At 72.2% G+C, this 45,697-nt stretch carries 46 protein-coding genes; 21 read left to right on the forward strand and 25 right to left on the reverse strand.

Annotation, left to right across the window (positions count from 1 at the left end):
- Window positions 1-1,098 precede the first annotated feature (1,098 nt).
- Window positions 1,099-1,716: an isochorismatase family protein gene (locus ACWCSD_RS08590; RefSeq protein WP_449913717.1), complete on the forward strand. Its 618-nt coding sequence runs from the start codon at window positions 1,099-1,101 to the stop codon at window positions 1,714-1,716.
- Window positions 1,717-1,885: 169 nt separating this feature from the next.
- Window positions 1,886-2,041, forward strand: a complete 156-nt coding sequence (locus ACWCSD_RS08595; protein WP_449913718.1) for a hypothetical protein — start codon at window positions 1,886-1,888, stop codon at window positions 2,039-2,041.
- Between the two features lie 272 nt (window positions 2,042-2,313).
- Here the strand turns inward: ACWCSD_RS08595 and ACWCSD_RS08600 are convergent, their stop codons facing one another.
- The 3 genes from ACWCSD_RS08600 to ACWCSD_RS08610 are packed head-to-tail and all read right to left on the reverse strand — an operon-like array spanning window position 2,314 to window position 3,969.
- Entirely contained in the window at window positions 2,314-2,553 is a 240-nt protein-coding gene (locus ACWCSD_RS08600) for a RidA family protein (RefSeq protein ID WP_397160701.1), read from the reverse strand.
- A 58-nt stretch (window positions 2,554-2,611) separates the two neighbouring features.
- A complete protein-coding gene (locus ACWCSD_RS08605) occupies window positions 2,612-3,517 on the reverse strand; it encodes an LLM class flavin-dependent oxidoreductase (protein WP_397160699.1) in 906 nt (301 codons plus the stop codon).
- 11 nt (window positions 3,518-3,528) lie between these two features.
- Window positions 3,529-3,969 carry an aldo/keto reductase gene (locus tag ACWCSD_RS08610; protein WP_449913764.1) on the reverse strand — a complete coding sequence of 147 codons (441 nt, stop codon included), beginning with the start codon at window positions 3,967-3,969 and terminating at the stop codon, window positions 3,529-3,531.
- A gap of 104 nt (window positions 3,970-4,073) precedes the next feature.
- On the opposite strand from ACWCSD_RS08610, the gene holA reads away from it, so the two are divergent.
- On the forward strand, window positions 4,074-5,045 hold the full coding sequence (holA, locus tag ACWCSD_RS08615) for a DNA polymerase III subunit delta (RefSeq protein WP_449913721.1): 972 nt from the start codon (window positions 4,074-4,076) through the stop codon (window positions 5,043-5,045).
- Window positions 5,046-5,072: 27 nt separating this feature from the next.
- Here holA and ACWCSD_RS08620 read toward each other — a convergent pair whose 3' ends face one another.
- Both ACWCSD_RS08620 and ACWCSD_RS08625 read right to left on the reverse strand, forming a co-directional pair.
- Entirely contained in the window at window positions 5,073-6,212 is a 1,140-nt protein-coding gene (locus ACWCSD_RS08620) for an epoxide hydrolase family protein (RefSeq protein WP_449913722.1), read from the reverse strand.
- A 59-nt stretch (window positions 6,213-6,271) separates the two neighbouring features.
- Entirely contained in the window at window positions 6,272-6,769 is a 498-nt protein-coding gene (locus tag ACWCSD_RS08625) for a MarR family winged helix-turn-helix transcriptional regulator (protein ID WP_449913724.1), read from the reverse strand.
- Window positions 6,770-6,837: 68 nt separating this feature from the next.
- On the opposite strand from ACWCSD_RS08625, the gene ACWCSD_RS08630 reads away from it, so the two are divergent.
- On the forward strand, window positions 6,838-8,142 hold the full coding sequence (locus ACWCSD_RS08630) for an MFS transporter (protein WP_449913725.1): 1,305 nt from the start codon (window positions 6,838-6,840) through the stop codon (window positions 8,140-8,142).
- Here the strand turns inward: ACWCSD_RS08630 and ACWCSD_RS08635 are convergent.
- The 6 genes from ACWCSD_RS08635 to ACWCSD_RS08660 all read right to left on the reverse strand — a co-directional run bounded on the left by ACWCSD_RS08635 (window position 8,135) and on the right by ACWCSD_RS08660 (window position 16,990).
- A complete protein-coding gene (locus tag ACWCSD_RS08635; RefSeq protein WP_358291996.1) occupies window positions 8,135-8,827 on the reverse strand; it encodes an ABC transporter ATP-binding protein in 693 nt (230 codons plus the stop codon). The genes ACWCSD_RS08630 and ACWCSD_RS08635 overlap by 8 nt on opposite strands.
- On the reverse strand, window positions 8,817-9,746 hold the full coding sequence (locus ACWCSD_RS08640; RefSeq protein WP_352352447.1) for an ABC transporter ATP-binding protein: 930 nt from the start codon (window positions 9,744-9,746) through the stop codon (window positions 8,817-8,819). Before ACWCSD_RS08640 ends, ACWCSD_RS08635 begins: the two co-directional genes overlap by 11 nt.
- Window positions 9,743-12,334 (reverse strand): FtsX-like permease family protein, encoded by a 2,592-nt coding sequence (locus ACWCSD_RS08645; RefSeq protein WP_449913728.1) that lies wholly within the window; start codon window positions 12,332-12,334, stop codon window positions 9,743-9,745. The genes ACWCSD_RS08640 and ACWCSD_RS08645 overlap by 4 nt, the downstream gene beginning before the upstream one ends.
- Window positions 12,331-15,390 (reverse strand): ABC transporter permease, encoded by a 3,060-nt coding sequence (locus ACWCSD_RS08650; RefSeq protein WP_449913730.1) that lies wholly within the window; start codon window positions 15,388-15,390, stop codon window positions 12,331-12,333. Before ACWCSD_RS08650 ends, ACWCSD_RS08645 begins: the two co-directional genes overlap by 4 nt.
- A 209-nt stretch (window positions 15,391-15,599) precedes the next feature.
- A complete protein-coding gene (rpsT, locus tag ACWCSD_RS08655) occupies window positions 15,600-15,869 on the reverse strand; it encodes a 30S ribosomal protein S20 (protein ID WP_352352450.1) in 270 nt (89 codons plus the stop codon).
- Between the two features lie 131 nt (window positions 15,870-16,000).
- On the reverse strand, window positions 16,001-16,990 hold the full coding sequence (locus ACWCSD_RS08660) for a hypothetical protein (RefSeq protein ID WP_449913732.1): 990 nt from the start codon (window positions 16,988-16,990) through the stop codon (window positions 16,001-16,003).
- 55 nt (window positions 16,991-17,045) lie between these two features.
- On the opposite strand from ACWCSD_RS08660, the gene lepA reads away from it, so the two are divergent.
- Window positions 17,046-18,881: a translation elongation factor 4 gene (gene lepA, locus ACWCSD_RS08665; RefSeq protein ID WP_449913734.1), complete on the forward strand. Its 1,836-nt coding sequence runs from the start codon at window positions 17,046-17,048 to the stop codon at window positions 18,879-18,881.
- 3 nt (window positions 18,882-18,884) lie between these two features.
- Here lepA and ACWCSD_RS08670 read toward each other — a convergent pair whose 3' ends face one another.
- Genes ACWCSD_RS08670 through ACWCSD_RS08680 form a run of 3 tightly spaced genes read right to left on the reverse strand, consistent with a single transcriptional unit; the run spans window position 18,885 to window position 19,590 of the window.
- Complete coding sequence (locus ACWCSD_RS08670; RefSeq protein ID WP_449913736.1) at window positions 18,885-19,139, reverse strand: acyl-CoA thioesterase; 255 nt, start codon at window positions 19,137-19,139, stop codon at window positions 18,885-18,887.
- Window positions 19,136-19,300: a hypothetical protein gene (locus tag ACWCSD_RS08675; protein ID WP_449913738.1), complete on the reverse strand. Its 165-nt coding sequence runs from the start codon at window positions 19,298-19,300 to the stop codon at window positions 19,136-19,138. The genes ACWCSD_RS08670 and ACWCSD_RS08675 overlap by 4 nt, the downstream gene beginning before the upstream one ends.
- Window positions 19,297-19,590, reverse strand: coding sequence for a hypothetical protein (locus ACWCSD_RS08680; protein ID WP_449913740.1), 294 nt, complete (start codon window positions 19,588-19,590; stop codon window positions 19,297-19,299). Before ACWCSD_RS08680 ends, ACWCSD_RS08675 begins: the two co-directional genes overlap by 4 nt.
- A 76-nt stretch (window positions 19,591-19,666) precedes the next feature.
- Here ACWCSD_RS08680 and ACWCSD_RS08685 point away from each other — a divergent pair, with 76 nt between their 5' ends.
- Window positions 19,667-20,149 (forward strand): GNAT family N-acetyltransferase, encoded by a 483-nt coding sequence (locus ACWCSD_RS08685; protein WP_449913742.1) that lies wholly within the window; start codon window positions 19,667-19,669, stop codon window positions 20,147-20,149.
- A gap of 27 nt (window positions 20,150-20,176) precedes the next feature.
- On the opposite strand, the gene ACWCSD_RS08690 is transcribed toward ACWCSD_RS08685, so the two are convergent.
- Window positions 20,177-21,676 carry a DUF6297 family protein gene (locus tag ACWCSD_RS08690; RefSeq protein WP_449913743.1) on the reverse strand — a complete coding sequence of 500 codons (1,500 nt, stop codon included), beginning with the start codon at window positions 21,674-21,676 and terminating at the stop codon, window positions 20,177-20,179.
- Window positions 21,677-21,731: 55 nt separating this feature from the next.
- On the reverse strand, window positions 21,732-22,355 hold the full coding sequence (gene ccmA / locus ACWCSD_RS08695) for a heme ABC exporter ATP-binding protein CcmA (RefSeq protein WP_449913745.1): 624 nt from the start codon (window positions 22,353-22,355) through the stop codon (window positions 21,732-21,734).
- A gap of 211 nt (window positions 22,356-22,566) precedes the next feature.
- Here ccmA and ACWCSD_RS08700 point away from each other — a divergent pair, with 211 nt between their 5' ends.
- Both ACWCSD_RS08700 and ACWCSD_RS08705 read left to right on the forward strand, forming a co-directional pair.
- On the forward strand, window positions 22,567-22,884 hold the full coding sequence (locus ACWCSD_RS08700) for a hypothetical protein (protein ID WP_397160671.1): 318 nt from the start codon (window positions 22,567-22,569) through the stop codon (window positions 22,882-22,884).
- A gap of 111 nt (window positions 22,885-22,995) precedes the next feature.
- The gene (locus tag ACWCSD_RS08705; RefSeq protein WP_449913747.1) at window positions 22,996-23,628 is read left to right on the forward strand and encodes an MOSC domain-containing protein; all 633 of its coding nucleotides are present in this window, start codon (window positions 22,996-22,998) and stop codon (window positions 23,626-23,628) included.
- 91 nt (window positions 23,629-23,719) lie between these two features.
- On the opposite strand, the gene ACWCSD_RS08710 is transcribed toward ACWCSD_RS08705, so the two are convergent.
- Entirely contained in the window at window positions 23,720-24,964 is a 1,245-nt protein-coding gene (locus ACWCSD_RS08710; RefSeq protein WP_449913748.1) for a glycoside hydrolase family 18 protein, read from the reverse strand.
- Between the two features lie 63 nt (window positions 24,965-25,027).
- Window positions 25,028-26,233: a styrene monooxygenase/indole monooxygenase family protein gene (locus ACWCSD_RS08715; protein ID WP_449913749.1), complete on the reverse strand. Its 1,206-nt coding sequence runs from the start codon at window positions 26,231-26,233 to the stop codon at window positions 25,028-25,030.
- A gap of 55 nt (window positions 26,234-26,288) precedes the next feature.
- On the opposite strand from ACWCSD_RS08715, the gene hemW reads away from it, so the two are divergent.
- A complete protein-coding gene (gene hemW, locus ACWCSD_RS08720; RefSeq protein WP_449913751.1) occupies window positions 26,289-27,506 on the forward strand; it encodes a radical SAM family heme chaperone HemW in 1,218 nt (405 codons plus the stop codon).
- Here hemW and ACWCSD_RS08725 read toward each other — a convergent pair.
- The 3 genes from ACWCSD_RS08725 to ACWCSD_RS08735 are packed head-to-tail and all read right to left on the reverse strand — an operon-like array spanning window position 27,499 to window position 29,809.
- A complete protein-coding gene (locus tag ACWCSD_RS08725) occupies window positions 27,499-28,158 on the reverse strand; it encodes a DUF4870 domain-containing protein (protein ID WP_449913753.1) in 660 nt (219 codons plus the stop codon). The two genes, hemW and ACWCSD_RS08725, sit on opposite strands and share 8 nt — an antisense overlap.
- Window positions 28,155-28,964 carry a DUF3097 domain-containing protein gene (locus tag ACWCSD_RS08730; protein ID WP_449913754.1) on the reverse strand — a complete coding sequence of 270 codons (810 nt, stop codon included), beginning with the start codon at window positions 28,962-28,964 and terminating at the stop codon, window positions 28,155-28,157. Before ACWCSD_RS08730 ends, ACWCSD_RS08725 begins: the two co-directional genes overlap by 4 nt.
- A 17-nt stretch (window positions 28,965-28,981) precedes the next feature.
- On the reverse strand, window positions 28,982-29,809 hold the full coding sequence (locus ACWCSD_RS08735) for a hypothetical protein (RefSeq protein ID WP_387672464.1): 828 nt from the start codon (window positions 29,807-29,809) through the stop codon (window positions 28,982-28,984).
- Window positions 29,810-29,965: 156 nt separating this feature from the next.
- On the opposite strand from ACWCSD_RS08735, the gene hrcA reads away from it, so the two are divergent.
- The 3 genes from hrcA to ACWCSD_RS08750 are packed head-to-tail and all read left to right on the forward strand — an operon-like array spanning window position 29,966 to window position 32,868.
- Window positions 29,966-30,979, forward strand: a complete 1,014-nt coding sequence (gene hrcA / locus ACWCSD_RS08740) for a heat-inducible transcriptional repressor HrcA (RefSeq protein WP_387672467.1) — start codon at window positions 29,966-29,968, stop codon at window positions 30,977-30,979.
- Between the two features lie 11 nt (window positions 30,980-30,990).
- Window positions 30,991-32,133 (forward strand): molecular chaperone DnaJ, encoded by a 1,143-nt coding sequence (dnaJ, locus tag ACWCSD_RS08745; RefSeq protein WP_352324081.1) that lies wholly within the window; start codon window positions 30,991-30,993, stop codon window positions 32,131-32,133.
- A 9-nt stretch (window positions 32,134-32,142) separates the two neighbouring features.
- On the forward strand, window positions 32,143-32,868 hold the full coding sequence (locus ACWCSD_RS08750; protein WP_387672470.1) for a 16S rRNA (uracil(1498)-N(3))-methyltransferase: 726 nt from the start codon (window positions 32,143-32,145) through the stop codon (window positions 32,866-32,868).
- A 7-nt stretch (window positions 32,869-32,875) separates the two neighbouring features.
- Here ACWCSD_RS08750 and ACWCSD_RS08755 read toward each other — a convergent pair whose 3' ends face one another.
- A complete protein-coding gene (locus tag ACWCSD_RS08755) occupies window positions 32,876-33,502 on the reverse strand; it encodes a hypothetical protein (RefSeq protein WP_397160655.1) in 627 nt (208 codons plus the stop codon).
- Window positions 33,499-34,011 (reverse strand): SigE family RNA polymerase sigma factor, encoded by a 513-nt coding sequence (locus ACWCSD_RS08760; RefSeq protein ID WP_049573205.1) that lies wholly within the window; start codon window positions 34,009-34,011, stop codon window positions 33,499-33,501. The genes ACWCSD_RS08755 and ACWCSD_RS08760 overlap by 4 nt, the downstream gene beginning before the upstream one ends.
- A gap of 279 nt (window positions 34,012-34,290) precedes the next feature.
- On the opposite strand from ACWCSD_RS08760, the gene ACWCSD_RS08765 reads away from it, so the two are divergent.
- From ACWCSD_RS08765 to era, 8 genes are all read left to right on the forward strand, one after another.
- Window positions 34,291-34,635, forward strand: coding sequence for a histidine triad nucleotide-binding protein (locus ACWCSD_RS08765; RefSeq protein WP_358292033.1), 345 nt, complete (start codon window positions 34,291-34,293; stop codon window positions 34,633-34,635).
- A 90-nt stretch (window positions 34,636-34,725) separates the two neighbouring features.
- Window positions 34,726-35,763 carry a PhoH family protein gene (locus ACWCSD_RS08770; RefSeq protein WP_352352470.1) on the forward strand — a complete coding sequence of 346 codons (1,038 nt, stop codon included), beginning with the start codon at window positions 34,726-34,728 and terminating at the stop codon, window positions 35,761-35,763.
- Window positions 35,760-36,236 (forward strand): rRNA maturation RNase YbeY, encoded by a 477-nt coding sequence (gene ybeY, locus ACWCSD_RS08775; protein ID WP_352329052.1) that lies wholly within the window; start codon window positions 35,760-35,762, stop codon window positions 36,234-36,236. Before ACWCSD_RS08770 ends, ybeY begins: the two co-directional genes overlap by 4 nt.
- Window positions 36,233-37,528 carry a hemolysin family protein gene (locus ACWCSD_RS08780; RefSeq protein ID WP_397160652.1) on the forward strand — a complete coding sequence of 432 codons (1,296 nt, stop codon included), beginning with the start codon at window positions 36,233-36,235 and terminating at the stop codon, window positions 37,526-37,528. The genes ybeY and ACWCSD_RS08780 overlap by 4 nt, the downstream gene beginning before the upstream one ends.
- A 307-nt stretch (window positions 37,529-37,835) precedes the next feature.
- Complete coding sequence (locus ACWCSD_RS08785) at window positions 37,836-38,489, forward strand: hypothetical protein (RefSeq protein ID WP_449913758.1); 654 nt, start codon at window positions 37,836-37,838, stop codon at window positions 38,487-38,489.
- Window positions 38,490-38,499: 10 nt separating this feature from the next.
- Window positions 38,500-38,817: a cytidine deaminase gene (locus ACWCSD_RS08790; RefSeq protein ID WP_387672480.1), complete on the forward strand. Its 318-nt coding sequence runs from the start codon at window positions 38,500-38,502 to the stop codon at window positions 38,815-38,817.
- Between the two features lie 7 nt (window positions 38,818-38,824).
- Window positions 38,825-39,295 (forward strand): NUDIX domain-containing protein, encoded by a 471-nt coding sequence (locus ACWCSD_RS08795; RefSeq protein WP_397161064.1) that lies wholly within the window; start codon window positions 38,825-38,827, stop codon window positions 39,293-39,295.
- 18 nt (window positions 39,296-39,313) lie between these two features.
- Window positions 39,314-40,222, forward strand: coding sequence for a GTPase Era (gene era, locus ACWCSD_RS08800; protein WP_449913760.1), 909 nt, complete (start codon window positions 39,314-39,316; stop codon window positions 40,220-40,222).
- Window positions 40,223-40,277: 55 nt separating this feature from the next.
- Here the strand turns inward: era and ACWCSD_RS08805 are convergent, their stop codons facing one another.
- Together ACWCSD_RS08805 and ACWCSD_RS08810 are read right to left on the reverse strand one after the other, a co-directional pair.
- On the reverse strand, window positions 40,278-40,751 hold the full coding sequence (locus tag ACWCSD_RS08805) for a hypothetical protein (protein ID WP_387672486.1): 474 nt from the start codon (window positions 40,749-40,751) through the stop codon (window positions 40,278-40,280).
- Between the two features lie 90 nt (window positions 40,752-40,841).
- Complete coding sequence (locus ACWCSD_RS08810; protein ID WP_449913761.1) at window positions 40,842-43,409, reverse strand: BTAD domain-containing putative transcriptional regulator; 2,568 nt, start codon at window positions 43,407-43,409, stop codon at window positions 40,842-40,844.
- 79 nt (window positions 43,410-43,488) lie between these two features.
- Here ACWCSD_RS08810 and ACWCSD_RS08815 point away from each other — a divergent pair.
- A partial coding sequence (locus ACWCSD_RS08815; protein ID WP_449913762.1) for a protein kinase domain-containing protein occupies window positions 43,489-45,697 on the forward strand: 2,209 nt, incomplete at its 3' end.

Below are 45,697 nucleotides of genomic sequence, written 5' to 3' on the forward strand. Positions count from 1 at the left end.
GACTTCGAGGTCTCCGAGACCGAACGCCGCAGCGCGGCGGCGGTGTGCCTGCTGGTCGACCTGTCGTACTCGATGGCCCTGCGCGGCACGTGGGCGCCGCCATCTACCGCACCGATCGATCGGGTGACCTGGCAGTCGTCGAACACGAAGGCAGCCTGGCCGTAGTCCCCCGTGGGCCATGAGTGCTCCGACGCCGATCGAGCGCGACTCAGGCTCATTGAGGCGGAAGGGGGCAGGAACCGGCACCGGTGGGTCGCACGAACCGATCAGGAACTGGCCACCGGAGCCGTGGTCGAGGTATGAGCAGGTCACGGGCTGGTGACGTCTCACGCCTGGTGACGAGCCGGTCTTCCGGACGGGGGTGACGGTGGGGCTCGGGCCGGTGCCTCTTCACGCTCGATGTCCGAGCCGATCTCCTGGACGGGGATACCAGCGGTTCTTGGGGCGGTGACCGTTCGCGCCTGGCGGCGAGCCGATCTTCCGGACGGGGATGTCAGCGGGGCGAGGGCGGTGTCTCTTCATGCCCAGTGAGGCTCTCTGGACCGGTCGGAGGAGCCCGGGACAGTAAGGGCTCCCCGCCGACGTGGGTCGCTCGGACGGCTGTCGGGTGTTCTGTCGCATCAGAAGGCCGGCCCCGAAGATCCTCTGTGCGGTTGATGCAACGTTCCTGCCGAGAGATCGGCTTGCCGCCGGCCTGGAGAGTCACCGGCGGCCCGCTCCCCAACCTCTCGGCAGTGTTGCGCTGCTTGCAGAGGTCAGGGGCAGGTGTGACCGTCAGCCGCCGTGAAAAACGCGGCGCTCTGCGGCGGCCGCTTTTGGGAGGCCAGGGCCACTGGCGTCCTGCCAGGGCCACTGACGTCCCGCCAGGGCCACTGACGTCCCGCCAGGGCCACTGACGTCCGGCCAGTGGCTCTGGCTTTCGGGAGGCCATGGCCACTGAAGGTCGGGGTCGGCGGTGGTGGCACGGGCGGGCCTCGCGGCGCGGCGGTCCACGGCCGGTCGGGCGTGGGGCCGTTCGAGGGTGCTCGGATGGGATTGAGGGGTGCGGGCAGGGCGTCGCGAGTCGGCCTGCTGAGCCGAAAGCGGGGGCAGATTCACTTGGCATCGTTCATGTGCGGCATGCTACTGTCCTCTTATCATTCAGCTCATGAACGATTTTGGGAGAGAATAGTGATCGATCCCCGTACCGTGCAGATCGTTTTCGCGGACCTGCAGGACAGCATCGTCGCCCTGAGCAGCACGAACAGCCCCGACGTCATCAGGCGGTCGGCTGGCGTGCTCGGCACGGTCGCGCAGGCGCTGGACATCCCCTTCACTGTGTCGGTCGCCCCCAGGCCAGGTGGGCCTGGTGTCATCGCCGAACTTCCCGAGGCGTCCCCCTTCGTGCGCGGCGGACCGTGCTGCTGGGACGACCAGGCATGGCGCGAGGCGATCGCCACGGAGGGCCGCAAAACGCTGGTCGTCTGTGGTGTGACCTCGGAGATCGTCGTCCTGCACACCGCGCTCGACGGCCTGGCTGACGGCTATGACGTGATCGTGCTGGTTGACGCGAGCGGCGGCATGTCGGAGCGCACGGAGAGCGCGGCCTTCCGCCAGATCGAAGCGGCGGGTGGCACGGTGACGTCCGTGGCGAGCTTCGTCACGAGCATGGTGCGTGACTTCACCACCCCCGTCGGCCGCGGCGTCATCACCGCCCTGCACGGCCTGTCGGGCTAGCGATCACGGCCGCGCCCCTCGCCCTCAGTCCGCGTCCCTCGCCTCCGAGTGCGGCCCCGCTGTCAGGCCGCGGTTCTCGCCGTCAGGCTGCGGCCTTCGCCGTCAGGCCGCGGGCCGAGGGCCGCGCCGTCAGACTCCATCCTCAGTCCAGACCCCCGGGAGAAGTTCCATGAAACTGGCGCCTCATCTGCACCGCCTCGGCAATGACGTCGTGGCGTGCTATCTCGTCGACACCGGCGAGGGCATCACCCTGATCGACGCGGGACTGCCCGGCCACTGGCGGGATCTGCAGCGCGAACTCCGTTCCATCGGCAAGTCGTCCTGACCCGCGGCGACTCCGACCACCTCGGTTTCGCCGATCGCCTGCGCAGCGAACACCGGCACGCCGTCCTCGCGCGGACGGCGAACGGATGGTGGACGCCGGCAGGGCGCGCTCAGGCGGCCTGGTCGGGAATCGCGACGGCGTCAACCTCGAACAGCATGTCGGGCAGGGCGGGCGCGGCCACTCCCACGAGCGTCTGAGTGGCGGCAGGTCCCCCAGATGTCATGGACGGCCTTGAGAAGGATCTCCAGCCTGTCCTTGTCGTGGTCGACGATCTAGGTGCGGATCTGCACCACGTGGCTGTCGGCGAGGCCGACCGCGGCGAGCGCCTTGCCCAGGTTCGCGAACGACTGCCTGACCTGCTCGGCGAAGTCCTCGGAGACGACGTGGCCCTCGCGGTCGGAGGCGTACTGCCCGGCGACCAAGACGGTCTCTCCGGAGGCGCGGGCGATGTGGCTGTAGCCGTCTCCGGGCGGGTTGTGCAGAGTCTCGGGATGGATGATGGCGTGTGACATTTGTCCGATCCCCTTTCGGCTGGAAGAGCGTCCGCGTACAGGCGGACGGCGCGTCGCGCTACTTCGAGATCGCCTCGCGGACGGACGGCACGATCTCTCGGGCCCAGCGGGCCAGCGTGGTGAGGTCGGTGGCGCCGTGGCCGGCGGAGAAGAGGACGAAACCCGAGGCGTCGTGCTCCAGCACCGCTTCGGTCAGCTCCTCGACCCACTGCCCGACCGAGCCGCCGATCCAGCGTCCGTCGTGGTCGCGGGTGGCGGGCAGCGGGCGGTCGGTGATGCGGCCCGGGAAGTTGTAGATCGTACGGATCTCGCGTGGGTCGCGGCCCACCGCGGCGGCCGCCTCGTCGATGATGGGCCGTGAGGCGCGATACCGCTCGCTGCGCCAGTCGGCCGCGTGGCCGGGGATCCAGCCGTCGGCCACCCTGCCCGTGGCGGCGAGGGATTTGGGCCCGTTCGACCCGGTCCATACCGGGGGCGCGGCCACGGGGGCGGGCTCGATCCCGTGCACCCGGTAGTGGCGTCCCTCGTGGGTGACCGGCGCGCCGCCGCCCGACAGCTTCCGGATCAGGACGATCGCCTCCTCGAAGGCGTCCACGGCGTCGCCGGGGGTCTGCCGGGGCACGCCCATGTCGGCGATGCGGTCCCACAGCCCGCCCGCGCCCATGCCGAGCACGACGCGGCCGTTCGACAGCGCCGACAACGACGTCACCGTCCTGGCCAGCATGGGGGCGGGTCTGGTCGGCAGGTTGGTGACATTGGCCAGACCGGCGATGTGCCGCGTGCCGCCCAGCAGGAAGCCGATCGTGGCGTAGGCGTCCAGGCGCTCGCCGAGATAGGGATGGTCGGACAGCGAGAAGAGATCGAGCCCGTCCCGGTCGGCCTGCTGAACCATGCGCAACAGCTCGGGCAGGTCCTCGAAACCGGAATGCGCGCCGAAACCGAACACCACATCAGATGCAGACACAGTATTGCCTTTCATACGTCACACGGAGAAAAAGAAGAGGTCACCAGGCGTACGCTTCTGGTGCGGGTTCGGAGCCGTGGGGCCAGGTGGCGGGAACAACTCGTCCAGCCTGGCCAGAGTGCTTGCGGTACTGTCGCGCCTGCCGTCCCCCTGGCGAACCGGCGGCCGATGATCTGCTCGGTGCGGCCGTCGGCATGGACGTCGGAGGTGTCGAAGAAGTCGACGCCGTGCTCCTGGGCGCGATCCGTGATCGCGTGACTGTCTGGTTCGGACGTCTCCGCCCCGGAAATCATCGTGCCCAGAGCCAACCGCGACACCGACAGACCGGCTGCTCGGCGAAGCGGTTGCCGGACAGGCCCTCGCGCATCGCGGTTTTGGCGCCCGACGTCCGGGGGAACGCCGAGCCGCCGCGGCCCCCGACGATCATCACAACCCGTAAGACACGTCATCATGACTCCGGCCAAATGTAGTTCGTGTCCCGAACTATAGCCGTTCGTAACACGAACTGCAACGGTCGAGTACCAGGTTGTCGGTGCCGCATGGCATGCTGCCTGACATGGCGGGAACCGATCCAGCACTAGTCACCCTGGTCCTCGGCGACGAGGAGCTGCTTGCCGAGCGGGCGGTGGGCGCGGTCGTCGCGGCGGCGCGGGCCGGCGATCCCGGGGCCGAGGTGCATGATCTCGTCGGCGGAAAGGTCGCCACCGGCGAGCTGACCCAGCTGACCTCGCCCTCGCTCTTCGGCGACCGCTCGGTGGTCGTCATCCGCTCGGCGCAAGACCTGCCGAAGGACGTCATCACCGAGGTGGTGTCGTACGCGAAGCAGCCCTCCGACGACACGGTTCTCGTGCTGGCGCACCCGGGTGGGGTGAAGGGGAAGGCGCTGGTCGACGGGGTGAAGAAGGCCGGGGCCCAGGTGGTGACGATCAACAAGGTCACCAAGCCCGGCGAGCGGCTGGAGTTCATCAAGGGAGAGGTCAAGCGGGCCGGGCGGAACATCGTGGGTGACGCGGCCCAGGCGTTGCTCGACGCGGTGGGCAACGACCTGCGGGAGCTGGCGGCGGCGTGCAGCCAGCTCGCGTTCGACACCGAGGACAAGACGATCAGCGCGGCGGCCGTGGCGCGCTATCACAAGGGCCGGGCCGAGGTCACCGGCTTCAACGTGGCCGACTCGGCGATCGAGGGGCGCCTGGCCGAGGCCCTGGAGCAGTTGCGCTGGGCTCTGAGCACCGGCGTCGCGCCGGTGCTGCTGGTGAGTGCGCTGGCCGGCGGGCTGAGAGCGCTGGCCAAGGTGGGGAGCGCCCCGCGCAACCTGCGCGGGGGGCAGCTCGCCGCCCATGTGGGGATGCCGCCCTGGAAGGTCGACCGGGTCAAGCGCCAGCTGAACGGCTGGGGGCCGGAGGGGCTGTCCCGGGCGATCCAGGCGGTGGCCACTGCGGACGAGCAGGTCAAGGGCGGCGGCGCGGACACGGCCTACGCCCTGGAGCATGCCGTGCAGGTGATCGTCGCCAGCCGTACGGGCCGGTAGCGAACACCCGCGCGGCGGCAGCGCTCCTCAGGCTGGGCGTAGGGCGCGGAAGAACGTGGTGATGTCGGTCGCCAGCTGTGCCGGTTCCTCCAGGGCCATGAAGTGGCCGCCCCGGGCCGGGGTGTTCCAGTGGCGCAGGTCGGTCAGGGCGCGTTCGGCGAAGCTGCGGGGGAGGCTCGCCACGGAGGGCTCGTGGCTGAGGGTGACGGCGGACGGCACGGTGATCGGCGGCCGGGGCGGGTTGTTCGGCCAGTCGTAGTACGACTTGAACGAGGTGCCGATCGAGCCGGTGGCCCAGTAGAGGGTCAGCATGGTGAGCAGGGTGTCGCGGTCGAACCGGGACTCCAGGTCACCGTGGCAGTCGCTCCAGGCGCGCAGCTTGTCCACGATCCACGCGGCCAGTCCGGCCGGTGAGTCGAGCAGGGCGGCGGCGATCGTGTCCGGACGGGTCAGCATGATCTCGCTGTAGCCGCCGTCGCGTTCGTCGTAGGCCGCCTCGGCGTCCAGGAAGGCCTGTTCGTCGGGGGTCAGCGGCGGGACGTCCAGGGACGCGGGGGCGGGCGGGTGGATGAGGTGGATTCCGGTCACCTGGTCCGGATAGAGGGCGCCGAGCCAGCCGACGGCCGCGCCGCCGATGTCGCCGCCGAAGGCCCCGTAGCGTTCGTGGCCCAGGACCTCGGTCATCAGCAGGTGCAGCATGCGGGCCATCGCGGGCCGGGTGAGGGGCTCGTCCGGCAGGTCGGAGTAGAGGAAACCGGGCATCGACGGGATCACGACGTCGAAGGAGTCGCCGGGGTCGCCGCCGTGCCGGGCGGGGTCGGCCAGGCGGGCCGCCAGGGGAAGCATCTCCATGAAGCTGCTGGGCCAGCCGTGGCAGAGCAGGATGGGCAGCGGCGCGCGGCCGGTGCCGGGGATGCGGACGAAGTGGAGGTCTCGTCCCTGGACGGGGGCTTTGCAGTGGTCCAGCTCGTTGAGACGGGCTTCCTGGGCGCGGAAGTCGAAGCCGTCGGCCCAGTACGTCACCAGTTCCCGCAGGTAGGCGGGGTCGGTTCCGCCTTCCCAGGGGCGGTGGTCCAGCGAGCGGGTGAACCTGGCGTTGCGGAGACGGGTGCGCAGGTCGTCGAGTACGTCGTCGGGAACCTCTATGCGGAACGGCGTCACGGCCATGTGGTCTCCGAGGTCGGAAGTTTCATCCCAGCATGGGTATCACCGGACGCCTGCCCGCCTCAATGCAATTGATTGGGGTTCGTCTCCACGTAGAGCAGGAGCTGTTTGAGCAGGTTGTCCAGGGTGTCCTGGTCGTCGGGGGAGAGGGCGTTCACCATGGCCGCCTCCAGCACGGCCAGGACGGCCATGGCCTCCATCCAGAGGTCGTGCCCCTTGGGCGTGAGCTCGATGTCCACGCGACGGCGGTCCTCGGTGCTGCGGACGCGGCGCACCAGACCGGCCTTCTCCAGCGTGTCGAGACGGCCCGTCATGCCGGCGGGGGAGAGCAGCAGCTCGGCGGCCAGCTCGGTCGGGGTGGCGGTGCCGTTGTGGGCGGCGAGCCTGTGGAGCGTCTGGAACTCGAAGTCCTGGACGCCGGTCTGGGCCAGCGCGGCCGCCTTGGCGTGGCCGAGGTGCTTCACCAGCGACTGCATGCGGGTCACGATGCCCTCCACCCGCTCGTCGAAGGGCGCCTTGCCGCGCCAGCGGGCCAGATGACGATCGACGGAATCCTCCACGGCACAGGATCATACGCCAACAAGTAATTTGTTGACGAATCGTTCGCTGACGAAATACCTTCCTGGTCATGTCGTTTTCGTTGTTCGCCGGGCCCAGGAACCGGCTGCTGGCCGGACGCTGCATGTCCGCGCTGGCCACAGCCATGATCCCCACCACGCTGACCCTGGCCGTGCTGCGCGCCACGGGGTCGGGGGAGGCGCTGGGGCTGGTGCTGGCCTGCGAGATGGTGCCGTTGTTGTTGCTGCTGCCGGTCGGCGGCGTGCTGGCCGACCGGGTCCGGCCCGGACGGGTCGTGCTGCTCGCCGACCTCACGCGATGTCTGGCCCAGGGGCTCATGGCGGTCGAGCTGCTGGCCGGGGTGGCTCGGATTCCCGACCTCGCCGTGTTGTCGGCGGTCTCGGGGGCGGCGATCGCGTTCGGGAGTCCGGCCGTGCCGCGGCTGGTGGTGGCGGTGGTGCCGGGGCCGGACCGGTTGCGGGTGAACGCCCGGATCGGCGTGGTGACCAGCGTGTCGGCCGTCCTGGGGCCGGCGCTCGCGGGGACGCTCACGCTGGCCGCCGGGCCCGGGTGGGCCGCTGGGGGCACGGCGATGTTGTTCGCGTGCTCGGCGCTGACGCTCGGCGGGGTCCGTACGGCTGCCGGGGGCGCGGGGCGCGAGAAGGTCGCGGAGGAGCGGAATGCGGTCCCCGGCGGGGAGGCCGGTCGGCGGTGGGGGGTCGGGTTCGGGCGGGAGCTGGCCGAAGGGTTCGGGGAGGTCAGGAGGCGACCGTGGTTCCTGGCCTGTGTGCTGTCGCACGGCGTGTGGCACTTCATGGCCGGGGTGTTCCTCACCCTGGGGCCGGTGGCGGCCGTGCAGCGGCTGGGAGGCGAGGCCGGTTGGATGATCATCGTGCAGAGCGGCACGGTCGGGCTGCTGGCGGGGGTGCTGGTCGCGCCGCGGTTGCCGGTGCGCAGGCCGCTGGTCGCCGTTCAGGTGGGGGCCGCGCTCTATCTGCTGCCGATGGTGGCGTTGCCGGTGGCGGTGGGGTTCGGGCTGTCGGCCGTGGTGGTCGCGGTGGCGTACTTCGTGGCCATGGTGGGGCTCGGGGTGCTCAGCCCGTTGTGGGAGACGGTGGTGGCCGAGGAGATCCCGGAGGGGGCGTTGGGCCGGGTGCGTTCGTTCGACCAGCTCATCTCGTTCGCGGCGCGGCCGGTGGGGCTGGCCGTCGCGGCGCCGCTGGCGGGCGTGACCGGGATGGGGGTGCTGATGGTCACCGGTGGGGTGGTGGTCGCCGTCGCCAACCTCGCCGCCGTGGCGCGCTCGCCCAGGCCCGCGCCCGCTCCGCCCGTCGGTGAGCGGGCGGAGCGCGCAGAGGAGGAGCGGGTCAGGTGAGGGAGGGTTCCCGGACGACGCCGTCGCTGATCTCCAACACCCGGTCCGCCAGCGTGATCAGGTTGGGATCGTGCGTGGCGACCAGCGCCGTCACCCCCTCGCTGCGCACCAGCGCGCGCAACAGCTCCATGATCTGCCGCCCGGTCTGCGAGTCGAGCTGCCCCGTCGGCTCGTCGGCCACCAGCAGCTTGGGCCGGTTGCCCAGGGAGCGGGCGATCGCCACCCGCTGCCGCTGACCGCCCGACAGCTCGTACGGCCGCTGGTTCATGTGCTTGTCCAGCCCCACCAGCGCCAGCAGCAGCCGGACCCGCTCCTCCCGCTCGGCGGACGGCACGCGGGCCAGCCGCATCGGCACCCCCACGTTCTCGGCCGCCGACAGCACGGGGATCAGCCCGAACGACTGGAACACGAAGCCCACCACGTCCCGGCGCAGCGCCAGCAGGGCGTCCTCGGACATGGACGTGACCTCGTGCCCGGCCACGACGACCCGTCCGGCGTCCGGACGGTCCAGGCCGCCGATCTGGTTGAGCAGCGTGGTCTTGCCCGACCCCGAACGCCCGCGGACCGCCACCAGCTCGCCGGGGAACACCTCGAAGGACACCTCGCGCAGCGCGACGACCTCCTTGGGCCCGCTCCGGTAGACCTTGCGGACCCCCTCCACCACGACCAGGGGCTCATTGCTCATGGGAGGGCTCCTCTCGGGCGGGCCAGACGCCGATGTGGTCGGATTCGAGTTCGAGGCGCACCCGGCGTTCCATGTCCAGGGCGTTCATGAAGTCGCGGGGGAGCTGCAGGCGGCCCACCCGGTCCAGCACGGCGTACTCCTCGGCGACGATCTGCCCCTCGGCGCCCTCGCGCCGCAGCGTCTCGCTGCTGGTACGTCCGTCGCGGATGCCCACGGTGCGGTCCACCTGCTCCGACACCAGCGGGTCGTGGGTCACGATGACCACGGTCACGCCGAGCTCCCGGTTCGCCTTGCGCAGGGAGTCGAAGACCTGCTCGGACGTCTCGCTGTCCAGCTCGCCGGTGGGCTCGTCGGCCAGGATGAGCTGCGGCTCGTTGGCCAGGGCGACGGCGATGGCGACCCGCTGCTGCTCGCCGCCCGACATCTCGGGCGTGCGGCGGTCGGCGCAGTAGCCGACGCCGAGGAGCTCCAGCAGCTCGCCGGCGCGGGCGCGGCGCGCCCGGCCGCCGCCGGCCAGCTTCATGGGCAGCTCGACGTTCTCCCTGGCGGTCAGGTACGGCAGCAGGTTGCGCGCGGTCTGCTGCCAGATGAAGCCCACCACGGACCGCCGGTAGCGCAGCCGGTCCTTGGCGGTCATCGCCAGCAGGTCGGTGCCCGCGACCCTGGCCACCCCCGCGGTCGGCACGTCGAGCCCCGACAGCACGTTGAGCAGCGTGGACTTGCCCGATCCGGACGCGCCGACGATGGCCACCAGCTCGCCCTTGTCGATCACCAGGTCGAGGCCCTGCAGGGCGACGACCTCGACGCCCTCGGTCTTGTAGATGCGCACCAGGTTGTCGCAGACAATGTGCGCGTCGGCGCCGAACGCGGTCTTCTCCCGCGTGGCCTTGGCTTCCAGCTCTGACAGGGTCGGGTTCATGTGAGGTCCCCCACTCGAAGGACGGCGCCGAGGCTGCGACGGCGGCTGATGGCGGTGTGCGTGTACGCGCCCAGCACGGCCACGACGGCCAGCCCGGCCGCCAGCGCGGTCGGCGTGATCAGGTCTAGGGAGTAGTCGCCGACGGGCAGGTCGCCGGCGTAGGAGGACAGGTCGACGCCGGGCCCGAGCGCCGCGGGCAGCCCGAGGCCGAGCAGCAGGCCGGCCAGGGCGGTCAGCAGGATCATCGGCATGATCTCCAGGACGGTGAGCCGCTGCGCCTGCCGGTCCGACAGGCCCAGCGTGCGCAGGAACGACAGCGCCCTGGCCCGGTCGGCCGCGCCGATCACCAGCGAGAGGATGACGGCGACCAGCGCGTACGCGGCCAGCGACACCGTGACCACGACCAGCGTGGTGCGCACGGTGCTGGTCAGCGGGTCGTCCTGGATGGCGGCCAGGGCCAGCGACTGGGACTCCACGGTGCTGAGCGGGACCAGCGGGCGCAGCTGGTCGAGCGCGGGGTTGCCGCGGATGAGCAGGGTGTTCACGGCGGGCCGCACGAGCGAGTTCATCGGCAGGATCATGAACTTGCCCTGGGTGTAGAAACCGGGCACGGAGGTGATCACACCGCCCTCGGGGACCTTGAGCCGCGACTGCCAGCCGATCTCGTACGTGCCCCGCCCCTTGAGATCGGGCGAGACGAAGGCGCCGCTCCCGGTGGGCACGCCGATCGGCGCCCCCGCCAGCAGCCGCCGCCACTCTGGCAGGTCCACGGCGATGGCCTCGGCGCGCTCGGCGCCGTACCCGACCTGGACCCGGCCGGTCTGCGCGAGCACGACCTGCTCGACGCCCGCGACCTTGCGCACCCGCTCGATCACGTCGGCCGGGATCTCGACCCGGGACGTGATCTTGACCGGCGCGCCCACCTGCTGCCAGGACGCCAGCCGCTGCGTGCTCACCAGCCCGTCGGAGATCACCGCGGCGAACACCGACACGCCGAGCGCGGGCAGCAGGATCAGCACCGGCAGCACCGACGCGGAGCGTGCCCTGGCCGCCCTGGTCAACCCCAGGAAGGGCACGGCACCTGGCCGCCGCGCGGTCAGCCGGACGAGCAGCCGCAACGGGTACGGGTAGCAGCGCAGGATGATCACCGCCGCGGCGAGCGTCAGCGCGATCGGCACCACCAGCAGGAACGGGTCGAACCCGACCGAGGCGGTCAGCCCGCGGGTGCGCAGCAGGTACGCCCCGGCCAGCGCGAGCACCACGACCAGCACCTCCAGCGTGAGCCGGCGGGCGGACGGGCGGGCGGTGCTGACGTCCGCGCGCTGCTCGTGCAGCGGCACCCGGTGGGTGACCGCCAGCCCGGCGGCGGTGAACCCGACGGCGGCCAGCACCACCAGCAGCGGCCCGACGTGCACGATCGGCAGCACGGGCCCGGGGACGAGCCAGGACAGCGCGTACCCGGCGAGCCCGGAGGGCACGACGGCGAGCGCGGTCAGCGCCGCGCCGGTGCCCGCCACCTGCGCCAGCGACCCGCCACGCGCCCGCGTCAGCGCCAGCGTCTGGTCGAGCCGGCCGGAGAGCAGCTGCACCGCCAGCACGATCACGCCGACCGCGACCAGCAGCAGCCCGCCGAGCACCAGGTACATCACGGTCTGCGCGGTGGACTGGGCGGCCAGGAAGTCCGTCAGCAGCTTGGCCAGCGCGGTCAGCACCCGGTACGGGCTGTACGAGCCCGACGCCTGCAACCCGATCACCCGCTCGAACTCGCTGAGTGCCGCCTGGACGTCGGTCGCGGCCAGCGCGTCGGCCTTGTCCGGGGCGATGGGGAGCACCCAGTAGTAGGACAGGTTGCGCCCGTCGCCGCTGAGCGCGGTCAGCCCGTCGTCGGACATGATCGTCGTGATGTGCTTCTCGAACTCCAGCTTGCCCGGCGGCAACATCCTGGTGACGGTCAGGATGTCGCTGTTGTGGCTCCAGTAACGGTCGTCGGCCTTCTTGGCCCTGAACGCGCCGACCAGCTTCACCGCCACGTAGTGGCTCTCGCCGAGCACCTTGACCTGGCCGATCTTCAGGTCCATCGCGGTCAGCGCGGATTCGACGAGGCCCACCTCGATCAGCGGGATCGTCTCGCCCTCGAAGCGCATGGTCGAGGGCTTGCCCGGCGCCTGGCCCTGGACCCAGTCCACCCGCCGGTCGGCGTCGGACAGCCAGCCGAGGTTCATGAACATGGTGCCGCCCGAGCCGTGGATCGGGGTGACCACGGTCTTGGCGCTCATGTGGCTGTCGCCCGTGCCGGCGGGCACCACCAGCGGCCGCAGCGCCGGAGGCAGGAGCTGGCGCCAGCGCCGGTCCCTGGACTCGAACTGGTCGCGCTCGTGCAGGTCCTCTTCCTTCGACATCGACCCGACGGTCACGGTCAGGTCGGCCTGCTCGGCGGGCGCGGTCCTGAGCGCCTCGCGCAGCGCCTGGTCGAACGACGACTGCATCGCCCTGGGCAGCCCCGCGACGAGCAGGCAGGCGCTCAGCGTCAGCACGAAGAGCACGGCCACCGCGCCCAGGTGCGTACGGGCCAGCAGCGGGATCCTCACTGTTCCTCCCGAATGCCGAGACCCTGCCTGCGCAGGTTGCGCGCCAGTCCGGCGACGATGGCGAGCAGCACGGCGGCCACTCCGGCGAGCATGGCGCCCGTGGCGCCCCACGGAATGTCGAGCACCACGCCGGGGGTGACCGCCGACGCCTGCCCGGTCAGCACGATGTGCGGCACCACGAGCATGCCCACGACCACGGCCAGCCCGGTCCCGGCCGCCAAAGACAGCGCGATCACGAACGTCTGCTCGATCGCCAGCATCCCGAACATCTGCCGGGAGTTCACGCCGAGCGCCCGCAGGATCGCGAACTCGTTCATCCGTTCGCGGGCCGCGACCGCCGCGTTGACCAGGAAGCCGAGTGCCGCGAACACCAGCGCCGCGAGGAAGCCCAGCATCAGCGCGCCCTGGAGGCCGCTGGCCAGCGGGTCGTCCTGCATCTTGGCGGCCAGGGCGCGCTGGTCGATCGCGGTGACGTCCCACGCGGGACGGCTGGTGAGCGCGGCCGCCGCCCGGCCGTCCGGGGTGGCGAGCCACCACTCGGTGGCGGGCCTGGGCAGTTGCGCCGCCGCCAGATCCTGCGCCTGCATCGTCCCCCAGTCGGCCAGTACGGCGTGTTGCCCGGCGGTCGTCGTCGGCATCGTCTCCACGACGGCCACGACCTTGACGTCCATGACCCTGCGGTCGATGCTGGCCCGTCCCACCTGGCCGACGCCCAGCTTGAGCGACTCGGACAGGCCGGCGGTGAGCACCACGGGCAGCGGCGCCTGGACGGGCGGCGACCCGAAGACGGCCGTCGCGGGCTGCCGCCCGGTCGCCTTCACCGACATGGCGGGCGCGGTCACCGGCCGCCCGTCGGCGCTGATCCCGGTCACCGTCAGGCTCCCGCTGCCGGAGGGCGGCGCGCTCACGACCAGCCCGCGCAACGACAGCGGGTACGTGATCTTCCCGCTCCGTCCCGCCAGCGCCGCGAGGTCCACGTCGAGGGTGTTCTCGCCCTTCTTCAGCACGCCCAGCGACACGTCGCGCCACACCCCGAGCGCGTCGGACAGGACCAGCCGCACCGGCAGGTCGTCGTCGGCCGTGGCGCGCAGGGTGAGCGCGGTCGGCTGTCCTGGCAGGTCGAGTTTGCCCGCCTGCGGTCCGGTCAGCGCCCGGGAGATCTCGGCGATGGGCCGGTCGGCCAGGTCGGGACGGAGCTGGAACAGCGTGCCGAGCTTGGCCGCGTCGATCCCGATGAGGATGGCGTTCTCGCTGCTGACCTCGGTCTGGCCGCGGAAGACGGGGGAGGCGGCGGTCACGCCGGGCAGGGCGGTGAACGCCGTGCCGCGGCCCAGCGGGCCGAGCTCCGGGGCGTCCGGCGGGCCGGACAGGCGCAGGTCGGCGCCGGCCTGGTGGCGGGCCTGGTCGAGCTGGGAGCCACGCCAGGTGGCGGCGGTGGCCATGGACACGATGCCGATGGCGATGGCCATGGTGAGCAGCAGCGCGGGGCCGGCGTACTTGAGCGGACGCCTGCTGACCTGCCACGCGCCGAGCGCCGGGGCGAGGGACGGGCGCCTGGAGGTGATCCGCTCGGCCACCGCGGAGATGCGCGGGACCAGCCGCAGGCCGAGCATGCCGCCGGTGAGCAGGGCCAGCGCGGGACCGGAGATGATCAGCGGGTCGATGCCGAGCCCGCCGCCCGCGGTCGTGGTGACCGGCGCGCCGTAGTGCTGGAGCTGCCAGATCGCGAGGCCGGCCACGACCAGCAGCGCGACGTCGGCGCCCGCGCGCTGGATCAGCCCGCGCCCGCCGCCGCGCCCGCGCGCCGACTGCTCCTCCACGTACGTGCGCCGCGCGCCCGCCAGCGCGGGCAGCACCAGCAGCACCGCGGAGGCCACGGCCACGGCCACCGACACCAGGAACGTGCCCAGGCCGACCGAGGGGTCGAGCCGCACGCCCGACGCCTTGATCCAGGGCAGCCGGCTCACCAGCCCGAGCAGCGGCGGCCCGAGCAACGGCGCGACGATCGCGCACGGGAGCGCGACCAGCATCGCCTCGCCTCCGGCCAGCGCGGCCAGCCGCAGCGTGCCCGCGCCGCGCGAGCGCAGCAGCGCCACCTCCATGCGCCGGTGGTCGGCCAGCAGCCGCGCGGTGAGCATCAGCGCGTACGCCGCCAGCAGCAGCAGTTGCAGCACCGGGATCAGCATGGTCGAGCGGGCGACCAGCGAGGCGGTGTCGAGCTGGGTGAGCATCTCGGGCAGGCGGCTGGTGGTCACGCAGCTCGGGCAGTCGCCGGCCTTCAGGTGCGCGCCCACCTCGCCGACCGCCGCGGCCAGCGGGCGCAGCTGGGCCGGCGTCAGCGAGCGCAGGTCGGGCTCGGCGGTCCAGGTGGCGTTCACGTTGGTGGCGAAGCGGCCGATGAACGTCTCGCGCGAGACCATCAGCGGCCCGTACGTGGTGAAGTCGCCGCGTTCGACGCCCCTGCTGAGCAGCGTCTCCCCGGTCCAGCGCTCGCCGAAGGGGTCGTCGAGCTGGAACACGCCGGTGATGCGCACCTGGACGGGCTCCGGCGACAACCGCCCCACGGTGGTCAGCTCCTGGCCGACCTTGAACCCGGCCGCCGAGGCCGCCGACAGCGAGACCGCCGCCTCCACCCGGCCGTCGGCGGCCTTGGGCCAGGCGCCGGAGACGAGCTTGGCGTGCTGGTCGAGGCCGTCGTAGCTGCCGAACCTGAGCAGCTCGGGCCGCTCCTGCTTTTCCTGGCCGGGCATGGCGTAGGAGTCGGAGCGGAAGCTCGTGGTGAGCGCCGGCGCCTTGGTGTACGCCTTGGCCAGCTCGGCGCGCACCGCACGGTCGTAGACGGGGAACGTCTTGTCCGTGACCGGCGCGCTGATCGTCGCGGACGTCTGGCGCAGGGAGGCGGTCTCCATCGTCCTGCGCACGCCGGCGTCGGCGATGGAGGAGGCGTACATGGTGAGCGCCACCAGCGTGGTGGTGGCGAGCAGGATCGAGCCGAACGCGGCCAGGAGGAGCAAAGGCTCGCTGAACGCCCGTTTGACGACCAACGGCCCCCGCATGTGTCCCCCTTCGTCCGTTTAGGTGAACCCTCACGGAGAGGGCGGACGGGAGGCAAGGTGATCTTGTTAAGGGATGCTCAGCCGATACCCCGCGGCGATGCCGATGTGATATCGAAACTGTGACAAGAAGTGCACAAAACCAAGAACGCCGCACCCCGGGAAGGAGTGCGGCGTCAGCGCTCGCCCGGGTGTCGCCGGGCGGCAGGAGCTTACTTGGCAGCCAGAGAGGCAGCCTGCTTGGCGATCGCCGACTTGCGGTTGGCGGCCTGGTTCTTGTGGATGACGCCCTTGCTGACGGCCTTGTCGAGCTGGCGGGCGGCGACGCGCTGCAGCGCCGCGGCCTGCTCGACGTCGCCCTGCTCGGCGGCCTCGCGGAACTTGCGGACGGCCGTCTTCAGAGAGGACTTGACCGCCTTGTTGCGCAGACGCGCCTTCTCGTTCTGCTTGTTGCGCTTGATCTGGGACTTGATGTTCGCCACGAAGAAGCCTCGGTGAAAGTCTAAGGATGGATGGGGCGCGCGGGCTCGATGAGAGGGCGCGCCACACGCAAGTGAACAGGGTACCAATAACCCAGGTGGCTGCTCAAATCAACGCACCGGGTGTTCTCAGTTTAGGCCAGCCAGCGGGTCATGTACTCCTTCCAGTCCTCTTCGGTGGCGGCGAAGTCGACGTACAGGGCCAGGCCGAAGCGTTCGCGGCGGCCATGGTCGGACAGGGCCAGCCGGGCGCCCTCGGCGGCCATGGCCACGCTCTCGGCGGCGTCCAGCCAGGGCAGGCCGTGGTCGTGGTAGGCGGGGGCGCCGACGAACAGGGACTTGCCCTCCGGGACGAGGTCGAGGGCGAGCGCGGCCTGCCTGGCCACGTAGCCGCCGTAGAGGGACTGGGCGGGCGTCCCCGAGTCGTACGTCATGATCGCGACCTGGTCCACCCGGTTCACGACCTCCTGGAAGTAGCCCTGCGACCAGTACTTGTCGTGGCCCAGGACGAGCCTGCCCGCCGGGCGCATGAGGGGATAGGGCTCGATCTGCGGGGTCGAGGTGGACAGCAGCTTCGTGTGCGTCCTCGTCCGGTCCAGCAGGTCGAGGAACTCCTTGTCGCCGTCGCCGATCGGCTCGAAGTTGTAGTGGACGCCGTCGTAGCCCGCCTTCATGACGGCGGCCACGCCGGCCAGGACGTTCGCCCGGGACCGGGCGTCGTCGAGGTCGAGGCCGTTCTTGACGGACTGGCCCAGCCAGGCGGAGACGCGGACGCCGGGCAGGTGCCGATGCATCCATGTCACGAAATCTGCGGCTTTGGGGTACTTGGCGGGATCAAGGCGGCCGTCCCACTCGAACGGGCCGGAATGGACGTACACGTCCTTGATTCCGGTGGTGCGCAGACGGACGGCGAGCTGTTCCACGTCCCGCTCCGTACGGCGGCCGTCGACCCAGGCGTGGCCGAGCCAGAGGGCGTCGTTGCCGGTGCTCTTCGCCCAGGCCGCCGGGGCACCGGTAAACTGGAGACGGAGCGCGACGGCGAGCAGGCCGGCCAGCGCCACCACGACGGCCAAGGCCAGCGCGACCAGGCGCAGGCCGCGGCGGACGACGGTCCGGATAATCATCTGGGCATGTCACCATGAAAGACGCTTGACCTCAACCCTGTCGAAACGGACTTCGGTGCGCACTCAGCCTGGCCAGACCGACCCCGCGTTGATCCGCAACTTCTGCATCATCGCGCACATCGACCATGGCAAATCGACCCTTGCCGACCGGATGCTGCAGATCACCGGCGTGGTCGACGACCGCTCCATGCGCGCCCAGTACCTCGACCGGATGGACATCGAGCGCGAACGCGGCATCACGATCAAGTCGCAGGCCGTGCGGCTGCCCTGGGACGGCCACGTCCTCAACATGATCGACACCCCCGGGCACGTCGACTTCACCTACGAGGTGTCCCGGTCGCTGCAGGCGTGCGAGGGCGCGATCCTGCTGGTCGACGCCGCGCAGGGCATCGAGGCGCAGACCCTGGCCAACCTCTACCTGGCCATGAACGCCGACCTGCACATCATCCCGGTGCTCAACAAGATCGACCTGCCCGCGGCCCAGCCGGAGAAGTTCGCCGAGGAGCTGGCCGGCCTGATCGGCTGCGACCCCTCCGACGTGCTCAAGGTCTCGGGCAAGACCGGCGTGGGCGTGCGCGAGCTGCTCGACCACGTGGTGGCGACCGTCCCGGCGCCCGTGGGCCAGGCCGACGCCGCCGCGCGGGCGCTGATCTTCGACTCCGTCTACGACACCTACCGCGGCGTCGTGACGTACGTCAGGGTCATCGACGGCCATCTGAGCAAGCGCGAGCGCATCCTCATGATGTCCACCAACGCCACGCACGAGACGCTGGAGATCGGCGTCATCTCGCCCGAGCCCAAGCCCGCCGAGCGCGGCCTCGGCGTCGGCGAGGTGGGCTACCTGATCACCGGCGTCAAGGACGTGCGCCAGTCGCGCGTGGGTGACACCGTCACCTCCTCGGTCAAGCCCGCCAAGGAGATGCTGGCCGGCTACGAGCACCCCAAGCCGATGGTGTTCTCCGGGCTCTACCCGATCGACGGCGACGAGTACCCCGAGCTGCGCGAGGCGCTCGACAAGCTCCAGCTCAACGACGCCGCGCTGGTCTACGAGCCGGAGACCTCGGCCGCGCTCGGCTTCGGCTTCCGCGTCGGCTTCCTCGGCCTGCTGCACATGGAGATCGTGCGCGAGCGCCTGGAGCGCGAGTTCGGCCTGTCGCTGATCTCCACCGCGCCCAACGTGGTCTACCGCGTGGTCATGGAGGACGGCAAGGAGCTCACGGTCACCAACCCGTCCGAGTTCCCGACGGGCGGCAAGATCGCGCAGGTCTTCGAGCCGGTCACCAAGTCCACGATCCTGGCGCCGGCCGAGTTCATCGGCGCGATCATGGAGATCTGCCAGGGGCGGCGCGGCCAGCTCCTCGGCATGGACTACCTGTCCGAGGACCGCGTCGAGATCCGCTACACGCTGCCGCTCGGCGAGATCATCTTCGACTTCTTCGACCAGCTCAAGTCGCGCACCCGCGGCTACGCTTCGCTCGACTACGAGCCCGCCGGCGAGCAGGAGGCCGAGCTGGTCAAGGTCGACATCCTGCTGCAGGGCGAGGCCGTCGACGCCTTCAGCGCGATCGTCCACAAGGACAAGGCCTACTCCTACGGCGTCGACATGGCCAAGAAGCTGCGCGAGCTGATCCCGCGGCAGCAGTTCGAGGTGCCGATCCAGGCCGCCATCGGCGCCCGGGTCATCGCCCGCGAGAACATCCGGGCCATCCGCAAGGACGTCCTGGCCAAGTGTTACGGCGGTGACATCTCCCGTAAGCGCAAGCTGCTGGAGAAGCAGAAGGAAGGCAAGAAGCGGATGAAGATGGTCGGCCGCGTCGAGGTGCCCCAGGAGGCCTTCGTCGCCGCGCTGTCCACCGACTCCGGCGCCGCCGCCGACAAGAGCAAGAAGTAGCCGCTACAGGCCCAGCACGGCGGGCGTTGGCGCGAGCGCCCGCCAGTGCGTGCCCGGGTCGGGGACCAGGCGGCGGGCCCGCAGGTCCATCAGGCCGCCGACGCCGGTCAGCTCGGCGGCCGGCTCGCCGTCCGCGCCCCTGAACTCCTGCCTGATCCGGAACGTCTTCCCCGCGCCCCATTCGAACGCGCAGGTCACCTCCACCTCGTCGCCGGCGCGCAGCTCGCGGTGGAAGCGGATGGTGTTCTCCAGCGTCACCGGGCCGACGCCGGCCTCCCGCAGGTCGTCGATCGAGATGCCGGCCGCGCGCAGGCACTCCAGCGGGCGTGGTCGCCGTACTGGTGGTAGACCACGTTGTTGAGGTGGCCCTGGGTGTCGAGCTCGTAGCCGCGTACGGCGATGCGTACCGAGAAGGTCATGATCGTTCCTCCAGCCAGGCGTGCGATTTGGCGGTGAGGTAGCGCAGGCCGTCGTCGCCGAGCTCCAGCCAGTCGCCGCGGGCCCAGCCGCCCGTGGTCTGGGGGGCGAAGCCGTGCCGCTGGAACAGCGCCGACGCCTCCTTCTGGGTGAGACCGCGGCGGCCCCACTCCGCGATGACCCGGGCCGTGCGCTCGGCCTCGCCCGGCTCCTCGTCGCCCAGGGCGGCGGCCAGCTCCTCCAGGCCGCGCGCCATCAGACGCAGCGAGGCCTGCACGCGGGCGATGTCCATCGGCGCTCCCTCATCGCTGTTCGATTGCTACCGATAGCTTAGCGATGGCAGCGGATACCCTGAAAGGGTGGAAGTGGTGCGTACGGAACGAATGGTCCTCTCCCGGATCCTTCCGGAGGACCTCGAAGCCGTGCACGAGATCCACTCCGACCCGCGCACGAACGTCTACAGCTCCGCCGGGCCCACCGTCGACCTGGAGGCCAGCCGGGTCATGCTCGACCTGTGGCTGGCCGACTGGGCGGACCGGGGGATCGGCTACTGGGCCGCCCGGCTGACCGAGGGCTCGCAGGTGCTGGGCGTCGGCGGCCTGCGGCACGCGGCCCTGGACGGTGAGGACGTGCTCCACCTGTACTACCGTTTCCGCCCCACCGCCTGGGGCCACGGGTACGCGGTCGAGCTCGCCAGGGCGGCCCTGCGCGTCGGGCGCGGCCTGGGCACCGTGGTGGCCCTGATCGGGGACGGCAACGAGCCGTCCCGCCGGGTGGCGGAGAAGGCGGGCCTGCACAGGCAGCGCACGATCCCGTACGGCGGCGTGCCGAGCGACCTCTACGTCGCCTGACCCGCCCGAGAGCGGTCGCCTGACCGCTCAGAGGCGGGAACGCCCGCCAGGACGGGGCCGCGCCAGGACGCCCGCCAGCGCCACCAGGCCGGCCACCGCCTGGGCCGCCAGGAACCCGCCCGGCGCGGCCGGTCCGGTGGCCAGGGCGACCACCGCGGGCAGGCAGCCGAGCAGCGCCAGGTCGGCGCCCGTCGCCGCCCACAACACCGGGCCGGTCGGGACCGCGCCGCCTGGGGTGTCGATGACCGGCATCGAATGGTCGACCGGCCCCCTCCTGGCCATCCGCAGCGCGCCGGCCGCGAGCGCGGGCGCGCTGAGCAGCCCGAACACCCAGGTGCCGGACGGAAGGCCGCCCACCGCCGCGACACCGGCCAGGGCCAGGGCCGCCCACACGCCGCCCAGCAGGCCGGGCAGCAGCGCCCGCGCCGCCAGCGCCGGACGCCGGCCCACGCCGGTCAGCCGGGCCAGGGCGGGGTTGTCGGCGTCCCGGCGCGCCCCGGACGTGCCGGACGCCGCCACCGCCAGCGCCCCGCCGAGCACGACCAGCCCGAGAGCCGCCGGAGCGGCGCCCGCCTGGGCGAACACGGCGGGCAACGCCGCGCTCGCCGCAGTGGCCGCCAGCCGCCAGGGCCGGCGGCCGAGCCGCACCCAGTCCTGCCAGGCCAGCGCGAGCGGCGCGGGCAGCCCCGGCCACGGCCGCGAGGCGAGCTTCCTGGCCCGCCAGTGGTTGTCCTCGGCGATCCAGGTCAGCGCGCCGGGATCGAGGGTGACGGCGGCACTGGTGACGTGCCCGGCCCGGGTGGAGGCGGTCAGCAGCAGACGGGTGGGGATGGCGGCCAGCGACCCCCACACCCGGCGGGCCAGGACGGCGGCGAGCGCGGCCATGGCCGACGCCGTGGCGGCCAGCGCGGGCAGGGGCGCGTTCGCGGCGGCCGCGAGCGCCGTACGGGCCTGCCCGCTGACGGCGACCACGGCCAGCACCAGGAGCGCGACCAGCACGCCGGTCAGCCACACGTTCCAGGTCGGGGAGGACTGGGCGAGCATCGCCAGCGCCATGCCCGCCACGCTCGCCGCCGTCGCCACCGCCAGGGCGGCCAGCAGCCGCCACACCAGCGCGCCGGGCGCGCCGAGCGCCGCCAGCAGCCCGAGCCCGAGCAGCAGCCCCGCCACCAGCGCGACGACCATGAGCACCCGCCCGGAACGCCCGAGCAGCCGCCGCCGGTCCAGCGGCGAGGTCAGCAACCAGGACGCCTCCGCCGCCGGCACCATCACCGGCCCGGCCGCCCGCGCCAGCGCCAGGCAGCCCGCGAACCCCAGCAGCACCAGGGCGACCCCGGCGCCCATCCGTCCCGGCTCGACCGCCCCGCCCAGGCCGGAGACCACCGAGGACAGCGGCTGCCCGACGACGGCGAGCAGCATGCACAGGCCGAACAGGCTGACGTAACGATCGACCAGACCGGCCGGGGCACGCCCGCGCGCCCGGACGAACGCCCGCACCGACCGCACGCTCACCTCGCCCGCGCTCACCGTCCGCCCGCCTTCCCCGTCAGGCCGGTCTCCCGGACGACGGCGTCGTGGCCGCTCATGCGGGCACCCCGGCGGGGGAGACCCGGCGGGCGGCGTCGGCCAGGGCCTGGTCGTGGGTGGCCATCACCACGGTGCCGCCCTCGCCGGCGTACTCCTCCAGCAGTTCCCCGAGCCGGACGCGGAAGGCCGCGTCGAGGCCGCGTTCGGGCTCGTCGAGCAGCAGCAGCGTGCTCGGCCTGAGCAGCGTGGCGGCCAGGCAGAGGCGCTGGCGCTGGCCGGTGGACAGGTTGAGCGGCGGCGCGTCGGCCCGCTCGGTCAGCGTGAACTCCTCCAGCGCCGAGTCCACCGTCATGCGCGCCTCGGCGTACACGGCGCCCATGAGCTCCAGGTGCTCGCGCGCCGTCAGCCCCGGGTACCAGGCGGGCTCGTCGCCGAGCAGCGCAACGCGGCGCCAGAAGGGCGCGTCGTCGGCGGGCTCGGCGCCGAACACGCGGACCTCGCCGGAGGTGGCGGGCTGGAGGCCGGCCAGGCAGCGCAGCAACGTGGACTTGCCCGATCCGTTGGGCCCGACGACCGCCACGACCTCACCCGGCTCGACGACCAGGTCGAGGCTCCGGAGCACGGGATTGCCCCCGAGCTCGACGGACAGGTCCGCGACTTCGATGATCAAACCGCTCACCGTTCGAGCGTAGCCACCCCACCGGCCGCCCGCGCGACCGGTCTCCAGGGCCTTTCCAGGGCCTTGCCCCCGCCTTCCCAGGGCCTTTCCGGGGCCTTCCCAGGGCCTTCCCAGGGCCTTTCCGGGGCCTTTCCGGGTCGGGAGAGCCGATTCTGTCGGTGCCGGTCGCTACCTTTGCTGTTCCCGAACACCAGTGCTACTGGAGGGTGACGTGATTGCTTCTGAGCGATTCGAGCGTGCCGCTGTGCTGGGGGTGGCCGTGGCGGAGGAGACCAGGCGGCTGCTGCGGCTTCACCTGAGACCCGCCGAGGTGGGTGGCGACGGCAAGGTGGTGGTCGACGTGCCCTATCCCGACGCGGCGGTGGTGGCGGCGCTGCTCGACGTCGCGGCCGAGTGTTTCGGCGAACGTGGCGGCTCGGTCGAGGAGACCAGGCAGGCGGCCCTGGAGACCCTGTTACAGCTGGCCGAGTTCGACGCCGAGTCCCAGCTCGCCCGGGTGGCGCCGGAGCCCGACGACAGGCGCGGGTGACGGCTCGGCGAACAGGCCGAATAGTCACATGTCCGTTCTTCTCGATTGTTAGGGCGAGAAAGGCGGAAAAATCGGTGCGTCGCGGGCCCGTCCGTCCGCTACCGTCGCGGCATGCGCATCCTCTCCGTCAACGTCGGGCTGTCGTCCGACGCGGAATGGGCCGGCAAGCTCGGCCGTACGGCGATCGACAAGCGGGCCGTGCCCCACCGGGTGGAGGTGCTGCGCAACGGCCTGGCCGGCGACGAGCGGGCCGACACGCCCAACCACGGCGCCCCCACCCACGCCGTCTACGCCTACGCCCGCGAGGACTACGACTGGTGGCAGGGGGAGCTCGGCCGCGACCTGCGCGACGGCCGCTTCGGGGAGAACCTGACCACCGCGGGCCTCGACGTCAACGGCGCCCTCGTGGGCGAGCGGTGGCGCGTCGGCAGCGCCCTGCTGGAGGTCACCGGCCCGCGCATCCCCTGCGTGGTGTTCCGCAACTGGATGGACGAGCCGGGCTGGCTCAAGCGCTTCACGCGCGCCGCGCGGCCGGGCGCCTACCTGGCCGTGGTCGAACTGGGCGAGCTGGGCGCGGGCGACGAGGTGGAGATCGTCTCGCGCCCGGAGACCGGGATGACCGTGGCGGACGCCTTCCGCGCCCGCCACGGCGACGCCGACGCGCTGGCCCGGGTGCTCGCGGTCCCCGGCCACGCCCCGGAATGGGACGAGCTGGCCGCGCGCGCGGGCCAGGCGAGCGACTAGAGAGCGCCCACCCGGTCGGGCGTCCGTCTGGAGAACCCCCCACTGGGCCGGGCGTCCGTCTGGAGAACCGCCCGCCCGGCCGGGTGTCCGTCTAGCGCAGGACGGTGTACAGGGCCGAGGTGAGGGAGGCGCGGGCGTCGTCCTGGTCGATCGACCACATCATCGAGCCGCCCAGGCCCTTGAGCCGGATGTAGGCCGCCTTCTCCAGCAGCGACGCCGGGTCGTCGTAGGACCAGAACTCGTTGCCGTCGTAGAGCCACATCGCGCCCGTGCGCACGTCCCGGTAGCGCTTGCCGGGCTTGGCCGCCAGGTCCTTGTAGTCCTCGCTGCCCGGCCCCCACTTGCCGGCGGCCGGACCGGTCGCGGGCTGCCAGAGGCCGTCGCCGCCGCCGGTCACGCCGGTCCAGCCCTGCCCGTACGCGGGCACGCCCACGACGATCTTGCGGCCGGGCGCGCCGCGCGACAGGTAGTCGCGGACGGTCTGGTCCACGCTGTACCTGACGGGGTTGGGGTCGCGCCGGTCGTTGAACAGGTTCCCGTTGTGCCCGGTCCGCGACTCCCAGGTGCCGTGCAGGTCGTACCCCTGGACGGTGGCGAAGTCGAGCGACCGGAACACCCGGCGCACCTCGAACCCGGCGTCGATCTTCGCGGCGGCGGCCGGGAGGAAGGCGGTGAGCTGGGAGCTCGCGGAGAAGGCCCGGAGCCGGGCGCGCAGTTCCTCGACGAAGAGGGTGAAGTTGCGCCGGTCCTCGGGCCTGATCACGTTCCCGTCGTTGCCCGCCGAGCCCGGCCACTCCCAGTCCAGGTCGACGCCGTCGAACACGCCGGCGCCCGCGCCGGGCTCCAGGCCCGGCAGGTTGCCGCGCAGCCACAGGTCGACGCACGACCGGGCCAGCGCGGACCGCGACTCGGCGGTGAGCACGGCGTCGGAGAAGTACTTGGACCCGGTCCAGCCGCCGAGCGAGATCAGCACCTTGAGGCCGGGGTGCTTGGCCTTGAGCTTGCGCAGCTGGTTGAGGTTGCCGTTGAGCGCCTGGCCCGGCTGGTCGGCGACGCCGTCCACGCTCTGCTCGGCCGGCACCGGGCGCTGCCAGTCGGCCCAGGGGTCGGCCGAGTAGCAGGAGCCTTCGGCGTTGACGAAGCCGAAGGCGTAGTTGAGGTGGGTGAGCTTGGCGGCGGCGCCGCTGGTGTCCACGTCCTTGACGTGGTAGTTGCGCCCGTACACGCCCCACTGGATGAAGTAGGCGACCCGCTTGAATCCGGGATGGGCCTCGGCGGGCGCGGACACCGCCGTGAGCCCGAGTAAGAGCGAGAGTGCGAGGACGATCTTCTTCACGGGCGCTCCTGGGGGGTGAACTTATAAGAAACTTTCCTATAAGTTGACGCGATCGTAGAACCGTCACCCCGTGCCGTCAACGACGCGCGACACCTCCTCGGCGCTGGAGAACAGCCGCCACGCGCGCGCCGGGTCGCCGAACAGCGACAGCACCAGATCGGCCACCTCCTGCCTGGTCGCGGCGGCGGTGAGCAGGGTGAGGACGTGCTCGGCCGGCGGCCGCAGGAAGGCGTTCGTCCACGCGACGACCGGCTCGGCCGCCACCCACATGCGCCGGGCCGTCTCCCGCGCGAACGCCGCGTCGTAGGGGCCGCCCGCCGCGATGGCCTCGGCCGCGATCCAGGCGCAGGCCGAGCCCAGGTTCGCGCCCTGCCCGGTGATCGGGTCGTTGGTGACCCAGGCGTCGCCGATCGCCAGCGCCACGCCGCCGCCGGGCAGCTCGGCCACCGCCTCGCGCACGACCGGCGTGATCGCGCCCTGCAACAGGTCCTCCGGCCCGAGCAGCTCGAACGCGGCCGCATCGATCAGCTCGGCCAGGCGCGGCGCGTGCTCGGGCAGCAGGGCGAGCAGCGTCCTGCAGAACTCGTCGGCGGGCACCCGGGCCAGCACGTCGAGCGGCCCGCCGGGGATCGCCTCGACCAGGACGCCGCCATGCACGCCCGACCGCGTCATCATCGCCATGCACAGGATCTCGCCGCAACCGGGCGAGATGTTGAAGCCGAAGGCCGGCCCGGGATCGAACCCGTGGAACAGCCCGGCGGCCAGGATCCGCTGCGGCGCCTCGTACGGAGACCAGGCCGGAACCCGCGGGAACAGCTCGCGCACCGAGCGCCGCCCGGTGGCCACCACCATCAGCTCGTGGTCGCGCGACCAGTGGGCGACCTGGCCCGCGTCCGGCGGGAGGGGATCGACGACCAGGCGGCCGCCTCTGCTCGTGTAGTCGTCCATGAGCGCCGGCAGCAGCACCCGGAAGTCGACCCCGTGGAACGGCTCGGTCACGCGGCCGGTGAACTCCAGCGGCGGATCGCCCTTGATCGAGAGCCTGCCGCTGACCAGCAGGCAGCCGGGGTCGAGGAAGTGCAGGCTGCCCAGCTCCCGCTCGCGGTCCTGCGCGCGGCCCATCCTGCCGACCGTGTTCGGCAGCCGCCCGCGGCCCAGGTCGGCCGCGTCGCCCTCGCTGTAGAGCGTGGTCGCGACGCCGAGCTGCTGGAGTCGCAGGGCCAGCGTCAGGCCGGAGATCCCCGCGCCCACGATTCCCACGCCCGTCATGTGCCGCCTCCTTCGATGGCTCGGAGCACACCCGTGAGCAGGCACACTGGATGACGTGCCATCCACCCTGCCCGACGGCGATCCGGCGCCCGCCTCCGGCGAGCTGCCCGACAGCGCGCTGCGCGGGCTCGGCGAGCGCCCGTTCGGCTTCTACGTGCACGTGCCCTTCTGCGTCACCCGCTGCGGCTACTGCGATTTCAACACCTACACCGCCGCCGAGCTAGGGCCCGGCGCCTCCCACCGCGACTACGCCGACACGGTCGTGGCGGAGGTGCGCCTGGCCCGGCGCGTGCTCGGCGACGCCGACCTGCCCGTGGAGACGGTGTTCTTCGGCGGCGGCACGCCCACGCTGCTGCCGCCCGAGGACCTGGCGCGCGTCCTGGCCGCGATCGACGCCGAGTTCGGGCTGCGGCCGGGGGCGGAGGTCACCACCGAGGCCAACCCCGAGTCCGTCGACCCCGCCTACCTCGACAAACTCCGTCAGGGCGGCTTCAACCGGATCAGCTTCGGCATGCAGAGCGCACGTGAGCACGTGCTCCAGGTGCTCGACCGCCGGCACACGCCGGGCCGTCCGGCGCGGGCCGTCCAGGAGGCGCGGGCGGCCGGGTTCGAGCACGTCAACCTCGACCTGATCTACAGCACGCCGGGGGAGTCCGACGACGACTGGCGGGTCTCGCTGGCCGCCGCGATCGAGGCCGGGCCCGACCACGTGTCGGCGTACTCGCTGATCGTGGAGGAGGGCACCAGGCTCGCGGCCCGGATCCGGCGCGGCGAGCTGCCGATGCCCGACGACGACGTCGCCGCCGACCGCTACCTGATCGCCGAGGAGATGCTGGCCGAAGCCGGTTTCTCCTGGTACGAGGTGTCCAACTGGGCCACCTCCGAGCAGGCCCGCTGCCGGCACAACCTGCTCTACTGGACCGGCGGCGACTGGTGGGCCGCCGGCCCCGGCGCCCACAGCCACGTCGGCGGCACCCGCTGGTGGAACGTCAAGCACCCGGCCGCCTACGCCCAGCGCCTGGCGGCGGACGCCTCGCCCGCGCACGCGCGCGAGGTGCTCACCGGCGACGACCGGGCCGCCGAGCGGCTGATGCTGGAGCTGCGGCTGATCTCCGGCTACCCGCTCGCCGAGGTCGCCCCCGGCGCGCGCACGTCCGTGGCGAGCGCGCTGGCGCGCGGGCTGCTGGAGCCCGAGCCGTTCAGGGCGGGCCGGATGGTGCTCACCCTCAAGGGGCGGCTGCTGGCCGACGCCCTGATCACCGAGCTCATGTGACCAGGCGGATGGCGAACGGGTAGCGGTAGTTCTCGCCCCGGTTGGTGGCGATGGCCGCCTGGACGTGGAAGATCAGCGACACGATCCAGATGATCGGGAACAGCAGCAGGCCGACCAGCACGATCGACAGCACCATCGCCACCGCGTAGCCGATGAACATCGTGATCTGGAAGTTCAGCGCCTCGGCCGCCTGGTCCCTGACATAGGGGGACTCGTCCTTCTTCATCAGGTAGATGACCAGCGGGCCGATCCACGAGACCAGCAGGCCGAGCAGGTGGGCGAGCATGGCCATCGTGGTGTCGTCGCTGCCGCGGCGCGGCCCGAACCGGCCGGGCACGTACGGCCCGGCGGGGTAGCCGTAACCCGGCTGCTGCCCGTAGCCCGGAGCCTGGCCGTGGCCGGGGGGCTGACCGTAGCCGGGCGGCGGGGGCACGTAGGGGGGCGGCGTGGGCATGGGGCCGGGCTGCGGACCGGGCCGGCTCGGCGGCTGCCGCCCGTAGTCGGGCTGGGAACCCGGCTGCTGCCCGTAGCCGAGCTGGGGGCCCGAGCCCTGGTCCCGGGGCACGTCAGAAGGCGGCACGTCGTAAGGCGGGACGTCAGAGGGCGGGACGTCGGGAGTGGAGTCGTCGGGGGGTGGCGGGGCCTGGCTCATGATGCCTCCGTAACGAAGTCGATCAGTTCCTCGACCCGGCCGAGCAGCTCCGGCTCCAGGTCGGCGTAGGACGAGACGGCGCCCAGAATGCGCCGCCAGGCGTCCGCGGGCTCCATGCGCCAGCCCAGTGCGGCGAGCACGCCCTCCTTCCACGGCACCCCGCGCGGCACGTCGGGCCAGCTCGGGATGCGCAGCACGGACGGTTTGACCGCCTGCCAGATGTCGATGTACGGATGACCCACGACGAGCACGTGCGGCGAGGTGATCCGGGCCGCGATCCGGCTCTCCTTCGACCCCGGCACCAGATGGTCGACCAGCACGCCCAGCCTGCGGCCCGGCTCGGGGGCGAACTCGGCCACGATGGCGGGCAGGTCGTCGACGCCCTCCAGGTACTCGACCACGACCCCCTCGACCCGCAGGTCGTGGCCCCAGATCTTCTCCACGAGCGCGGCGTCGTGCACGCCCTCGACGTAGATCCGGCTCTCCTTGGCGACCCGGGCCCGCAGCCCCTCCACGGCGATGGACCCGGACGCGCTGCGCCTGGGCCCCGCCGGGGCCGCGGCCGTCGGGCGCACCAGCGTCACGGGCCTGCCCTCCAGCAGGAACGCGGCCGGCGCCAGCGGGAACAGTCGGCGTTTGCCGAACCGGTCCTCCAGGGTGACGGCCTCCTTGTCGCAGGCCACCACGGCGCCGCAGAAGCCGCTGTCGGCGTCCTCCACGACCAGGTCGAGTTCGGCGGGCACCTTCGGGATCTTGCCCTTGCCCGGCCGCCGCCAATTGCCCGCCAGCACATCGCCCTCGTACACACGGGGACCGTAGCAAATCACCCGCTGACCGCAAGGCGCTTACGCGCGCCGCTGCGCCGTACGAGGACGACGACGGTGCCGATGATGCCGATGAGCAGGCCGGCGCCGGGGAACAGGAACAGCGCCGCCACCCCGCCGAACAGGCCGCCCGCCGCGGACAGCACGTCACGGCCCACGCCGAAGCGGGCCGACGACTCCTCCTGCGTGGCGCAGGTCAGCTGGTAGTCGCCCTTGGCGGGGGCGTTGACGGCGAGGATCTCCTGCCAGGTGGTGCCGCCGGCGCTGAGCGTCTGGGTGCCGGAGACCTTGACCAGCCTGGCCTGGGCCGGGCCGCCGGAGATCTCGCACTGGTAGTTGACCCGCGTGTCGGTGGCGATGTAGACGGCCGGGCGCTTGGCGGGGTCGATCGCGACCTTCACGCTTTCGCCCGACGCGAACGTGCTCGTCGGGGCCATGTCCGAGACGCTGCTCAGCACGCCGCCGGCGAACACGACCACGCCCACGACGCCGAGCACGACGGCCACGGCCCACACGACGGCGATCCACCACAGGCGCGGCTTGATCGCCTTGCCGTCGATCCTGGCCGGGAACTGCGGCTGGCCGCCGTACTGGTTGTGGGGGCCGTACTGGTCGGGGTGGGCGTACTGGTTCTGCTGGCCGTACTGGTTCTGCTGGTCGTACTGGGGCGGGGGGCCGTACTGGGCGGGCGGCTGTTGCTGCTGGTAGGGCGGCTGGCCGTGCTGCTGGGGCTGGTACGGAGGCTGGGCGTACTGGTTCGGCTGACCGTAGTAGGGACCCTGCCCCTGGGGCGGTCCGTACTGCGGGGGCTGGGAATTGTCGGTCATGCGGCAAGTGTGAGGCCTGTCGCTTGTAAGTCGCTAGCAACAGGATGGGACCTGGTGTTATCGCACCTTGTGGGCGAGAGCCGTACACTTGGCACTCGGGAACACGGAGTGCTAGACCTGTCGTTTCCCTGTTAGGCAGAGGCAGGAGGTGAGCACGTGCTCGACGAACGGAAGCTGGCGGTGCTCCGCGCCATTGTCGAAGACTACGTGTCCACCAACGAACCGGTGGGCTCCAAGGCGCTGGCGGAGCGCCACAACCTCAAGGTCTCCCCGGCAACGGTCAGGAACGACATGGCCGCGCTGGAGGAGGACGGGTACATCACCCAGCCGCACACCAGCGCGGGCCGCGTGCCGACGGACAAGGGCTACCGCCTGTTCGTCGACCGGCTCTCGCAGGTCAAGCCCCTGTCGGGGGCCGAGCGGCGGGCGATCGAGACCTTCCTCGCCGGCGCGGTCGACCTCGACGACGTGGTCTTCCGCACCGTGCGGCTGCTCGCGCAGCTCACCAGGCAGGTAGCGGTCGTGCAGTACCCGACGCTGACCCGTTCCACGGTCAGGCACGTCGAGCTGGTCCCGCTCAACGAGCGGCGGGTCATGCTCGTGCTGATCACCAACACCGGGCGCGTCGAGCAGCGCGTGATCGAGCTGCCCGAGGTGGTGGAGGACGACCGCATCGCCCATCTGCGCGCGGTGCTCAACTCCTGCCTCGACGGCTGCGGGCTGAGCAACGTCCCCGAGCTGGTCGCCGACCTGCCCGAGCGGCTGCCCGCCGAGGACCGGCCCGCCGTGGCCACGATCCTGTCGGTGCTGCTCGAAACCCTCGTCGAACGCCATGACGAGAAGATCGTGTTCGCCGGCGCGGCCAATCTCGCGGGCGCCGACTTCTCCACCGGCCTGCGCGACGTGCTGGAGGCGCTGGAGGAGCAGGTCGTGCTCATGCGGTTGCTCGGCGAGACATCCACAGACACCCCGTCCGCGCTCACCGTGCGCATCGGCTCGGAAAACCCCTACCTTCGCGGCACGTCCATCGTCGCAACCGGATACGGTTCTGGCGACAACCAACTGGCCCGGCTCGGCGTGCTGGGTCCCACGAGGATGGACTACCCCGTGACGATGGGCGCCGTACGCGCGGTGGCACGCTACGTCAGCCAGATCCTGGCTGCATCTTAAGAGGTCGATAAGTGGCAAACAGCGACTACTACGCCACCCTCGGGGTGCGCCGTGACGCCAGTCAGGACGAGATCAAGAAGGCCTACCGCCGCCTCGCCCGCGAGCTGCACCCCGACGTGAACCCCGATCCTGAGACCCAGGAGCGGTTCAAGGAGATCACGCAGGCCTACGAGGTGCTGTCCGATCCGAACAAGCGCCAGATGTACGACCTGGGCGGCGACCCCTTCGGCGGCGGCGCGGGTGCGGGCGCGGGCGCCGGCGGCTTCGGCGCGGGCTTCCCCTTCAGCGACATCATGGACGCCTTCTTCGGCACCGCGGGCGGCACCCGCGGGCCGCGCTCGCGCGCCAGGAGGGGCCGCAACGCCACCATCCGGGTCGAGCTCGACCTGCGCGAGACGGCGTTCGGCACCACCCGCGAGCTGGTCGTGGACACCGCCGTGCTGTGCGAGGTGTGCCACGGCGCCGGCGCGGCCCCCGGCACCCACCCCGACACCTGTGACATGTGCAACGGGCGCGGCGAGATCTCCCAGGTCACCCGCTCGTTCCTGGGCCAGGTCATGACCTCGCGGCCGTGCCCCCAGTGCGGCGGCTTCGGCAGCATCATCCGCCACCCCTGCCAGGAGTGCTCGGGCGACGGCCGGGTGCGCACCCGCCGTACGATCAAGGTCCGCATCCCCGCGGGCGTCGAGGACGGCACCCACATCCAGCTCGCCGGCGAGGGCGAGGTCGGCCCCGGCGGCGGCCCGCCCGGAGACCTGTTCCTGGAGATCGTCGAACGCGCGCACGAGATCTTCGAGCGGCGCGGCGACGACCTCCACTGCACGGTCCAGATCCCGATGACGGCCGCCGCGCTCGGCACCATCCTCGCAGTCGAGACGCTCGACGGCTCCGAGGAGATCGACGTGCGCCCCGGCACCCAGTCCGGCCAGGTCATCACCATGTACGGGCGCGGCGTGCAGCGGCTCAACGAGTCCGGCAGGGGCGACCTGCTCATCCACGTCAACGTCGAGACCCCGATGCGGCTCGACCAGACGCAGGAGGACCTGCTGCGCGAGCTGTCCAGGCTGCGCGGCGAGGAGCGGCCGCCGGGAAAGTTCGCCCCGGGGCAGCAGGGTTTTTTCTCCCGCCTGCGTGACGCCTTCAACGGCAGGTGACGATCACCCGTGACCGTCCCCGTGTTCCTCGCCGAGGACCTCAACGGCGCCGAGCTCACGCTCGACGGCCCTGAGGGGCGGCACGCGGCCTCCGTGCGGCGCCTGCGCGCCGGCGAGCGGGTCGACCTGACCAACGGCGCGGGCGACGTCGCCGAGTGCGTGGTGCGCGAGGTGTTCAAGGACGCGCTCGCGCTCGACGTGCTCGCCCGCTACACCGTCGAGCCGCCCGCGCGGCGGCTGGTGGTCGTCCAGGGGCTGCCCAAGGGCGACAGGGGCGAGCTGGCCGTCGAGATGATGACCGAGGTGGGGGTCGACGTGATCGTGCCCTGGGCCGCCTCGCGCAGCATCACGCAGTGGAAGGGCGACAAGATCGCCAAGGCGCTGGGCCGCTGGCGTGCCACGGCCCGCGAGGCCGGCAAGCAGGCGCGCCGGTTCCACCTGCCGCAGGTGGCCGAGCTCGCCTCCACCGCCCAGGTCGAGGGGCTGCTGGCCGACGCGGCGCTGGGGCTCGTGCTGCACGAGGAGGCCGCCGAGCCGCTGTCGAAGGTGGCACTGCCGCCCGGCGGCGACATCGTCGTCGTCGTGGGGCCGGAGGGCGGGGTCTCGGAGGAGGAGCTGCGCAGGTTCGCCGCGGCCAAGGCGGTGCCCGTGCTGCTCGGGCCCACCGTGCTGCGCACCTCCACGGCGGGGGTGGCGGCGGCGGCCGTGCTGCTCGCGCGTACCGGGCGCTGGTGATTCCAGCTCAGGGTGTCGTGTGCGGCACGTCCACCAGCGGGCTGCTCAGGTCGCTCGGGCCGGTGGGCAGGTCGTCCGGCGGGCACTCGTCGGAGGGGCACGACGTCGGCGAGTCGGTCGTCTCCGACGGGGTCGGCGTGGGGGTCGGCGTGATCTCGGGGCACTCCTGGTCGCCGGCGGCCTCACCGCTCGGGCAGGGCGTCGAGGACGGCGTCGGCGACGGCGTGGGCTGCCTGGTCGACCTGGCCGTCTCCGAGGGCCGATGGGTCTCGCTGTGGCTCGGCGGCACGACCACCGCGGGCGGCGGCTCGGCGCTGTGACTGTCGCGCCTGGGCGGCGTGGACAGCCTGGTGGAGGAGTTGCCGGGGGTGGTGGTCGAGTTGTCCACCACCTTGACGGGCGTCTCGAAGATCTGGGAGCGCAGCCCGGGAACGACCATCACGATCGTCCCCGCCACCAGCACGGCGCTGACCGCCGCCGCGCCCGCACGCCACCAGAACAGGTTACGGACGCCGCGCCGCTCGATGCGGGCGCGGATGATCTGCAGTCCTTCCGGCGAGGGCACGACCGCGTCCGCCTCCGCGCGGAGCGCACGGCGCAGGACGTCGCCGTACTCGTCGGGGGGCTGGGTCATGACATCTTCTCCAGGACGGACCGCAACGCGGCCATTCCACGGGCGGTGTGGCTCTTGACCGCGCCCTTGCTGATGCCCATGGCGTGGGCGATCTCAGCTTCGGACAGATCTCCGTAATAACGCAGAACCAGTGCTTCTCTCTGTCGGGTCGGCAGGGCGCGTAACGCCTCGATGACGGCGGAGCGTTCCAGCTCGCCGATCGCGCCGTTCTCGGCGCTCGGGGCGTCCGGCAGGCCCTTGGGTGCGTACTTCTCGACGACCGCGCGGTGACGCAGCACGGAACGGGACCGGTTGACGACAGACTGACGCAGGTAAGCGAGTGCTTTGTCGGGATCGCGCAGTCTGCGCCAGGCGCCGTGAATGGCGACGAACGCGTCCTGCACGACTTCCTCGGCGGTTGCCATGTCACGCACCAGCAACACCGCGAGACGCACCAATGACCGGAAATGCGCGCTGTAGAGCGCGGTCACGGCCATGTCGGCATCCCACCCGACCGGCACCGCCCCCATCGACCTGTCGGCCAGAAGGGTTTCGGTGGTCACATCAGTGGGACGCGCGGCCTTCCCAGAGGGTTTACTCTCTTCCGGTTCTGAAGGTTTCCCCGGTTCCTTAGGGTGCATTACCCAGTCGTGTTCCTCGCCAGGTGGCGCTCGCCCGACCCTGAATCAACTTTTTTGCTCTGAAGTGTCGCATACTCACCCTAACCGCGCGGATCTTCGGGCGCACGACACCACGGATTACCGATTCGCAACGGACTGCCGAACGGTCGCTCTCGATAGGGTACTGCCGTGAGCGACTGCCTCTTCTGCAAAATCGTGGCCAAGGAAATTCCGGCCGACGTCGTCTACGAGAACGCCAGGGCGCTGGCGTTCCGCGACATCAATCCGCAGGCCCCGACGCACGTGCTGGTCATCCCGCGCGCGCACCATCCCGACGCGGCCTCCATGGCCGCCGCCGACGACGGGCTCGCCGACGACGTGCTCAAGGCCGCGCACGCCGTCGCCGTCCAGGACGGCGTGGCCGAGGGGGGCTACCGGATCGTCTTCAACACCGGCCCCGGCGCCGGCCAGACCGTCTTCCACGTGCACGCCCATGTTCTCGGAGGGCGTGACCTCACGTGGCCGCCCGGCTGATATTGACGCGAGCAATCAGCCTGGTGCCGGATACGATGGGCGGAGAAGAACACCGAACAGACCGGGAGGCATCAGGCCGCTGGCCTGCCCATGTCCGAACTACATGAATCCCGACGCACGGCACCTCCCTCGCGCACTCAAGCCAAGGTGCTGATTCCGGACGAATACCCGATGGTCAGCCTCCTCGGCTCCCGTGACGAGCTGCTTCGCGTCATCGAGGGCGCCTTCAGGGCCGACATCCACGTGCGGGGCAACGAGATCACCGTCACCGGCAGCCCCGACGAGAGCGGCGCGGTCGTGCGCCTGTTCGAGGAGCTGGTCGAGGTGCTGCGCAGCGGGGGCGAGCTCACGCCCGACGCGGTCGAGCGGAGCATCGCCATGCTGCGCATGACCTCCGACCGTCCGGCCGAGGTGCTCTCGCTCGACATCCTGTCCTCCCGCGGCCGCACGATCAGGCCGAAGACCGTCAACCAGAAGCGGTACGTCGACGCGATCGACCAGCACACGATCGTGTTCGGCATCGGGCCCGCGGGCACCGGCAAGACGTACCTGGCGATGGCCAAGGCCGTGCGCGCGCTGCAGGAGAAGCGGGTCAACCGCATCATCCTGACCAGGCCGGCGGTCGAGGCGGGCGAGCGGCTCGGCTTCCTGCCCGGCACCCTCTACGAGAAGATCGACCCCTACCTGCGGCCGCTCTACGACGCGCTGCACGACATGGTCGACCCCGACTCGATCCCGAAGCTGATGGCCGCGGGCACGATCGAGGTCGCGCCGCTGGCGTACATGCGCGGCCGTACCCTCAACGACGCCTTCATCATCCTCGACGAGGCCCAGAACTCCTCGGCCGAGCAGATGAAGATGTTCCTGACCCGGCTGGGGTTCAACTCCAAGATCGTGGTGACCGGCGACGTGACCCAGGTCGACCTGCCCTCGGGCACGGTGAGCGGGCTGCGGGTCGTCCAGGACATCCTGGAGGGCATCCCCGACATCCACTTCGCCCGCCTGTCCAGCGCCGACGTGGTGCGCCACAAGCTGGTGAGCGACATCGTCGACGCCTACGGGCGCTACGACGCCACCCAGGCCGCCCAGGAGCCGAAGGCCATCCACCGGGGGAAACGACGCCCGTGAGCATCGAGATCAACAACGAGTCCGGCGTCGGCGTCGACGAGGAGAACCTCGTCGCGCTGGCCACCCACGTGCTCGGCGAGATGGGCATCAACCCGCTCGCCGAGCTGTCCATCGTGGTGGTCGACGAAGACGCCATGTCCGAGCTGCACGAGAAGTGGATGGGCGAGCCCGGCCCGACCGACGTGCTGGCCTTCCCGATGGACGAGCTGCGTCCCGGCGGCGGCGCGCGCGGCGACGGCGAGAGCCCGGCCGACCCGGCGCTGCTCGGCGACGTCGTGCTCTGCCCGCAGGTCGCGGCCAGGCAGGCCAAGGAGGCCGGGCACAGCGCCCAGGCCGAGCTGGAGCTGCTGTGCACCCACGGCATCCTGCACCTGCTCGGCTACGACCACGCCGAGCCCGAGGAGCACAAGGAGATGTTCGGGCTGCAGGCCCAGATGCTCGAGTCCTGGCAGGAGGTGCGCGACTCGCGGTGAACGCCTGGTTGCTGTGGGCCATCGCCCTTGTGATCATCGGTGGCCTGATCGCCAGTGCGGAAACGGCACTGACGCGCATCTCCCGGGTGCGCGCGGAGGAGTTCGTGCGCGAGGGCCGGCGCGGGGCCGATCGGCTCCAGGCCATCGTCACCGACCCGCCCCGCTACCTCAACCTGCTCCTGCTGCTGCGCCTGAGCTGCGAGCTGGTGGCGACGGTCATCGCCACGCTGCTGTTCATCGACCTCATGCACGACCAGGGCTGGGCCTACGTGGCCGCCGCGGCCGTCATGATCGTGGTGAGCTACGTCGTCGTCGGGGTCATGCCGCGGACGCTGGGGCGCCAGCACGCCGAGCCGGTCGCGCTGGCCGGGGCGCCGATCGTCTACGGCCTGACCCGCATCTTCGGCCCGCTGCCCAAGCTGCTCATCCTGCTCGGCAACGCCCTGACCCCCGGCAAGGGCTTCCGCGACGGCCCGTTCACCTCCGAGGCCGAGCTGCGCGACCTGGTCGACCTGGCCGAGGAGCGCCGGGTGATCGAGCCGGACGAGCGCGAGATGATCCACTCGGTCTTCGAGCTGGGCGACACGCTGGTCCGCGAGGTCATGGTGCCCCGCACCGACATGGTCTACATCGAGCGCGGCAAGACGATCAGCCAGGCGCTGTCGCTCGCGCTGCGCAGCGGCTTCTCCCGCATCCCGGTCGTGGGCGAGAACGAGGACGACGTCATCGGCATCGCCTACCTCAAGGACATCGCCCGCAAGATCCACGAGTCGGGCGAGGGCGGCGGCAAGGAGACGGTCGAGTCGATCATGCGGCGGGCCGCGTACGTGCCGGAGAGCAAGCCCATCGACCAGCTCATGCGCGAGATGCAGGCCCGGCAGATCCACATCGCGATCGTCATCGACGAGTACGGCGGCACCGCCGGCCTGGTCACCATCGAAGACGTCCTGGAGGAGATCGTCGGCGAGATCACCGACGAGTACGACCAGGAGGCCCCGCGCGTGGAGACCATGTCCGAGGGCGCGCTGCGGGTGACCGCCCGCATGCCGGTCGACGAGCTGGGCGAGCTGTTCGACACAGAGATCGAGGTCGACGACGTCGAGACCGTCGGCGGCCTGCTGGCCCACGCGCTCGGCCGGGTGCCGATCGCCGGGTCGCAGGCGGAGGTGGCGGGGCTGGAGCTGACGGCCGAGAGCCTGGCCGGGCGGCGCAACCGCATCAGCACGGTCGTCGTCCGCCGGGTCGCGCCGTCCGCGGAGGACGACGTCCAGGCCGCCGCCGACCGTGACTGACCACTTTGCGGGGAGATGTCGCAAGCGTTCTACAAGTCGTCTGCAAGCGGGGTCCGGCAGTCTCATACCTGACACCCGGTGCGGTGGGTGTCACGAGGAAGCGTCCGAACGCCGGGTGGGGTTCGCGGCCGGAGGGCGCTCCTGGGGGGACGACGGCGTTCCGGCCAGCTAGCCGGCCAGGACGTCGATCGGCGTAAAGGGTGTTCTCGTCTGGAAACCGGGCGAGGGCACCCTTTTTGCGTTTGGTGGAACCTCTGCGGAGATTGCCGCATTCGTCGCCGGGGGAGGCTGCGGTCCAGGGGGAATCATGAAAGCGCGGATCATCGTGTACGGGCTGCTGGCCGCGACCCTGGCGGGCTGCGCGGGCAGCGGCGGCGGGGCGGACGGGAAGGTGGCGGCCGTCGTCGACGCCCAGGCCATGGCCCAGCTCCGTGAGGTGCTCACCAGGCGGCCGAGCCTGCCGGACGGCTTCGCGCAACGGCCCGAGCAGGCCTGGCGGGTGCCGTTCGGCCGGGTGGACCAGGCGTGCCGGGCCGCGCTCGACGTGGCGGCCGGGCAGGCGCCCGAGGAGGGGCTCACCGGCCAGGCGGCGGTCAGCTACCAGGGGGACGGCCTGGGCGAGCGGGCGGCCGTCGGCCTGGCCAGGTACGCCGGCGACGAGGCCGAGGCGCGCTTCGACGACCTCAGCGACGCCCTGGAGTCGTGCAGGGAGATCCGGACGTCGGGCGGCACCGCCCTGCGGGCCCGCAGGCTGGACGTCGGCGACGCCGCCCGCTCCGGGGACGAGGCCGCCGCGGCACGGCTGCGCGGACGGCTGAACGGCTACCCGTACGCCCTCGACGTCGTGCTGTCGCGGGACGGCGACACGCTGGTGTCGGTCGTGCACGCGGGCATGAGCGACGTGGACCGGGACCGGACGAGGAAGCTGGTCGCCGCCCTGCTGTCGATGTCCACGGCCTAACCTGGTTCCCGTGACTCTCGATCCTGAAGACAGCAAGATCATCACCCTGGCGCGGGCGGTCAGGGCGCGCAACGAGGCCGCCGAGGGCGCCGCCGTGCGCGACGAGACCGGCCGCACGTACTCGGCGACCGGCGTCGCGTTGTCGTCGCTGAGGCTGTCGGCCGTGCAGGTCGCGGTGGCCATGGCCGTCTCCGGCGGCGCGCGCTCGCTGGAGGCGGTCGCGCTGGTGACGGCGGGCGAGCCGGACCCGGCTGACGAGGCGGTCGCGGCCGAGCTGGGCGTCAAGGCGCTGCTCGTGGCCGGTCCCGACGGCACGCTGAGGTCCTGACGTGGCCATGTCGCCGTTCCTGGCCCGGCTGCGCGCCAAGATCGGCAACGACCTGCTCATGCTGCCGTCGGTCAACGGGTGCGTCTTCGACCGCGCCGGACGGGTGCTGATGGCCCGGCACGGCGACGACGGCCTGTGGGCCACCCCCGGCGGCGGCGTCGACCCCGATGAGCGCCCGCAGGACGCGGTGGTCAGGGAGCTGCGCGAAGAGCTGGCCATCGAGGTCGAGGTACGCGGGCTGATCGGCGTCTACGGCGGCCCCGAGTACCGCACGGTCTACCCCAACGGCCACGAGGTGGCGTACGTCATCGCCATGTACGCCTGCACCCTCGCCTCCGGCACGCCGACCCCCGACGGCGAGGAGATCAACGACTACCGGTGGGTGACCGAGCACGAGGCCGGCGGCCTGACGACGCCGGCCTGGACACCTCTGGCGCTGCCCGACGCGTTCGCCTGGTGGCGTGAACATGGCAGCTGATAAGCGACAATGCACAATGTGACTTCGCCAGACAATCATCGCGCCGGATTCGCCTGCTTCGTGGGAAGGCCGAACGTCGGCAAGTCCACATTGATGAACGCCCTGGTCGGCGCCAAGGTGGCGATCACCTCGTCCAAGCCGCAGACGACCAGGCGGGTCATCAGGGGCATCGTGCACCGCCCCGACGCCCAGATCGTCATCGTGGACACGCCGGGCCTGCACCGGCCGCGCACCCTCCTCGGCGAGCGGCTGGACAGCCTGGTGCTGTCCACGCTCACCGAGGTCGACGTGATCGGCTTCTGCGTGCCGGCCAACGAGCCGATCGGCAAGGGCGACCGCTTCATCGCCGACAAGCTGGCGGCGGTGAAGAAGACGCCGGTGGTCGCCGTGGTGACCAAGTGCGACCTGGCGAGCCGGGAGCAGGTCGCCCAGCAGTTGCTCGCGGTGTCGCAGGTGGCCGAGTTCGCGGCGGTCGTGCCGGTGTCGGCGCAGTCGGGCGAGCAGCTCGACGTGCTGGGCGACGTGCTGATCGAGCACCTGCCCCAGTCGCCGCCGCTGTACGAGGGCGGGCAGCTCACCGACGAGCCCGAGCAGGTGATGGTGGGCGAGCTCATCAGGGAGGCGGCCCTGGAGGGCGTGCGCGACGAGCTGCCGCACTCGATCGCCGTGGTGGTCGACGAGATGATGCCCCGCGAGGGGCGCGACGACCTGCTCGACATCTACGCCCACATGTTCGTCGAGCGGCCCTCCCAGAAGGCCATCGTCATCGGGCACAAGGGCGAGCGGCTGCGCGACGTGGGCACCAAGGCCCGCAAGCAGATCGAGGCGCTGCTCGGCACGCGGGTCTACCTCGACCTGCGGATCAGCGTGGCCAAGGACTGGCAGCGCGACCCCAAGCAGCTGCGCCGCCTCGGCTTCTTCGACTGACCCCGCCGGTGACCCCGCCGGTGATCCTGCCGGTGATCCCGCCGGGCCGGGCGGGTCAGCGTGCGCGGCGCACCAGGGCCAGCACGGACAGCACCACGATCGCGACCGAGCAGGCCAGCGCGGCGAACCAGCCGAACCTGATGACCGGCTCGACCGACAGCAGCCCGCCCAGGTCGATGGAGAGCCGGTCGCCGACGCGCTGCGGGTCGGCGACGAACATCACCAGCAGCAGCGTGGCCACCGCGCCCGGCACCACCGCCAGCGCCGCCACGCGCGGCCGGCCGCCCAGCAGGCCCGTGACGCCGAGCGCCAGCGCGGCCAGCCCGGCGAGCAGCGTGTAGAGGCCCGTGCTGACGTCGACGCCGCGCACGTCGTCGGAGACGCCGGCGCCGATCAGGTCGCTGCGGGCCTCGACGCCGGCCCAGGGCATGATCGCGGTGAGCACCAGGAGGGCGGCCGCGACGGCGACGGCCAGCGCGGCGCCGCGGCGGGCGGACGTCGTCCGGGCGGGCTTGAGGTCATCGGCCACACGATCACTGTAAGCCGGGCCCCCGGCCCTCACCACCCGACGCGACGGACTCGTCACCAAGCCGAGCAGCGGGGGCGGCGGGGGACGGGGTCAGGGGGTGGACAGGAAGGCGCGGGCGTTGGCGGCGGCACGGCGGTCGCCGGTCTCGTCGAAGACCTCCAGGGCGGCCGCGGCCAGCTCGCGGGCGCGCCCGACGGCCCCCTCGGCCCGGTTGACCCCGGCCAGGGCCAGCAGCGCGTACGCGTCCAGCAGGCGGTCGCCGAGCCGTACGGCGATGCCCCTGGCACGTTCGGCGGCCGACCTGGCGTCGGCCTTGGCGCCCTGCGCCAGCCGTACGGCGGCCAGGTCGAGCAGGGTGTCGGCCTGCCGGTGACGGTCGCCCAGCTCCGTCAGGTGACCGACGGCCGCCAGGAGGTGGACGGCGGCCTCCTCCAGCCGGCCCGCGCGGCGCAGCACCGCGCCGAGCACGCGCTCGGCGTCGGCGGCGTCCCGCTGGTGGTCGGCCGCCTCCAGGCAGGCCAGCAGCGCCCGCTCGGCCTCCTCCAGCCGGTCCCGCTCCAGGTGCACCCGGCCCAGGCGGCGCCGGGTGTGGTTGACGTCGCGGGTGCGGCCCTGCCGCAGGAACATGCCGAGCGCCAGCCGCAGCTTCTCGTGGGCCAGGTCCCATTCGCGCTCGGCCAGGTGCAGGTCGCCCTGGCCGAGCAGGACGAGCGCCTCGCCCCGGTCGTCGCCGGCCCGCCGCGCGGACTCCAGCGCCCGCTCCGAGACCGCCCGCCAGTCGTCGAGGAACCGGTGCCGCTCCAGGTACGGCCCCAGCAGGTGCGCCAGCCGCCAGCACGGCTCGTCGAGCCCGGCGGCGTGCAGATCGGCCACCAGGCTCGCCAGGAACGGCCGCTCGGCGTCCAGCCACTCGACCGACTCCCTGATGTCCCTGGTCGCCACGGCCGTGGCGGGGTCGCCCGACACCAGCGAGAAGCGCGAGGCGCGCACCCGGGCCAGAACGAGCTCCGACACCTCGGCCAGCACGCCCGGCAGCGGCTGCTCGCGCGCGAACAGCCGGGTCAGGTCGTGCATGCGGTAGCGGATCTGGCCGGCCGCGTCCACGCCGTGCGTCTCCAGCAGGCCGGCGTCCACCAGGGCCTCGGCGCCGCCGCCGAGCCGGTCGGTGAGCCAGTCGGCGAAGTCGGGGGCCGACAGGGCGCCGAGGCCGCGTAACGTCCGCCTGGCCGGTTCGGGTAGCCCGTCGTAGCCGATGGCGAACACGCTGCGGACCGTCTGGTCGCCCGCGTGCAGCCGGTCGAGCCGCTTGTGCTCGTCCTCAAGCAGGCCCACCAGGTAGTCCACCGTCCAGTTCGGGCGGGCCGCCAGCCTGGACGCGGCGATGCGCAGCGCGATCGGCAGGCCGCCGCAGAAGCGGGCCAGCCGGTGCAGCGCCTCGTCCGCGGGCCGTCCTGAGCCGGCCACGAGCAGGGCCAGGGCGTCCTCCTGACCGAGCACGCCGACCGACAGCCGGGTCGCGCCGGTCAGGCCGCCCAGCGACGAGCGGCTGGTCACGACCGTCGGGCAGGACGTCAGCAGCGGGCGCACCTGGGCCTCGCCGGCGGCGTTGTCCAGCAGGACCAGCAGTCGGCGGTTGGCCGTGTAGGTGCGGAACAGGCGCTCGCGCTGCTCCAGCCCGGCCGGGATGGCCTGGGCCGGGCAGCCGAGCCAGCGCAGGAAGTCCTCCAGGACGGCCGAGGGGGCCGTGGTCTCGCGCAGGTCGGCGTACAGGATGCCGTCGGGGAAGGACTCGCGGGCCCGCCAGGCGGCGTGCACGGCCAGGGCCGACTTGCCCGCGCCGGCCTGGCCGTGCACGACGACGTGGCCGCCGACCACCCGGTCGAGCAGGTCGGCGCGGCCGGTGAAGTTCGCGATGTCCGGCGGCAGCAGCACCGGGGGGCCCGCCGAGACGTGCAGCGACACGTCGTCGTGGAGCATGCGGTGGTAGAGCAGTTGCAGCTCGGGGTCGGGCTCGATCGCGTGGCCGCCGTCGAGCTGGTCGCGCAGCACCGCGTACGCGGCCAGCGCGTCGACCCGGCGGCCGCTGCGGTAGAGGGCCAGCATGTACTGGCCGCGGAAGCGCTGCCACAGCGGGTGCTGCTTGGTCAGCCGTTTCAGCTCGGCCAGCAGCTCGCGGTGGCGGCCGGCGTCGAGGTCGGCCTGGACGCGGCGTTCCAGGGCGAGCAGCCGCAGCTCCTCCAGCTCCTCGCGCAGGCGCCGGGTCTCCTCCCACCGCTCGCCGTGGGGGTCGAGGTCCTCCAGGGCGGGGCCGCGCCACAGCGACAGCGCCTCCTCGTACGAGCCGCGGTCGACCAGCAGCCGGAACCGGTCGACGTCGAGCTGGTGGGCGCCGATCGCCAGCACGTACGAGCCGGACACGGTGGTGATCACGTCCTTGCCCAGGAGCTGGCGGAGCTGGCCCACGTACCCGCGGACGAGGGAGTCGGAGCGGTCGCCGCCCTCGCGTGGCCACAGCAGCCGGCGCAGCCGTTCCACGGTCAGCGGGCGGCCCGCGTTCAGCAGGAACATCGCCAGCAGGTCCCGGTGCTTCGGGGTCGTGGGGGTGCGATCCCGGCCGCCGTCGCGGACGTCGAGCGGCCCCATGATGCGGAATTCCACGCGGCCTTCCTTTTCGGAGGAGATGTCGATCAGAATGGCACATCTGATGGCTCCCCTGATTTCGTCCGACCCTCACCGCTTGGGCCGTTACTGGCTGGCCGCACGGCTGGGCGCGGGCGGCCAGGGCGTGGTCTACGAGGCGTACGGCGAGGCCGGGGAGCGCGTCGCGGTCAAGGTGCCCAGGTCCGACAGCGCGGAGTCGCGGTCCAGGCTGGCCAAGGAGGCGGCGGCGGCCCAGCGGGTGGCCTCGTTCTGCACGGCCAGGGTGATCGAGGCGCAGGTGGACGACGCGCCGCTGTACATCGTCAGCGAGTACGTCCCGGGGCCGAGCCTGCGCGAGGTGGCCGCGGAGGCGGGGGCGTACGAGGGGGACGCGCTGCGCCGCCTGGCGATCGGCGTCGCGACCGCGCTGACGGCCATCCACCGGGCCGGGATCGTCCACCGCGACCTCAAGCCGGACAACATCATCCTGGGCCCGGACGGCCCGCGCGTGATCGACTTCGGCGTGGCCAGGGAGGTGGGGCCGACCACGACCGGGCCGATCATGGGCACGCCGGGCTACATGGCGCCCGAGGTGCTCACCGGGCGCGCCGCCACCGAGGCGGCCGACGTGTGGGCGTGGGGGATGGTGGTGCTGTTCGCGGCGCGGGGGCGCGACGCGGTCGAGGCCGGCGAGCCGATGGCGGTCGTGGGCCGGGTGCTGGAGTTCGAGGCGGACGTCGCCGGGCTGCCGGAGGAGCTGGCCCCGCTGGTGTCGGCGGCCACCGCCCGTGATCCCGCCGCCCGTCCCGCCGCCGGGGACCTGCTGCTCCGCCTGCTGGGGGAGGGCGCCCGCCGGGACGCCGGCGACCCCTTGGCCCGTGGCGGGATCGTGGCGGGGGAGCTGAGGGGGCGGGCCGGGCCCGATCTGGGGGCGATCGCCGAAGAGCTGTACGGCGAGCTGAGCGAGGACGAGCGGACGGCCGTGCCCGAGGTCTTCCTGCGGCTGCTCGACGGCGACGGCCTGCGTCCCGTGGAGCGCGAGGAGCTGCCCGAGGCCAAGGCGGTCGACTCGATGCTCGCCGTGTTCGTCTCGGCGGGCATCCTGGCGCCGGGCGGTGACGCGTACGAGCTGGTCGCCCCCGGCCTGGTGCAGGCGTGGCCGCGGCTGCGCGACTGGCTGGCGGGCAACCGCGAGGGGCTGCCCGTGCACCGCCGCCTGGCCGAGGCCGCCGCAGAGTGGGACGCCCACGGCCGCAAGCCCGCCGACCTGCTCCAGGGCACCAACCTGGACCGCACGCTGCAGTGGGCCGCCACCGAACGCAAGGACCTCACCCTGGCCGGACGCGAGCGCGACTTCCTGGACGCCGCCGCCGGGCAGGCCCGCAGGCGCACCCGGCGGCGCGGCCTGCTCGCCGCCGTGCTGGCGGTGCTGCTGGTGGTGGCGCTGGGCGGGCTCGGCGCGGCGGAGTATCTGCGCAGGGAGTCGGCCCGGCAACGGGACGAGGCCCTGGCCAGGGAGCTGGCGCTGCGCGCCGCCGGGCTGCGCGAGCTGGAGCCCGCGCTGGCCGGCCTGCTCTCCGTGGCGGCCTGGCGGCTGGCCCCGGCGCTGATCGAGACGGCGGGCGCTCTGTACGACGCGGGCTCCCAGCACGTCACCGACGTGTTCGTGGCGCCGTACGTGGACGCGGGGAGCGTGCAGGCGCTCAGCACGGACGGTCACGTCCTGGCCTCCGTGACGGACGGCACCGCTCGCGTCTGGGACGTCCCGACCGGCCGGAAGCTGCACGAGCTGGCCGGACTCGGCGCGGGCGTGCGGAGCGTCGCCGTGAGCCTCGACGGCCGCCTGCTGGCCGCCCTGGACGACAAGGGCGTGCGGCTGTGGGACGCCGTCACCGGCAGCCGCCTCGGCGGCCGGTTCGCGAGCAGGGCGAGCGGGTTCGGGGCGCTGGAGTTCGACCGCACCGGCCGCCGGCTCGCGGTGCCGCACGGCTCCGACGGCGAGCAGTGGTGGGACGTCGCCACCCGTAAGCCCCTCACCGCCCCCGGCGGCGCGATACTCAACGGCGTCAGCCCCGACGGCCGCTACGGCTTCGTCGCCGACAGCGAGGACCGGTCGCAGGTGTGGGACCTGAGCCGCCGCCGGCGGCTGCACCTGTCGACGCTGCCCGGCACCGGCACCACCGTCGAGGCCAGGTTCAGCGACGACGGCCGCGCCCTCGTGGTCGACGCCGAGCCGACCGACGGCGACCTCGCCGAGATCCTCGACCTGCCGATCGAGCGGGAGCGCGAGCTGCGCCGCTGGGCGT

The organism is Nonomuraea sp. NPDC001684 (assembly GCF_053596515.1).

Coding starts and splice junctions, on each gene's coding strand:
- holA (WP_449913721.1), top strand. CDS start 4,074: ATGGCGGGAACCGATCCAGCACTAGTCACCCTGGTCCTCGGCGACGAG.
- ACWCSD_RS08600 (WP_397160701.1), bottom strand. CDS start 2,553: ATGTCACACGCCATCATCCATCCCGAGACTCTGCACAACCCGCCCGGA.
- ACWCSD_RS08760 (WP_049573205.1), bottom strand. CDS start 34,011: ATGGGGGCGGTGCCGGTCGGGTGGGATGCCGACATGGCCGTGACCGCG.
- ACWCSD_RS08680 (WP_449913740.1), bottom strand. CDS start 19,590: ATGGACATCGCCCGCGTGCAGGCCTCGCTGCGTCTGATGGCGCGCGGC.
- ACWCSD_RS08640 (WP_352352447.1), bottom strand. CDS start 9,746: ATGAACCCGACCCTGTCAGAGCTGGAAGCCAAGGCCACGCGGGAGAAG.
- ACWCSD_RS08635 (WP_358291996.1), bottom strand. CDS start 8,827: ATGAGCAATGAGCCCCTGGTCGTGGTGGAGGGGGTCCGCAAGGTCTAC.
- ACWCSD_RS08620 (WP_449913722.1), bottom strand. CDS start 6,212: ATGGCCGTGACGCCGTTCCGCATAGAGGTTCCCGACGACGTACTCGAC.
- ACWCSD_RS08785 (WP_449913758.1), top strand. CDS start 37,836: ATGAAAGCGCGGATCATCGTGTACGGGCTGCTGGCCGCGACCCTGGCG.
- ACWCSD_RS08755 (WP_397160655.1), bottom strand. CDS start 33,502: ATGACCCAGCCCCCCGACGAGTACGGCGACGTCCTGCGCCGTGCGCTC.
- ACWCSD_RS08650 (WP_449913730.1), bottom strand. CDS start 15,390: ATGCGGGGGCCGTTGGTCGTCAAACGGGCGTTCAGCGAGCCTTTGCTC.
- ACWCSD_RS08675 (WP_449913738.1), bottom strand. CDS start 19,300: ATGACCTTCTCGGTACGCATCGCCGTACGCGGCTACGAGCTCGACACC.
- ACWCSD_RS08660 (WP_449913732.1), bottom strand. CDS start 16,990: ATGATTATCCGGACCGTCGTCCGCCGCGGCCTGCGCCTGGTCGCGCTG.
- ACWCSD_RS08595 (WP_449913718.1), top strand. CDS start 1,886: ATGAAACTGGCGCCTCATCTGCACCGCCTCGGCAATGACGTCGTGGCG.
- ACWCSD_RS08725 (WP_449913753.1), bottom strand. CDS start 28,158: ATGAGCCAGGCCCCGCCACCCCCCGACGACTCCACTCCCGACGTCCCG.
- ACWCSD_RS08705 (WP_449913747.1), top strand. CDS start 22,996: ATGCGCATCCTCTCCGTCAACGTCGGGCTGTCGTCCGACGCGGAATGG.
- ACWCSD_RS08795 (WP_397161064.1), top strand. CDS start 38,825: ATGTCGCCGTTCCTGGCCCGGCTGCGCGCCAAGATCGGCAACGACCTG.
- ACWCSD_RS08715 (WP_449913749.1), bottom strand. CDS start 26,233: ATGACGGGCGTGGGAATCGTGGGCGCGGGGATCTCCGGCCTGACGCTG.
- ACWCSD_RS08610 (WP_449913764.1), bottom strand. CDS start 3,969: ATGATGACGTGTCTTACGGGTTGTGATGATCGTCGGGGGCCGCGGCGG.
- ACWCSD_RS08735 (WP_387672464.1), bottom strand. CDS start 29,809: ATGACCGACAATTCCCAGCCCCCGCAGTACGGACCGCCCCAGGGGCAG.
- ACWCSD_RS08630 (WP_449913725.1), top strand. CDS start 6,838: ATGTCGTTTTCGTTGTTCGCCGGGCCCAGGAACCGGCTGCTGGCCGGA.
- ACWCSD_RS08770 (WP_352352470.1), top strand. CDS start 34,726: ATGTCCGAACTACATGAATCCCGACGCACGGCACCTCCCTCGCGCACT.